At 41.4% G+C, this 48,001-nt stretch carries 44 protein-coding genes, 4 tRNA genes and 3 pseudogenes; 24 read left to right on the top strand and 27 right to left on the bottom strand.

Going from position 1 to position 48,001, the window contains the following annotated elements:
- Positions 1-364 precede the first annotated feature (364 nt).
- Positions 365-910, bottom strand: a complete 546-nt coding sequence (locus tag FBF61_RS33125) for a YciE/YciF ferroxidase family protein (RefSeq protein ID WP_138485285.1) — start codon at positions 908-910, stop codon at positions 365-367.
- A 317-nt stretch (positions 911-1,227) separates the two neighbouring features.
- Between FBF61_RS33125 and FBF61_RS33120 the strand changes: the two genes are divergently transcribed.
- On the top strand, positions 1,228-2,199 hold the full coding sequence (locus FBF61_RS33120; RefSeq protein WP_138485284.1) for a manganese catalase family protein: 972 nt from the start codon (positions 1,228-1,230) through the stop codon (positions 2,197-2,199).
- Positions 2,196-2,894, top strand: coding sequence for a DsbA family protein (locus FBF61_RS33115; RefSeq protein ID WP_138485283.1), 699 nt, complete (start codon positions 2,196-2,198; stop codon positions 2,892-2,894). The genes FBF61_RS33120 and FBF61_RS33115 overlap by 4 nt, the downstream gene beginning before the upstream one ends.
- Positions 2,895-4,081: 1,187 nt before the next feature.
- Here the strand turns inward: FBF61_RS33115 and FBF61_RS33110 are convergent.
- Positions 4,082-4,270: a hypothetical protein gene (locus tag FBF61_RS33110; protein WP_138485282.1), complete on the bottom strand. Its 189-nt coding sequence runs from the start codon at positions 4,268-4,270 to the stop codon at positions 4,082-4,084.
- Positions 4,271-4,378: 108 nt separating this feature from the next.
- Here FBF61_RS33110 and FBF61_RS33105 point away from each other — a divergent pair.
- Both FBF61_RS33105 and FBF61_RS33100 read left to right on the top strand, forming a co-directional pair.
- A pseudogene (locus FBF61_RS33105) lies at positions 4,379-4,687 on the top strand (ATP-binding protein); the annotation flags it as partial.
- 29 nt (positions 4,688-4,716) lie between these two features.
- A complete protein-coding gene (locus FBF61_RS33100) occupies positions 4,717-6,273 on the top strand; it encodes a hybrid sensor histidine kinase/response regulator (RefSeq protein ID WP_166444687.1) in 1,557 nt (518 codons plus the stop codon).
- Positions 6,274-6,653: 380 nt separating this feature from the next.
- Here the strand turns inward: FBF61_RS33100 and FBF61_RS33095 are convergent, their stop codons facing one another.
- The 3 genes from FBF61_RS33095 to FBF61_RS33085 form a co-directional block, all read right to left on the bottom strand.
- The gene (locus FBF61_RS33095) at positions 6,654-6,869 is read right to left on the bottom strand and encodes a hypothetical protein (protein WP_138485279.1); all 216 of its coding nucleotides are present in this window, start codon (positions 6,867-6,869) and stop codon (positions 6,654-6,656) included.
- Positions 6,866-7,540 carry a VTT domain-containing protein gene (locus tag FBF61_RS33090; RefSeq protein WP_138485278.1) on the bottom strand — a complete coding sequence of 225 codons (675 nt, stop codon included), beginning with the start codon at positions 7,538-7,540 and terminating at the stop codon, positions 6,866-6,868. The genes FBF61_RS33095 and FBF61_RS33090 overlap by 4 nt, the downstream gene beginning before the upstream one ends.
- Positions 7,541-8,700: 1,160 nt before the next feature.
- Positions 8,701-8,997 (bottom strand): hypothetical protein, encoded by a 297-nt coding sequence (locus FBF61_RS33085; protein ID WP_138485277.1) that lies wholly within the window; start codon positions 8,995-8,997, stop codon positions 8,701-8,703.
- 260 nt (positions 8,998-9,257) lie between these two features.
- Here FBF61_RS33085 and FBF61_RS33080 point away from each other — a divergent pair, with 260 nt between their 5' ends.
- The 5 genes from FBF61_RS33080 to FBF61_RS33060 all read left to right on the top strand — a co-directional run bounded on the left by FBF61_RS33080 (position 9,258) and on the right by FBF61_RS33060 (position 13,317).
- Positions 9,258-10,010 (top strand): TerC family protein, encoded by a 753-nt coding sequence (locus FBF61_RS33080; protein ID WP_138485276.1) that lies wholly within the window; start codon positions 9,258-9,260, stop codon positions 10,008-10,010.
- 76 nt (positions 10,011-10,086) lie between these two features.
- Positions 10,087-10,914, top strand: a complete 828-nt coding sequence (locus FBF61_RS33075) for a universal stress protein (RefSeq protein WP_138485275.1) — start codon at positions 10,087-10,089, stop codon at positions 10,912-10,914.
- A gap of 52 nt (positions 10,915-10,966) precedes the next feature.
- Positions 10,967-12,025: a calcium:cation antiporter gene (locus FBF61_RS33070; RefSeq protein ID WP_138485274.1), complete on the top strand. Its 1,059-nt coding sequence runs from the start codon at positions 10,967-10,969 to the stop codon at positions 12,023-12,025.
- Positions 12,026-12,046: 21 nt separating this feature from the next.
- On the top strand, positions 12,047-12,637 hold the full coding sequence (locus tag FBF61_RS33065) for a hypothetical protein (RefSeq protein WP_138485273.1): 591 nt from the start codon (positions 12,047-12,049) through the stop codon (positions 12,635-12,637).
- Positions 12,637-13,317 (top strand): DUF2490 domain-containing protein, encoded by a 681-nt coding sequence (locus FBF61_RS33060; protein ID WP_138485272.1) that lies wholly within the window; start codon positions 12,637-12,639, stop codon positions 13,315-13,317. Before FBF61_RS33065 ends, FBF61_RS33060 begins: the two co-directional genes overlap by 1 nt.
- A 43-nt stretch (positions 13,318-13,360) precedes the next feature.
- On the opposite strand, the gene FBF61_RS33055 is transcribed toward FBF61_RS33060, so the two are convergent.
- Positions 13,361-14,764, bottom strand: a complete 1,404-nt coding sequence (locus FBF61_RS33055; RefSeq protein ID WP_138485271.1) for an amidohydrolase — start codon at positions 14,762-14,764, stop codon at positions 13,361-13,363.
- A 1,119-nt stretch (positions 14,765-15,883) separates the two neighbouring features.
- Between FBF61_RS33055 and FBF61_RS33050 the strand changes: the two genes are divergently transcribed.
- Positions 15,884-16,675, top strand: coding sequence for a hypothetical protein (locus FBF61_RS33050; RefSeq protein WP_138485270.1), 792 nt, complete (start codon positions 15,884-15,886; stop codon positions 16,673-16,675).
- Positions 16,676-17,306: 631 nt separating this feature from the next.
- Here the strand turns inward: FBF61_RS33050 and FBF61_RS33045 are convergent.
- Genes FBF61_RS33045 through FBF61_RS33035 form a run of 3 tightly spaced genes read right to left on the bottom strand, consistent with a single transcriptional unit; the run spans position 17,307 to position 19,505 of the window.
- Entirely contained in the window at positions 17,307-18,335 is a 1,029-nt protein-coding gene (locus FBF61_RS33045; protein WP_138485269.1) for a 3'-5' exonuclease, read from the bottom strand.
- A gap of 49 nt (positions 18,336-18,384) precedes the next feature.
- Positions 18,385-19,215 carry an IS3 family transposase gene (locus FBF61_RS33040; protein WP_166444686.1) on the bottom strand — a complete coding sequence of 277 codons (831 nt, stop codon included), beginning with the start codon at positions 19,213-19,215 and terminating at the stop codon, positions 18,385-18,387.
- Between the two features lie 5 nt (positions 19,216-19,220).
- Positions 19,221-19,505, bottom strand: a complete 285-nt coding sequence (locus tag FBF61_RS33035; protein ID WP_138485267.1) for a transposase — start codon at positions 19,503-19,505, stop codon at positions 19,221-19,223.
- Between the two features lie 410 nt (positions 19,506-19,915).
- Between FBF61_RS33035 and FBF61_RS33030 the strand changes: the two genes are divergently transcribed.
- The 3 genes from FBF61_RS33030 to FBF61_RS33020 all read left to right on the top strand — a co-directional run bounded on the left by FBF61_RS33030 (position 19,916) and on the right by FBF61_RS33020 (position 23,017).
- Positions 19,916-20,371, top strand: coding sequence for a hypothetical protein (locus FBF61_RS33030; RefSeq protein ID WP_138485266.1), 456 nt, complete (start codon positions 19,916-19,918; stop codon positions 20,369-20,371).
- Between the two features lie 70 nt (positions 20,372-20,441).
- Positions 20,442-21,263 (top strand): type II restriction-modification system restriction endonuclease, encoded by an 822-nt coding sequence (locus FBF61_RS33025; RefSeq protein ID WP_205748350.1) that lies wholly within the window; start codon positions 20,442-20,444, stop codon positions 21,261-21,263.
- Entirely contained in the window at positions 21,260-23,017 is a 1,758-nt protein-coding gene (locus FBF61_RS33020) for a hypothetical protein (RefSeq protein ID WP_138485265.1), read from the top strand. Before FBF61_RS33025 ends, FBF61_RS33020 begins: the two co-directional genes overlap by 4 nt.
- On the opposite strand, the gene FBF61_RS34830 is transcribed toward FBF61_RS33020, so the two are convergent.
- The 6 genes and pseudogenes from FBF61_RS34830 to FBF61_RS33000 form a co-directional block, all read right to left on the bottom strand.
- Positions 23,018-23,155, bottom strand: coding sequence for a hypothetical protein (locus FBF61_RS34830; RefSeq protein WP_166444685.1), 138 nt, complete (start codon positions 23,153-23,155; stop codon positions 23,018-23,020). It lies immediately after the preceding gene.
- 4 nt (positions 23,156-23,159) lie between these two features.
- Positions 23,160-23,636 (bottom strand): zincin-like metallopeptidase domain-containing protein, encoded by a 477-nt coding sequence (locus tag FBF61_RS35355; protein WP_374756642.1) that lies wholly within the window; start codon positions 23,634-23,636, stop codon positions 23,160-23,162.
- Positions 23,628-23,828 (bottom strand): annotated as a pseudogene (locus FBF61_RS35350) (ArdC-like ssDNA-binding domain-containing protein); the annotation flags it as partial. The gene FBF61_RS35355 and the pseudogene FBF61_RS35350, both read right to left, overlap by 9 nt.
- 214 nt (positions 23,829-24,042) lie before the next feature.
- Entirely contained in the window at positions 24,043-25,134 is a 1,092-nt protein-coding gene (locus FBF61_RS33010) for a hypothetical protein (RefSeq protein WP_138485263.1), read from the bottom strand.
- Between the two features lie 151 nt (positions 25,135-25,285).
- Positions 25,286-25,359: transfer RNA gene (locus tag FBF61_RS33005), tRNA-Trp, on the bottom strand.
- 76 nt (positions 25,360-25,435) lie between these two features.
- Positions 25,436-25,507, bottom strand: a tRNA-Arg gene (locus FBF61_RS33000).
- 245 nt (positions 25,508-25,752) lie between these two features.
- On the opposite strand from FBF61_RS33000, the gene FBF61_RS32995 reads away from it, so the two are divergent.
- From FBF61_RS32995 to FBF61_RS32985, 3 genes are all read left to right on the top strand, one after another.
- Positions 25,753-26,052, top strand: a complete 300-nt coding sequence (locus tag FBF61_RS32995; protein ID WP_138485262.1) for a transposase — start codon at positions 25,753-25,755, stop codon at positions 26,050-26,052.
- The gene (locus FBF61_RS32990) at positions 25,995-26,915 is read left to right on the top strand and encodes an IS3 family transposase (RefSeq protein ID WP_138485261.1); all 921 of its coding nucleotides are present in this window, start codon (positions 25,995-25,997) and stop codon (positions 26,913-26,915) included. Before FBF61_RS32995 ends, FBF61_RS32990 begins: the two co-directional genes overlap by 58 nt.
- 241 nt (positions 26,916-27,156) lie before the next feature.
- Positions 27,157-28,671 carry a tetratricopeptide repeat protein gene (locus FBF61_RS32985; protein WP_138485260.1) on the top strand — a complete coding sequence of 505 codons (1,515 nt, stop codon included), beginning with the start codon at positions 27,157-27,159 and terminating at the stop codon, positions 28,669-28,671.
- 89 nt (positions 28,672-28,760) lie between these two features.
- Here FBF61_RS32985 and FBF61_RS32980 read toward each other — a convergent pair.
- A tRNA-Ile gene (locus FBF61_RS32980) sits at positions 28,761-28,837 on the bottom strand.
- Positions 28,838-28,848: 11 nt separating this feature from the next.
- Positions 28,849-28,930: transfer RNA gene (locus FBF61_RS32975), tRNA-Leu, on the bottom strand.
- 348 nt (positions 28,931-29,278) lie between these two features.
- Between FBF61_RS32975 and FBF61_RS32970 the strand changes: the two genes are divergently transcribed.
- Positions 29,279-29,776, top strand: a complete 498-nt coding sequence (locus FBF61_RS32970) for a hypothetical protein (protein WP_138485259.1) — start codon at positions 29,279-29,281, stop codon at positions 29,774-29,776.
- Between the two features lie 119 nt (positions 29,777-29,895).
- Here the strand turns inward: FBF61_RS32970 and FBF61_RS32965 are convergent, their stop codons facing one another.
- Positions 29,896-30,384: a hypothetical protein gene (locus FBF61_RS32965; RefSeq protein ID WP_138485258.1), complete on the bottom strand. Its 489-nt coding sequence runs from the start codon at positions 30,382-30,384 to the stop codon at positions 29,896-29,898.
- Positions 30,385-30,599: 215 nt separating this feature from the next.
- Positions 30,600-30,896, bottom strand: a complete 297-nt coding sequence (locus FBF61_RS32960; protein WP_138485257.1) for a hypothetical protein — start codon at positions 30,894-30,896, stop codon at positions 30,600-30,602.
- Positions 30,897-31,033: 137 nt separating this feature from the next.
- Here FBF61_RS32960 and FBF61_RS34825 point away from each other — a divergent pair, with 137 nt between their 5' ends.
- Entirely contained in the window at positions 31,034-31,288 is a 255-nt protein-coding gene (locus tag FBF61_RS34825; RefSeq protein ID WP_166444683.1) for a hypothetical protein, read from the top strand.
- A gap of 568 nt (positions 31,289-31,856) precedes the next feature.
- Here the strand turns inward: FBF61_RS34825 and FBF61_RS32955 are convergent.
- From FBF61_RS32955 to FBF61_RS32940, 4 genes are all read right to left on the bottom strand, one after another.
- Positions 31,857-32,066: a hypothetical protein gene (locus tag FBF61_RS32955; protein ID WP_138485256.1), complete on the bottom strand. Its 210-nt coding sequence runs from the start codon at positions 32,064-32,066 to the stop codon at positions 31,857-31,859.
- 217 nt (positions 32,067-32,283) lie between these two features.
- On the bottom strand, positions 32,284-32,568 hold the full coding sequence (locus FBF61_RS32950; RefSeq protein ID WP_138485255.1) for a hypothetical protein: 285 nt from the start codon (positions 32,566-32,568) through the stop codon (positions 32,284-32,286).
- Between the two features lie 611 nt (positions 32,569-33,179).
- Positions 33,180-34,253: a Tn3 family transposase gene (locus FBF61_RS32945; protein ID WP_229215340.1), complete on the bottom strand. Its 1,074-nt coding sequence runs from the start codon at positions 34,251-34,253 to the stop codon at positions 33,180-33,182.
- A 5-nt stretch (positions 34,254-34,258) separates the two neighbouring features.
- A complete protein-coding gene (locus FBF61_RS32940) occupies positions 34,259-36,148 on the bottom strand; it encodes a DUF4158 domain-containing protein (RefSeq protein WP_138485253.1) in 1,890 nt (629 codons plus the stop codon).
- Between the two features lie 172 nt (positions 36,149-36,320).
- Between FBF61_RS32940 and FBF61_RS32935 the strand changes: the two genes are divergently transcribed.
- On the top strand, positions 36,321-36,929 hold the full coding sequence (locus FBF61_RS32935) for a recombinase family protein (protein WP_138485252.1): 609 nt from the start codon (positions 36,321-36,323) through the stop codon (positions 36,927-36,929).
- Between the two features lie 73 nt (positions 36,930-37,002).
- On the opposite strand, the gene FBF61_RS32930 is transcribed toward FBF61_RS32935, so the two are convergent.
- Positions 37,003-38,409, bottom strand: coding sequence for a TlpA family protein disulfide reductase (locus FBF61_RS32930; protein WP_138485251.1), 1,407 nt, complete (start codon positions 38,407-38,409; stop codon positions 37,003-37,005).
- Between the two features lie 116 nt (positions 38,410-38,525).
- Between FBF61_RS32930 and FBF61_RS35785 the strand changes: the two genes are divergently transcribed.
- Positions 38,526-38,795: an HTH-like domain-containing protein gene (locus tag FBF61_RS35785; RefSeq protein ID WP_445438738.1), complete on the top strand. Its 270-nt coding sequence runs from the start codon at positions 38,526-38,528 to the stop codon at positions 38,793-38,795.
- A 1,157-nt stretch (positions 38,796-39,952) separates the two neighbouring features.
- Positions 39,953-40,790, top strand: a pseudogene (bla, locus tag FBF61_RS35715) (subclass B3 metallo-beta-lactamase).
- A gap of 875 nt (positions 40,791-41,665) precedes the next feature.
- Here the strand turns inward: bla and FBF61_RS32920 are convergent.
- The 3 genes from FBF61_RS32920 to FBF61_RS32910 form a co-directional block, all read right to left on the bottom strand.
- Entirely contained in the window at positions 41,666-42,055 is a 390-nt protein-coding gene (locus FBF61_RS32920) for a response regulator (protein WP_138485250.1), read from the bottom strand.
- A 292-nt stretch (positions 42,056-42,347) separates the two neighbouring features.
- Entirely contained in the window at positions 42,348-42,644 is a 297-nt protein-coding gene (locus FBF61_RS35710; RefSeq protein ID WP_138485249.1) for a response regulator, read from the bottom strand.
- 743 nt (positions 42,645-43,387) lie between these two features.
- A complete protein-coding gene (locus FBF61_RS32910) occupies positions 43,388-43,858 on the bottom strand; it encodes a hypothetical protein (RefSeq protein WP_138485248.1) in 471 nt (156 codons plus the stop codon).
- A gap of 126 nt (positions 43,859-43,984) precedes the next feature.
- Here FBF61_RS32910 and FBF61_RS35345 point away from each other — a divergent pair, with 126 nt between their 5' ends.
- The 3 genes from FBF61_RS35345 (at position 43,985) to FBF61_RS32905 (ending at position 47,973) form a co-directional block, all read left to right on the top strand.
- Positions 43,985-44,116 (top strand): hypothetical protein, encoded by a 132-nt coding sequence (locus FBF61_RS35345; RefSeq protein ID WP_262712848.1) that lies wholly within the window; start codon positions 43,985-43,987, stop codon positions 44,114-44,116.
- 21 nt (positions 44,117-44,137) lie between these two features.
- The gene (locus tag FBF61_RS34820) at positions 44,138-44,308 is read left to right on the top strand and encodes a hypothetical protein (RefSeq protein ID WP_166444682.1); all 171 of its coding nucleotides are present in this window, start codon (positions 44,138-44,140) and stop codon (positions 44,306-44,308) included.
- Positions 44,309-44,586: 278 nt separating this feature from the next.
- Positions 44,587-47,973 carry a type ISP restriction/modification enzyme gene (locus FBF61_RS32905; RefSeq protein ID WP_229215337.1) on the top strand — a complete coding sequence of 1,129 codons (3,387 nt, stop codon included), beginning with the start codon at positions 44,587-44,589 and terminating at the stop codon, positions 47,971-47,973.
- Positions 47,974-48,001 lie beyond the last annotated feature (28 nt).

Genomic DNA, 48,001 nt, shown 5'->3' with positions numbered 1-48,001 from the left:
GTTTGATTTGGGCTCGATTATGGATTTGAACCTAACGCCTTAGAATTCAATATTCCGGACTCATGCCAAGTAAAAATGCTACACGAAAGTCGTGACGGTTTTTCTCCCTTTCTTTAGTTTACCCCAAAATATCAGCGCCAGATCGGCATCATGACCGAGGACCTGGTTTGTGAGGATTGCGTTAATGGCGTTACCATGAATAGTGCTGATGCGCACTATGAAAATTTTGGCAGTCCCAAACAAACGCAAGCAGTAAAATAGAAAATAGATGAGTCCATGCACAAGTGTAGGTCTTTCCATTGGGGGCCCTTACAACAAAGAAAGCTGGCAGAGGTGCCAGCTTTCTTTCGAATTGCAATTCTGTTTATTCAGCACTAGCCTGCTCATTGACGTATGACTCTGCAAGCTCGGTCAAAATATGGTCTGTTTCGCCTTCTTGGTCCAGCGTCTGTTGTAAAAGGGTTGCTGCATCCTCATAGCCAAGTGTGCGGGCAATGTTTCTTAGCGTACCGTAAGACGCAATCTCATAGTGCTCCACTTTTTGGGCTGCCATGATCAGTCCGCAATCCCGGACCATCGTTCCCTTTTCGGTGCTTTCGATGATTTCATTGGCTTCTTCAATAAGGCCTTCCATTGCAGCGCACTTTTTGGCCTGCGCTTTTTCACCGATAATTTCAAAGACCTGCTCCACAGTCACGATCTGCTGCTCGGTCTGTGTGGTATGCAGCTCAAAAGCAGATTTTAGCTCCTGGGATGTTGCATTTTTTGCAAGCTTGACAAGCGCCTTTGCCAGGTTCTTCTCGGCCCAGTAGATGTCTTTAAGACCATCAACGAATAACTCTTTCAGTTTTTCGCCATCTTGCTCGGTAATCTGTTTTGTGGCTGTTGTCTTGCTTTTTGTGGATTTCATAATAATGGTATTAGGTTGGAAATAAAGACTGTTGTTGTTATCAAAGCGTATAACCTATAAAATGTATACCAGCAAAAAAATGCAAAATGATGGTGCCGCTCGAAAGGGTTAGGTACTGATAGCTTCATGCTAGTAGCGCTACTGATAGTGGCTATATATTCCTTTAATTGAATGTATATAGGCTTGTGTGTTGATAATGGAGGCTTGCATCACAAAAGCAAACGATCAATTAATTGTTCAGATCTTGGCCGCATCAAGCCGGCCAACTATTGGCATGGGTTTTTTTTAAGAAGCCATATCACTAATCAGCCCAAACTATGTTCTACCACGTAAAAGAATTACAGTTTAATGCCCGTGTGTCAAAGCCAGACCCTAAGTTTGCACGTCTGTTACTTGAACAGTTCGGGGGAAGCAATGGGGAGCTTAAAGCTGCCATGCAGTATTTTGTGCAGGCATTTAGCTGTAAAAATCCTTATCCGGATAAGTACGACCTATTGATGGACATTGCCACAGAAGAATTCAGCCATCTGGAAATTGTTGGCGCAACTATTCAGATGCTGCTTAGCGGCGTAAATGGCGAACTAAAAAACGCAGCAGAGGAATCCGAGATCATGCAGCTGCTTGGCGGTCAGGCTGCTAAGGAAGGCTTTATTCACGAGGCCATGGTTAATCCGCACTTCGGAGTGCTGACCGGTGGAGGCCCGGCCTTGACAGATAGTAATGGTATTCCCTGGACTGCGGCTTATGTCACCGCCAATGGTGACCTGACTGTTGACCTGCGTTCCAATATTGCTTCCGAATCAAGGGCGAAAATAGTTTATGAGTATCTGATGAAGTTTACCGACGATCCCTATGTGAAGGACACGTTGAGTTTTCTGATGACCAGAGAGATAGCCCATTATCAAATGTTTGAAGCGGCGCTGAATACAATACAGCCGAATTTCCCACCTGGGGTCCTTCAAGGTGAACCTAGGTATAGCAACTTATACTATAATATGTCGACTGGTATGGACGCCCGGGGTCCGTGGAATGACGGTACCAGTACGCAGCTTGGGGAGACCTGGCAGTTTATTGAAGATCCGCTGGAACACGTGATGAGCAGTAACGGACTTGTAGACCTGAAACCGACTGGAACCGATCGTACTGCGGCCAAAGTTGCAAAACTGGATAAAAGCATGAGCCAGATCCGCAGCGAGGAAGTAAAGAGTGCGACCCAGGAAATAGATATGCAGTCGAGCACCTATACCAAGGACGGCGGGATTATCGAAGAGCCTAAAAAGAAGAAATGATTACAGAAAAATTGAAGCCACGAGCGGACCGGGTAGAGATTGTGTACTACACCGATCCGCTTTGTTGCTGGAGCTGGGCGTTTGAAACCCACTGGCAACGTTTTTTGCAGGAATACTCCACGTATATCTCCTATCAGTATTGCATGTCAGGACTCATACCGGACTGGGAAAGGTTTAACGATCCGCTTTATGCAGTGAGCAGACCGGTCCAAATGGGACCTGTCTGGTTGGAAGTACATCACCTTACAGGCACCGATATCAATGATATGCTTTGGGTCATTGATCCGCCCGCATCTTCCTTTCCGGCCTGCATTGCTGTGAAGTCCGCAGGACGACAGTCCATGCGCGCGCAAGAAGTGTTTCTTGGCGAGCTAAGAAGAGCCGTTATGCTTGGTGCAAAAAACATTTCCAAACCAGAGATTTTGATGCAGATAGCACAAGACACAGCCGTCGACTATCCTGAAATTTTTGACATGGGAAGGTTTGAAAATGAATTCAATGACGAGCAGAGCCGGCAGGAATTTCGAGTAGATTTACAAAAAGTGCGATATAACCGCATCGGCAGGTTTCCGTCGCTAACCCTTACTTTAAATGGCCGGGGCGTGATGATAACAGGTTACCGTCCCTATGAAGCACTTGTAGAAGCTTTGCGTCAAGTTGCCCCCGAGATTGTGAAAGCGAGGATGGGTTCTTAACTAAGAAGTTTGCGAGCTACTTTTTTGGCGTGCTGCCAGCCATTTGATTTTAAATGGATTGCCCTTGGGGCAGCTGTGACTCGTATTGCTCTTTGGCTTCTGGCGCAATTTTAGTGTAACATCGCCTAACCCTTCACGCCTATGGCCAGATTACCTCGTGCACGGGGTGACTCCAGACCTGTCCTTAGTTTGGGGTCTGGAGATTGCTTTTCCGCAATTTTTACATATCAAGTTTTTTAGCTACAAGGACAGCGAAGAATCTAAGGCGGGTGCTTAAGCTAAGAATGTACACATAAGCGATTTAGAACTCGGCGTTTATATGGTCAATGTATTAAAATTGATAAGGAACTGCTATATACCAGTTATATTATTGTGGAATAGTGGATCGGATTTTCTTTTCTGTCAGATCTTCTCGAGAGCAGCGATTTGGCGTAATCCCGTCTTGCCATCATATCCATTTTCTCAATTTCTGTTTTTTAATTAAAAAGTCAATCCTGTCACTTTCTAGCAAGAGTAAGCCTTTAAAGCGCTTGGGACATTGTTAATCATGTCTTTGTAGGCTATAAGAGTTTAATCACCCTAAAATGTATGCCACCATTTGGATTTATTAAGCACATCCAACGATCACCCAATAGTAAAGTACCTCAACAGGAATTGAGGTTTATCTGAAAAACAGCCCTTCTGGTTGTGCAATCCATCCCGATAGCAGCTGGAAATAAAACGCTTAATAGTAGTGGTTTGGTGGTCGGGAATACTACATGTAAGGCGTGTTGATGCAGTTGGTTATCACAATCCAGTGTAATCCCAGAAACATATAAAGGCCGGGCAACTCTTTGGCGAATATGAAAGATCCTCAGATAAGCCAGCTGGGTCCCGGGAGTGGACCTGTTCCTTAAAGTCTCAAATTTTTGGCCTTCCTGGATCAGGAGCTGAATTTCTATTTTTCTAATCAGGTACTCTGGTTGCTTTTGCAACCCGGTCTTACAGACCTACGGGGAACCGATAAGTTGCGATCCCGCAAAATATTCATTTATCGGGGATGCACAATGAAGGGATTTATGGAATTTTCTTGATCGGCACAATATGATCCTGGTGCAAAAACTAAATTCCCTTTCAGATCTGACAAAAGAATTGGAAAAGGTTTTGCATTAAAGCGACTCTCACATAGAAAATCGGGCGCTGGGCACTCAGAACAATTTCTTGATTTTAGGGATATCTTCAAGGACGTCCTTAAACACCCCTCCCTTAATATGAATCCTTGTCTTGTTTCGACTGAATATTCTGGCGTTTTCCAGATCTTCCAAGGCGATAATCAGGTCTTTACGTATCTCCACCTTATTGCCTGGAAAATCACTTGTTAAAGTTAAAGTTCCCATAGGACTAGCGCTTTAAAGATTTGTAAGGCAAAATAAAATCATAAAATTTAAATTTTCAACAGCCCCATGGTTTAATACAAAGCTTCTGGGTTAAGCGACCGCACAAAGCTTATGCAGGTCCTACTGAACATCCTCAAAAACAGTATTGAAGCGATCGATACGGACGCCATTGTTAAAACAATCAGTATTGACCTAAGCGGTTCTGACGATAGTGTTCAGTTAGTCGTTTCGGATTCCGAAAAAGGATTTGATGAGCAAACAGCAAAACACCTTTTTGATCGGGGGTATACTACTAAAAGTACTGGTACGGGCCTGGGCCTTTACAATTGTAAATCCATTATTGAGAGCCATGGAGGTACTATTTCCATGGAAAGCAAAGGGGCAGGTATGGGCAGCAAAACGACCATTTCCTTTTAATGAATAACCAAAACCAGATTTTAATAAAGATGAATGAAATTAATACCTCTGTATTAATTATTGATGACGAGGAAATGGTCAGAGATAATATGGAAGAAATACTTGTACCCCGGCATCAATCCATTGAAAGTCAGCAGATAAACCATGCAGCCAGCATACTTTTTGACGCGCCGACCCCGATACTGACACCGATTACCAGCAATATTCCCGTTTTTAAGGTAGAAAAAGCATCAAATGGAATGGAAGGGCTTGAAAAAGTAAAAGCTTCCATTAAAAACAAAAGCCCGTATGCCGTTATTTTCCTGGATATGCGCATGCCAGGTTGGGATGGACTGGAAACTACGATAGAGATCAGAAAATTTGACAGTAAAGCCGAGATCATCTTTGTTACCGCCTTTACCGACCATTCCATTGAGGAAATTATCGAGCAGGCAGGCCAGAACGTAGGTTATCATTGCAAACCCTATGCTTCTGAGGAAATCATACAGCTGGCTACCAAAGCAGTAACTGATTACAGCCGCCTGCGCAACTTGGAAAGCCTGATTGAATCTATTGCCTCTATCGGATTAAATGAGCGGCAGCTTAATTCCTTATTAAAGAACATATTGGACCAGCTTGCCGCGACCATCGGTACGGATATGGCCTTTTTAGGAAAGCTTCAGGACGACTTCTCTTATGAAAAGGTTTTATCGATCGGGGCGATGGAAGAAAAGATTAACATTAAAGAGTTGGTAAATCGCGTCAGGGAAATAGAAATTTCTGCTGAAGAAGTGGTACAGCTTGATGAGCTGGTACTTGCACGCTTAAATGGGTATTCGGTATTTGCTGTACTAAAAAAAAATGGCAGGCTAAACACTGAAAAGATGTATCTGCTGCGGTTATTTGTGCAAAATGCTGCCCAGGCGATCCGTAATGCGGAAATGAACGAAGAGCTCATTCGCAAGGAGAAGCTTTCGGCTGTGGGCAGGGCGATCGGCATGGTCATGCACGATTTACGGCCTGCAATTGGGAACATACAACTTCTGACCGGTATAATCCGTGAGGAAGGCTACAAAAGCGATTGGCTGGATATGGTCGACAGATCAGCCCGGCAGGCTTCTGAAATATTTGAGGACTTTCTGGACTTCATCAGAGAAACGCCAGTTGAAAAGGAAACCCTACTGCTTAAACCGCTGCTTGAGAGCGCTCTGCATCAGTTAGCTCCAAAAGACGCGCTTGACAGAGTGCAGATTGAAATCAAAGCTGACGATGAACTGACTGTTCAGGGTGACCAAAGCAAACTAAAACGGGTGATTATCAACCTTATTAATAACGCTGTTGATGCACTCCTGGATCACCAGGTCAGCGGGCCGCAAATTCAAATCATAGCCCGCCAGCAAACTGACTTGGTTTCCATACAGGTCAGGGACAATGGCCCGGGTATACCGCTGAGCCTGCTAAAAGCGCTTTTTAAGCCATTTGTAACCAAGGATAAAAGCAACGGAACAGGCCTGGGCCTGGCCATCCTAAAAAATTACGTGAACGCCCATGGTGGCAGTATCTCCGTTTTAAACGACAACGGCGCTGTTTTTAATATCACATTGTAGTTGGTCTTTATGTTCAATGCATTGCGCTAATGCATTGAACATCGTTTTGTATTAACGAACTGGTTGCGTTAATGGCTATACCCTAATGTCGATCCTTCTATACATTTGATGGCTTTGTTCGTTACTATTTTGCCTTTTGCTTTCTAAGGCAATATCATGTTTCACATTCGATTTAAGCCCCCTCACTCTGAGCGATTGTTACCCAGGTTTTAAGTCGCTTAAAAAGATAGCAGACCAGACCAGCACAAACGGGAGGAAGCGCGTTTTTTAATGATATCAATATTCCCGCTGTAGCGTAATTGATCCAGGTAAATATGTCTGGCCGTTACCAGCCCCGCCTTCGACAACCCGGTAACCCAATTTTATACCAAAATTTGGCTTTATATGGTAGAAAGACCAGCGAAGATATCTTCTGCCCTGCCATATTCTGAAGCCAGGGCATCTCCTTCCAGAATAGCTGTCCAATGCTCACCAGAGTTGTAGCCTACGTAAAAATTCACAAGAGGGACAAAGCCAACTTTGCTGAAATGTTGATCATTTGAAGCATTCGGGTAGCGGACGTCCGCGTCACGTGCGCCCATCATAACTATACTCACACTATCTCCTTCGGCTGGCCGGCAGGACTCAACTTCGCTTTAAGTAACTGCCATAATATCGGCAATACGGATAATGCAACGATGCCTAATACTACTTTCTCGAAATTGTCCCTGACTAGTGGGATACTGCCCAGAAAGTAGCCAGCAAGAGAAAGGCTAACCACCCAAAGGATTGCCCCAAGGACATTAAATTTTAAAAAATTACTATAATTCATTGCCGCAACACCGCCCACAAAAGGTGCCAGGGTACGGACAACCGGGACAAATCGGGCTATGACTATGGTGGAAGCACCATATTTTACGTAAAAACCATGCGTTTGGGCAAGCTGCTCAGGCTTTATCATTCGCTTCCCGAACATGCGCATTTGTTGGATTCTGGTCCCGAAATGGCGCCCGATCAGATAATTGCAGCTATCGCCCAGTATCGCAGCTATCAGAAGTAGCACAATTACAAGCCAGATGTTGAGCGAACTGGGATATTTTGCGGCCATCATTCCTGCGGCAAACAATAGGGAATCCCCCGGTAGAAAAGGCATGAAGACAACCCCGGTTTCGATAAAAATAATCATAAAAAGTACAACATAGGCTAATGCCCCATACTGCTCAATAATATTTCCCAGATGTTTGTCCAATTGGAAGAACACATCAAAGAGTTGGTTAAAAAATTCCATTAAAACTATATTTTATTTGACACTAAGCATCAAAAAGCAAATGATGAGATAAATAAGCATGATCACCAATGCGTACAGCATCGCAGTCCACATTTCGTCTTTCTGTCTTGTTTGTTGATTTTCCATAATCATCTTGATAATAGGTGAAGAATTGGGAAAGTTAGAAGCGTCTTTTATGTCAAATTCAAAAGCTCTTTTGGATCTCCGACCAGAATTGATGCACAAAAAAACGCTCTTGACGAGAGATCCCCTCATGTGCTTTTGCTATCCGTCCTAGTATAGACACGAACCGGGTCTTGGTAGAATCATTAATGTCAAACGAGCTTTTACTTAAACCCTGTATGTTCGTAGTCAACCCCCTCGCTTGAAAGAATGACTTTATTCTCCTGGATGAAAATTGGCGAAAATGAAATGTCCAAGCGCCGATTGAAAGGGTAGGGCGTTTTTGGCACTCATTCCTAGTGCTTAAATAATCTCTTCCATTTTGGCCAGCACAATTTCGGACGGAGCGGTTCGGTGCTTCAAATTAGGTGCATGCATATTTTATCCTATTTTAAACGTTTTGGGTTTCCTCCCATTATTGTGCAGCTACTATCTGATATTAGATAAAGTAACTTGCCGCAAGCTGATGAAAAACCCTTTCATCAAGCTTATAGCGGTCGTTTATTGAAAGACTGCTGCGCGCATTGACGAGGGCGTGATTGACAGCATTGTACATCAACTAGTAAGACGAATCACGATTAAAAAGCCGCTGCTCGAGTTTAAGCCGCTCGTAGGCCTGCTTCGCCAGCTGAACGGGAATTGGCGGTGTTTTCATCATTTTTTTATCTGCTCTGTCCAGGGTTTTTTGCTGAAAATGTTCATATACGTTAGTCGTCAGGGTCGGACTGTTGTACTTTTGACCAGCAACTGGTAAAGTTGCTCCTGAAACAGCTCAGGCGTCTGTCTACTATGGTGGATTTTTGTCTGGCTGAATCTTTTTTTATGCTCGCGCGACTGTTTGCTGCTTGTTTTTTTTTCTTTTCCCTGACTGGGTTGCTTCAACCAGGATTGATATTTCGGTAGCTCAGAAAAGGTATCGGCCCAGCCCATGAGCCCATTTTGACAAACAGCACGGTACATACTCGTGGTTGGTATCCCGGAACCGTCCAGCATGGCTGCTAATGTCCTGCCTTGTATGCTAAAAGGGGTTTTCCCATTGTACTGTTTGTCAAGATCATGCTCCGCTGCAACTGCTCGCCACCAATACAGAGTTGCTCTGCCAGAATGATATTCATACTGAATTCACCTGTGGACGTATATTTTATTTCCAGTTGATTGTCAGCAAAGAGCTTATCAACAACCCCTCTAATTAATAGGTTGGGTATTATGGCATAGTCAGCGCTTTGAATACCGAAAACTGTTTTGGTCTCGCGAAAAGGCTGCCAAACGATAAGTTGCTGCTTGTCTGTGGCCATGATTTCGTAATCGGGCAACAGCTCGGCCAGCCACACGGAATTTACAGGGTAACAGATATCATCCTATGAAGTTGTGAATTGCGGTTGAGCACTAAGATAAGTCATTTTTACGTTTTTATTTTTACAGTTGTAAATTTACAAACATAAAATTCAGAAAAGAAATTAATTTTAGATATTCGGCAGCACGCGTAATGAAATTACCTACATAGGGAGTTCAGACGGTTCTATTACTTATTAAGAAAACCTAATCAACAATATCAATGGAAATCGAAGTAATCGTTTCACTATTGTCACTAGTTGCCCTGGAAGCGGTTTTAGGCATAGACAATGTCATTTTTATCTCGATCATCGCCGCAAAGCTTCCTGCACATCAGCAGAAGAAAGCCAGGCAATACGGCCTGGTACTTGCTGGTATTATGCGCATTGGCCTACTGCTCCTTATTTCGCTTATTATGAAGCTTGACAAGGACCTGTTTGTGGTTTTTGGCGAAGGATTTTCCGGGAAAGAGCTTGTACTGCTGGTAGGAGGTTTATTTCTGCTCTACAAAAGCTCGACGGAAATCTACCACAAAATGGAAGGCGAGGAAGGCGACCAGAGCAAACAGATCAAAGCGTCCTCTTTTGGGCAGGTACTCACGCAAATACTGATCATGGATATGGTTTTTTCCATCGATTCAATTATAACTGCTATTGGTATGGTGAAGGAAGTTTGGGTAATGTATGTGGCAGTTATTGCAACGGTGATCCTAATGCTGGTTGCTGCCGAAACGATCAGTAATTTTGTCAACCGCCATCCTGCATTCAAGATGTTGGCTTTGTCATTTTTATTGTTGATTGGCTTTTCGCTTGTCAGTGAGGGCTTTGGTCTTGAAATTCCTAAGGGCTACATTTACTTCTCTATGGCGTTTTCACTACTGGTGGATGTGTTTCAAATGCGCATGAACAAATCTAAAAGTGCGCCGGTGAAAACCCATGAACACTACCAGCCAGGAGAAGAGCGGCTTTTGCCATAACTGTTCAAAAAATATTTTTATAGCACAAGTTTATGTTTAACCGGCTGGTGCGATATTAAACATTACCATCCATGTTATGAAAAAGATTTTGATCCCTATTGATTTCTCTGAGAATTCACAAAAGGCCCTGAAAGCTGCCAAAACAATTGCCAATGAAACGGGTGCCGAATTAGCCATTATGCATACCTCCCAGTCTGAAAATACCGGCATTGCAATGCCGATGACAGAAAGTACGCATGTGATGCTTGACGAATTGGAGAACTCATACAAGCAACAACTCGACGAGTATGTAGCTGGCGCTCAGTCAGAAGGTTATCAGGTGAAGGGTATTTGGGAGTCCAATGCAATTCAAACTGCGATATTGCGGCAGGCAAATTATATCAATGCGGATCTGATTGTTGTCGGCCGGACAGGGCAGGGGACATTTATAGATAAACTGATCGGCAGTTCGTCAACCGCCATTGCCTTGGAGGCGTCTTGTCCTGTGTTGGTTGTTCCCGCCCAGGCAACGCTCAAGGGCTTTAAGAATATTGTCTATGCGACGCAGTTTGATCCACAGGAAACCCAGATCTTACACCAGGTAAAAGTGCTGACAGAGCAGCTTGGTGCCAAACTAAGCCTGGTTAAAATCAATTCGTTCCACGAGCCTGAGTGCCATGCAGACCAAGCACATATGCTCAGGACCATTCAGGAGCTGGATATGGCAGAAATGGATGTGGTCATTGTGGAAGATGTAAGTTTTATTGAAGGGATTAATAAATTTTGTTATCAGCGGGGCGCTGACTTATTGATTGTTTCCAACCGTGAAAGATACTTTTTGCAGCAGTATTTGACGAACCCAAGTATGACTAGAAGGTTGGTTGTAGAAACGCATCTACCTTTACTCGTATACCATATCAGGTAGTGACTTCCATTTTTAAACACTGTTCACCACAATTATTTGTCAACCTACTTGTATGAAGAAAATATTTCAGTGGAGTTACATTGCACCTATTATTGCCTGGATTTTTTACCTGGCTCTGCCTATTGGTTCAGGCTTTCTGGTCAACACATTAGCCGTAGTTGCTTTGATTGGGGGCGTATTTTCAGCAGTGCACCATGCTGAGGTAGTCGCGCACAAAGTTGGCGAACCCTACGGGACGATCATACTGGCAGTAGCTGTAACGCTTTTGGAGGCCTCGATTATCGTATCACTTATGCTAACCGGAGGATCCGGTGCCGATACTTATGCGCGGGACACCCTTTTTGCTGCCGTTATGCTCATTCTAAATGGCATCCTGGGCATCAGTATGTTTGTAGGTGCATTAAAATTTAAAGAACAGAGCTTTGAAACAAAAAGTGTAACTATTGCCTTGGTAAGCCTGGTATCCATCTTAGTGCTTACCCTGGTACTGCCAAATTTTACCACCAGTATCGCCGGTCCTTCTTACAGCACCCCACAGCTCCTTGCGATTGGCGTTTGCTGCCTGGTCATTTATGGGTCTTTTATATTTACCCAAACCATCCGGCACCGCAAATATTTTTTGGCAGAAGTCTCAGGGCAAGAGAAAGATGTTACCGGAGGCGAGGCCCTAATAAGTTTATGTTTCTTGCTGGTATGTCTGGGTGTAGTTATTTTCTTGGCTAAAAACCTTTCCCCTGTAATAGAAAGCGGAATTGTTGCCGCCGGCTTACCGACAGCACTGGTGGGTGTGGCCATTGCCGCAGTTATTTTGCTGCCAGAGGGCATCGCCGCTATCCGTGCGGCGAGACGTGGCCAATATCAAACGAGCATCAATCTTGCGCTGGGCTCTGCATTGGCAAGTATTGGACTCAGCATCCCAACTGTTGTAATTGTGTGCACAATAATGGATTTGCCCCTCATTCTTGGCTTGAGCATGAAGTCCATGGTCCTGCTGGTCCTCTCAGTTTTTACGGTCATGCTTTCACTCAACAAAGGGCAAACAAATGGCTTATATGCTATCGTGCTCCTGGTCAATTTAATGATGTACATTTTCACAATTGTATTTCCTTAAATACATTTATTGAAAGCTCTCATGACTTTTACAAAAACCTGCTTGAACATCGTTTTTGCCCTGATTGCATGGTTGCTATGGACGCCCTGTCTGGGTCAGAAAAAATATGAGCGGGAGTATAGTATCAAGCCGGATGCTGTTCCCCAAAAGGCAATGGAGTTTGTTAGCTCGGTGTTCAAAAAACCTAAAATTCATTGGTACCTGGAAGAAAGCCTTACCGGTAAGACCATAGAAGCAAAGCTGAAATCTTCGGGGAAACATTTTAGTATTGAATTCGATGAAGCGGGGAATATCCAGGATGTTGAAATATTGTCGAGTATCAGTAAAATGAATGCAAACGGCCGGACGAATTTAGAAGATACACTCAGCAAAGCATTTTCGCGCTACAAAATTGTCAAAACCCAGATTCATTGGAACGGCTCTGCCCATGCCCTGAAAGAGTCTTTGAACCGTGATAGGGCTGTAAATGGTGTCCTGGTCAGGTATGAGCTAATTGTAAAAGGTAATCAGGACAAAATCGAAAAATATTTTGAAGTACTTGCTGAAAGTGACGGAGCCATTGTGCGTATTAGCGAGATTGTGCAGCGTAATACAGATAACTTAATGTACTGATGTATAAACTTGTAGCTAGTCTCTTATATGTCATAATTCCTGTTACGGCACTAAGTCAAGCCAGTTACAGGGCAGGGACGCTTTCTCAAATCAATGTTAATGTCAAAATAGCTGAAACCTGGAAGTTAAATACGAAGCTCGAAGCCCGGCAAATATTTTCCAGCAAAAAGCCGGAAACACCCGCCATCCATCAATTTGAATACGAAAGAACAGATTTACACTTTATACTTACCAAAAAAGTATCGGCCGATAATACTGTCGGCGGCGGGTACCTGGTCAGGTTGGAAAACGGCAGCTTGACACATCGCTTGATACAGCAGTTTAACAATGTAAAAACTTTGGAGGTGCTTAGTGTTGCACACCGCATAGTGGCCGATCAGACATTTAGTGCTAACGATTTACCAGAATTCCGTCTGCGATACCGCTTGGGATTAGAATTGCCCTTGAACGGTCAACAGGTCGATCCTAAGGAATTTTATGGTAAGATAAATAATGAATATTTGGGCATTTTTTCAAACAGCGATCCGGATTTGGAAATACGTGGACTACTGGCTTTGGGATACAATGCGTCCGATAACAACAAGGTGGAGCTTGGCCTGGAATACCGCGTAAATGAGTTTAGCGGTCTAGTAAAAGCGCAACAATTCTGGCTGACCATTGCTTGGTTCGTCAGTATTTGAAGCATTAATTGATGCAGCTAAAAACTGATAAGCAGGGATGCAGTCACTTTTCTTGTTTGATTGTTGCCGGTTTCATGGGGCCAGTAACTAAAAAATTGGCAGCCATAGTTGCCATAGTACGGGTACCTACGACCAGTGCCTTTTCATCAACAAAAAATTTTGGGTTGTGATTCGGAGCGGCTTCTGCGGGATTTTCACCATCCGGTGTAATGCCCAGAAAAATATAAAGGCCCGGCACTTCTTTGGCGAAATATGAAAAATCCTCAGATGCGCCCTGGAGCGTTCCTGTAACCACACCTGCATCGGCAGCGCGTTTTAGTACCGGCAACATTTGGCTAGCTAGCATCTGGTCGTTTGTTGTTACATCGTACATCGGCGTAATGGTGACGCGGGCTTTGGCGTAAGTGCCTTCGGCAATATGCTCGGCAGCCTGCTTGATGTCTGCGTGCAGTTGCTTGCGCACGTCGGCATCGTAGGTGCGGATAGTGCCCACCATTTTCACGGTATCAGGAATAACGTTCTGACTTGATCCTCCTTGGATTATGCCAACCGAAACGACTGCTGGTGAGGTGGTCAGATCGGTCCGACGGCTAACGACGGTTTGTAATCCTGTAATCACCAAGGCAGAAGCCACAACAGGGTCAATCGTGTTCCAAGGCATTCCTCCATGACCCTGTTGGCCGCTTACAGAGATATTCAGAACATCGCTGCTGGCCGCGGCCGGTCCTGGTTTATAATCTATCTGGCCCGACTTGCCAGGATGAACGTGCAAACCGAAAACAGCTTCCGGTTTGTTTTTGGCGAACAAGCCATCCTCCAGCATCCGCTTGGCCCCCCAACTTTTACCGCTACCAGGCTCAACGATGCTTGATCCTTCTTCGGCAGGTTGGAAAATGAACATTACTGAGCCAGGTAAATCGCTTTTCAAGGTGGTGAGTACTTCTGCGGCGGCCATCAGCATGGCCGTGTGCGTATCGTGCCCGCAAGCATGCATTAGGGGTACAGTTAAACCCTTCTGCTGCTGAGTGGCTTTTGAGGCAAATGGCAATCCTGATGGCTCTTGAATGGGCAAGGCGTCCATGTCCGCGCGAAGGGCAACCAGGCGGCCTGGCTTATCGCCTTTAAGGATGCCTACGACGCCCTTCCCACCTACTGCGGTCTGCACCTGAATGCCTAGACTACGCAGGTGTTCTGCTACAAGATTGGCCGTTCGATTTTCCTGATCACCCAGTTCTGGGTTACGATGAATGTCCTGCCGCCAAGCGATTAATTTAGGTTCAACGGCATTGCATTGTTGCCGGATCTTAGATTCAAGCGCTGATAAAACTGGAGATATGCCCTTGGCAGCTGAACCTGGGACCTGGCTATTTGCAACCACTGATAGGGAAATAAGTGCCAGGATGATAATGGCGGTAACTGGAGAGCGTTGATTGCACTTTTTCTTCAAAAACCTTTCTCAGGCCGCCTCATTAACGTTATGCTGGCAAATAGTAGCGCTAATTTTAAGGCGTTTTGCATTTGGGTTTAAATACTCATTGTACCGGTGCAGTTTCAAGTTATTTGTTGCCTCAAAGTAGCTTGGATAGTTTTTCATATCTCTGTAAGTTGTCTGTATTAGGAAAATCCATGCACCCTATCTATAATGCAATAAGTTAAGCATCACCATAATCGAATGCAAATTGTTCCGTAAAAAAAATTACAGGGGCTTAAAGCTGAAAAATTCTTGCAACAACGGCAATTCCTGCTAAACCTGTTAGCCCATTTGGAAAGTTATGTCACTTTGTGATAAACCGCTACCTTACAGACACCGATATCAATATATGCTCCGGATTTGTGATCCGCCTGCATCTTTTTCCGGCCTGCGTTGCTGTAAAGTCCGCTAGATTACAGTCAATGCGTGCGGAAAGAAGTGCTTTGTGGCTAGGTGTAAAAGCCTTGATGCTTGATGACACGAACGTTACCAGCCCAGACATTTTGATTTTTATAGGGCAAAAAAAGCCGCCGACTTCCTGAAATTTCTGGCTTAGGAAAGTTTGAAAATGAATTTAATAACGAGCAGAGCTGGTAGACATTCGATTTGATTTACGGAAAGTAAGATATAACCGCATCGGCAGGTCCCTCTCTTTAACCTTTACTTTTAGTGGTCGTGGTGTTATGATAACCGGTTACCTACTTGTAGATGCTTTGGCGAAAGTAGCCCCTAAGATCGTTAAAACAAGAATGGGTTCTTTTCAACAAATAGGTTTGAGAGCCACTTTTTTGGCGTACATCCCGACAATGGCTCAGAGATATTGGCCAGTCAAAAGATAGTTTACAATCCCTTTTAATAGAGTCTCCAAATGGAGGCTGCATAGCTGTAGTATATGAATCGAAGTTAACTTACTTTGATAACATTGTCCTTAGCGTTGACGAGAAAGGGAATATTGTTTGGAAAAAGTTGTTTAAATGGGACGATTTTGGTTCCATCATTTCAATTGTAGCGGCCGATGATGGAGGCTATATTCTAGGTACCAGAACGAACCGAGGTAGGTACGGGTTGCTGAAAATTTCGACCTCTGGCGAAAAAATGTGGGAAAGAGAATTCTATGGAGCAACTAATCCAGATTCGGAAGGCAGTGAAGACCACCTGAGAAAAGTTATTAATGCTTCTGATGGAGGATACATTCTGGCAGGTTATTCATCCTCACTGGTAGGCAATGACAAGTCGAGTCCACCAAAAAATTACAATGCAGCGGGCCAATCTAGTATATATGACTATTGGATAATCAAGGTAGACGCTCAGGGGCGCAGAATATGGGACAAAACCATTGGTGGGGATGAATCAGAGTATTTAGGAAACATTATTGCAATTTCTGATGGTGGTTATTTGGTTAATGGTAATTCCTACTCAAAAGTATCCATTGATAAGACCGAAGATATCGAAGGTACTTCTGATCGTTGGCTTGTAAAAATTACTGAATCGGGTAATATAGAATGGGATCGAGTACCAAACGCTGGTATTGACATTAATATGATTGGAATGCCAGATGGATCAGTTATAATCGGAAAGCAAGCGTATCCAAGTGGGATGGGCTTCGCAAAATTTAACAACTCAGGACGCGAAATATGGGAAAAACAGGTAGATGGATCGAATGCCACAATACTACCAACAAATGAAGGTGGCTTCATGATTCTTGGTAATCTGAATGACTATAACTTTATTAAATTTTCCAAAGATGGAGACGTTCAGGAAAGAAAATTAATTAAACTTGGAAATGGAGTATTAAGATCGTATGACCCACCAGTAAGATCTTCATCAGGAGGTTTTTATGGATATTTGAATTCAGGGGATAACAAAAGTATCTTCTATGTAAAATAGAAATTGCAATGGCAACAAGCTTGGGAAACTGCATCAAGAATTTACTATTTAATATAGATTCCTGCGTTTCACTAAGAATGGGAGATCGTTTACCCATTATGCAAGCTTCATACAGCGCAGCGGCTCGGGCTTAAAACAATACTACTTCATGATGAAAACTGTAATAATTTCTAATCCTTAATTTTTCATTTTAAACCGGTCATTTTCATTTTCAACAGCAGCCAGTTTCTGCTTTTAATGCCAGGAGATCATTAGATTCTTTTTTCATTGGAGTAAATGGATTATTCTTTAACTAGCGGCCTAAACGGTAGCGCATGTACCACGTGGCGGACCGGCAACGATGGCAGGCTTGAAGTACGAGTAATTCGAGCGACGGCCCCATGGTTGACCTAAAAGGTCGCGGTAGGAGAATATTTCAGAGCGGCAAAGCTCAACGACCTGAGATCGAAACTTACTGTTTTTGTAGCTTTCTTGACAACTTTAATTCGTTCATTTTTAGAAACTTTCTAATATGACGTTTAATGATATATGATGCAATTGTAGTCAAATATTTGTTCTCACTTTGGTGTAGAAATTTAGTTATCATAATTCTACAATTAAAATGTGGCTGAGAACGTAGAAAGCAAATGGGCTATCTGATTACTTTGTAAATCAAGAAGTCAAGAATTTTTTTTGAGAAATTCACAAATGGTTTATATCTGCCAAAATATTTAACAATAGATGGAGATGTTAAATAATATAGATCTATAAATGCTTTTCCTAATTGGTTACTTTTTAATTTATTGTCTCGAAATTTGCGGAGAAGAATTACCTGTGGATGCATGGGATCTCCATATGCCATCGTTGCAATATAGCATTGTGATTCATTAGAAGTTTCATTTTTGCGGTGGTAGTCCTTTATAACATTTAAAATACTTGTAACGTACTCATCATGAGCACCATCTGTTTCTATTTTGCGCAACTCTGATAAAATGTAAATGAAAAACTCTGCTAGATTTTTACCGTACGTGTCGCTTGAGAGAACATTGTTCATGGCTGATTTACCACCATTATAAACTGCTACTATTCCTTGTGTTATTGTATGCATTAGCAAGTATGAACAGTGCTTATACTCCTCTGAATCTACCCCACTAGTTTGCTTTAAGTCAATTAAAATACTTTCAGATTTTCGGAAGAAATCTAAAATAACCAAATGTACGCCCTTTGGATTTGATTTTAGTTTGTCGGGGAAGCCACTTCGTAAGTCGTCAAATTGCTTTACAAGATCTTTTGCCGAGATTTGTAGTAATTCATTATTAGATCTGGCTATTTTGACGATTCCCATTCTTTGTAGTTCTTTGAAGCATTTGAATAACGCTTCTACATCCACCATAGCATCGTGAGCACCTAACAGCTTCACTTTAAACAGTTTAAAATACAGTTCTTCAAGCTTTGGGTATTTGTATCCTCTTGGCGAGGGGATAGCACAAAAATTGGTTGTTGAAACCATAGTACAGTAGCCAAGCATTTGAGGTAAAACATTAAAACCAGCGCCTCTCAGAAACTCTGCTCCAAGGACATTTCTATCAAATTCAAGATTATGTGATACTACAAGATCACATTTCGCCATATCAGTCTCCAGAATATCTAACGCCTCTTCAAGCGGAATTCCTCGGCTCATTGAAATACTCCCGTTTTGCTGGACAGCTAATGGATAAAGATAATTTTAATTAAGATGCTTTTGCGTCAAAGAACAAGTCATTAGGGATAAATCCAGTGCCGGTGTGTTTGCGTTGACCGTTATAAAATTCCACATATGTTTTTACTCCTCTATACAGGTCCATCCCGCCGTTGGGAGGGTTTAAGTACACATATTCTTGTTTGAGCGACCTCCAAAATCGTTCGATGAAAACGTTGTCAAGTGCTCTTCCCTTACCATCCATTGATACTCTTATACCATTCTTTAACAATGAGTTAACAAAGTAGGGGCTAGTGAATTGACTACCTTGATCGGTATTAAATATTTCGGGCCCTCCCTCGGTACGAATAGTATCCAAGAGTATTTCCCGGCACCATTCCATGCTCATCGTGTTTGATATGCTCCATCCGACAATCCTTCGGCTATACACATCGATGATGGCAAACATGTACATAAATCCACGGAACATCGGGATGTACGTGATATCGGCCTGCCAGACATGATTAGGACGCTCTATTTTCAGATCCTTCAACAGATATGGATATTTGTAGTCAGTCGCTTTGGCCTTGCTCAGGTTGCGTTTGGGATAAATTGTACGCAAATTCATGAGCCTATATAGCCTTCGTACACGCTTTACCCCAACGTGGTAACCTAAACCGCGCAGGTAATCAGTCATGCGTTCCACTCCATAAAATGGACATTCCAGAAACTTTCGGTCTATGGCTTTCATCAGGCGTTGATTTACCAATGATTCTCCCTTAGGCTTAAAATAATAGCTACTCCTCTGTAAACCAATTAGTTTACATTGTGCTGAAACGCTGAGATTGATGTATTCCGGAGAAATAAGTTCGCGTTTTTCCATGGTTGTCATTTCCCCAAGACTTTTTTTAGGAAATCCACCTGGACTTGAAGCTCCCCGATCTTGGCGTACAGTTCTTGCTCCTTAGAGTTCTCTGCCTCATTTGTTGCCGGTGCCTCTTTGTCGAAAACCAGATCTGCTTTTTCCAGAAACTCTCGCTTCCAGGCCGTAATCTGTGTTGGATGGATTTGGTACTTAGAAGCTAAGTCCTGCACGGTACTTACCTCCTTGATGGCTTCTATGGCCACCTTGGCCTTGAAGCTCGCGCTGAATTTTCTACGTTCCCTTTTCATAGTCAACTACTAAATTAGAAATTTTAGCAGCTGTCCAATTATTGGGGAGTATTATACATTGCCTCTTGATGCGTTATTTTATGTATTTTTGACACATCATCCGGAATGATAAATCCTTCAGGTTTTATGATCAAAGAGCGTTTTGTTTGAACGTTTCCATCCTTGTCTGTAACTATATATGCAAGCTGGACCATTCGCGGCCAATTTGCTAAATCGGTAACAGGTGCCTTCCAGTTAACTGGAAGACCAACTGTTTCTGTATCAAATAAAAATATCACTGGAAGGGTATCTACGATTAAGAATTATTGATTATACAGTCTTATACGCTCATAAGATCATAAAATATTATTATTAAAAAAGGTAAAAGTAAAAAAATATATGGTTTTTTCACGCATTTAAATAACCCATTAATGAAAGCTAAAAATATCCGTTTCTTTTCAGCCCAAGAGAATGAGCCAAAAGCTGAAAAGAAAGCCAGCACAAAATCACTTCCCACAGGCTATATTTCTGCTGCGGGCAAAATTGTATTCCCATCAGCTGCTATTGAAGAGCTGGGCATTGAGCCGGAGACAACCAGATTTCTGGTAGGTACAGATGATGGCAAACGCAAGATCAAAAATCTCTACCTGGTGCCTACAGATGCGCAAAGCGCTTTCTCACTTGTGCGAACAGGGCGCGGCTATTCACTGCCCCTGGAGTTGATCCTTACCAAAGGTGGTATTGATTACAGCAAGCAGAAATACGTCTTTACTGCTTCCATCTTTCAGCATGAGGATTCTGTGGGTTATGCCCTGGAAATCTCGCCAGAACAGGCAATTGAAAAAGTGCCTTACACCGGGAAACCCCGCGGACCCAAGCCAAACTAAGCAATCAAGCTATTGATCAGGCAACGGAATAAGCAGTCACCCTTACCGGTAACCACTAAACGTTAACTTTTTGAAAGCCAGTTACGGCATCAACGGCAGGGGGAGTGGTTGCACTTTTCAAATTTTGTGCATCTGTTTTGATAAATATTACGATCTTGTGTTTTTCCTTAAAATTAAATTATCCCTACCCTTACAGTCAATGGCAGAAGAAACTTCGACAAAAGAGAAGCCTATCCTAGATTTTGCCAGTCTTATCAAAGAGGCTCAGCAGTTTAGTATTAATGAATCAAAACTCCACCCGGAAATTTATGGCACAACAGATGGGAAAGCCATTGGAACCCTGATTGAATCAAAATTTAAAGTTCATTTGACAGAGAAGTTTGCTTTAGGAGCTAGTTCAGCAGCGAAGGGATTGGATTTACCAAGTGTAGAAACAGATATCAAGGTTACGTCAATCAGACAGCCACAATCATCATCGCCTTTTAGAAATGCCCAACAAAAAATATATGGTTTAGGTTACAACTTACTTTTGTTCGTTTACGATAAGGCTGATGACGATGAGCAGAAAGCGGCAAAACTCGATTTCGTCTCATGTGCTTTCGTCTCAAAAGAACGGACAGGAGATTTTACAACTTCGACAAGATTGCGACAAATGGTTAAGGACGAAGCTAATGTCGAAGATATAATAGGATACCTTAATGATAAAGGTATCCCTGGAGATGAGATAGCTTTACGTGAATTAGCTGAGCAAGTTATAAAGAACCCGCCAGAACTGGGGTATCTGACAATATCAAACGCTCTGCAATGGAGATTGCAGTATATGCGCATTGTAAGTCTTACAAAAGAAATCGACGGAATAACGAAAATAATTGACAAAGTAAATAAAATATGAAGTTATACGAGATCATCATAGATGCTAAGGCATCTGATTTTTTAAATCAGACTGTTAAAGAAGGTGTTTTAATTGATGACGCAAATAAGGTTATCGCAAATAAATGTGGAATTCAGAATTTCTTTACAAGCGATGCAGAATTTATTGAATTAAAAGATTCATTAAATGGTCATGGCTTGGCTTCAAATCGGAATCATACAGAATATGGGGACTACCAAACAAACCGACTTCTCACAGATAAAATTGTTGAGAAGCTTGTTAAAGAAGGGATAAACCCGGAGGTAATGCTGGAACCCACATTTGGGGAAGGTAACTTTATAATAGCTGCGATAAAGGCTTTTACTAATTTAGATGTCATTTACGGGGTTGAGATTTATAAGTCGTATGTATGGCAAGCGAAATTCAGCATTCTCAGCCTATTTATAGAAGAACCGGAACTAAATAAGCCTAAAATATATCTACATCACGAAAATGTATTTGACTTTAATTTTAGGTTAATAGCAGAAGGCATTAAGTCGGATAAGTTTTTAATACTCGGAAACCCCCCATGGGTCACCAGTTCACAATTAGGAGCTTTAGATTCCGTTAATCTGCCAGCTAAAAGCAACTTCAAGAATCATAAGGGCTTAGATGCCATTACAGGTAAAGGAAACTTTGATATTGCTGAGTACATTACACTCATGATGATGGATAATTTCAAGAGCCAAAATGGTAATCTTGTATTCCTGATTAAAAATTCTGTTGTTAAAAACATCATTCAGGATCAGAAAGATAGGGTCTACCCAATCAGTAGTATAAGGACGTATTCAATCGATACCAAGAAAGAGTTTAATGCTTCAGTTGAGTCATGCGTTTTCTTTTGCGAGCTCAACAGGCCAGCGGATTTCACTTGCTCTGAATATAACTTTTATACTGACGAAAGTCCAAAAAATGAGTTTGGATGGTATAAAAATAAATTTGTTGCTAACATATCGAAATATGCAGAAACAGAAGACTTTGACGGGAATTCATCTATTGTCTGGCGTCAGGGACTTAAACATGATTGCTCATCAGTCATGGAGATTAACTGTTTGGAAGGTTCGCTGATTAATGGGAATTCAGATATATTAGATGTAGAAAATGATCTTGTCTTTGGCTTGTTAAAAAGCTCTGACTTGAAAAACAATATTGTGAGTAAATCCAGGAAATTTACCATTGTAACACAAACAAAAGTAGGTGAAAAAACATCTTATATTGAAGAAAAATACCCTAAAACCTTTGCCTATTTATCAAAAAATAAATCGTTTTTTGATAAAAGAAAATCATCAATATATATAGGAAAACCTGATTATTCAATTTTTGGTATTGGGGACTACTCATTTAAACCATATAAGGTAGCAATATCTGGACTTTATAAAAAAAGCGATTTTACCCTTGTGTTACCGCAAAATGAAAAGCCGTTAATGCTGGATGACACTTGCTATTTTCTTGGATTTGATAAGCTAGAACATGCTGTTTATACATATATATTATTAAACCATAGAAAAACACAAGCATTTTTAAACTCAATCACGTTCTTGGACGCAAAAAGAGCATTTACAAAAAATAATTTGATGCGTCTCGACCTTTGTAAGATCGCAAAGAACATTCCATTTCAAGACATTGAAAAAGAGGTTGAAAGCATTTCCAAAAAACACAGTATTCAAGCTACAACGGATACTTGGTATGATTTCCAGTATTCATTGCAAGAATCTCCACTTTTTGCTTTTGTTTAATTACCCAACCCGCCGCATTTCAAACCGCTTTGCAACGAACGGCTGGCAATTATCATTGGCTGGCTGCGTGATCTCCGGTAGTTTTTTGGCAAACGCATCATTCAGCCAGTCATGGTCCCGGGTTGCTTCTTTGGCCACGTAATTAAACAGGGTAGGGTCGGCCTTCAATCGTTTCGACCAGGCTGCGGCATAGGTACACACTGTTTTCCGTCGGAACCAGCGCAATGCCGAATTTGTGCAGCAGCAGGACCGAACCGAATTCTGCGATCATTTCTTCTTCGGCGTATTCCTTGGAACCGTACTTGCCAAGCATATTTCGGTTCAGTCGGGTAGGGTGGCCGGTGGCGTGTGTGACTTCATGGGCTTCCACATTGTAGTAATTGACTTTTGCGCTGTCACCCTGCGTGTCGATGAAATTGCCTGCTGGTGGCATGTATACTGTATTTGACCACTGGTTGAAAAATGCACCCGGTGATTGACCGGTGATAATCGTGATGCCGGTTCTTTCGATAAACTGGTCAAATTCGGCATAGCCTTCAAACTCCTCACGCGGTTCTGATCGCTCCACACCTTTAAACCCGGCAAGCTGGGATTCATTAAAAACCCAGTACTGCTTCAGCCATCCTGATTTTTTGATTTTGCCTTCATCGTCAAGTTTCTCGACCACATCATATTTAATAATAGGGGATGGGCTTTCGCCTTTTTGATCCTTTTTGATCCGTTCGCCCAGCTTGTTCCACTGTTTAAAAGTGGCGTATGTCGGCGACTGGAATGTCTTGATATAACCATCCAGGTTCAGCATGAAGAAATTACTTCCTTTATACTACTTGCCGGTTTCAGCATTCACCGGCGTATGAAAACCGATATATTCATCCATCCATGGCTGCTCAATAGCTTTTATTTTATGATGCCAATCGCAGCACTGGCTTATTATTAACGACACAGACAGGACATCCACCCTATAGGGGTGTCTGTCTTGTCTGTCCGATCAATTCAGTTTCCCTTAGTTCGTTGATATAAACAGTTTATGGGCAGTTTTCCACGCAAACTAGGCGCTTAACTTCATAGTCTACCTTTAGTTCACCAGTCATTTGTTTCTCGCCAGTATGAACATATATGTCCAAATTGAGTGTGTTATTAGGTTCCACGCCTACTCCTCTAGACGCATAATCGCGAATCCCTCCCGTTTTTGGAATGTATTCAACACTCTTTATAGTAACATTTTTGTTCTTTATGTTTGTTTTAATATCCTCTAAAATTAATTTATAATGACTACCATTGGCGTTTTTAAAAGTAATAACTTGCTCACTACCATCCGGCAACTGAAACTTAAACCAATTAGAACTTACATCGGTTCTGGTCTTAATTGTCAAAGTTTCCTTAACCATCCTACGTTCGTATGTCGCACCTGCAACCGGTATGTGTATAGGGGCGATTGTGCCTTTCGAAAGCATGATCATTACTGATCCAATATCTGTATTTCCCTCTTTACGCTTAAACATCAATGTATAATTGTTATTATCATAATTGACTACTGATCCCTCTTGTATTTGAGATCCTTCCGGTGAGAACACCAAGTTACTAGAAGAGCTTATACTCTTAACTTTTACCCTTTTATTAGAATATTGGCTATATGGCAGCACAAATGTCACAAGAACCTCGGATTTTGTGTTTTGTGTTATGGTGCTATACGGAATGCCATTGCTTACTCTAATACATTCCAACCACGCGTCTGTTACTTTCTGAAAAGCAGCATCCGTATAGAAACTGCTGACAAGGTCTATTTTCTCGTCAATGCTAAGGATAACATTCTGTTCGTTTTTATGATGCTTGAATGCATTTTTCACCTTCTTTTTATTAGAACTATAAGCGGCGTCTAATTTATTGGGAATTATTAACGACGCATTAGTATTACTGGAACTTCCGCTACTACTACTCTCTGTCAATTCGTATAGATTATAGACCATATTTAATAACTCTCTATCAGATTTCAGCTTTAATTTCTGATGAAGAGCTTGGTAACCTGCGTCACAACTATTGCCGGGCGGTTGGGCAAAAGTTACCTGAATAAGTAAAAAACACAGCAAGTACATCAAAGAGTGCAAAAGAATTTTCACGTTTTTCTAATTTAGAGTAGTTTCTCAAAGATATAATTATTAGGCAACTCACCTTTTAATACTTAAAGATATTGTTTGAACATGTACGACGTAAACTTCTAAATCTGTAAGGAGTTGTTGCTACTTAATCAGCGATTGCCCACACCCCATTTGGCACCGAAGCCCGGACTTGAACCAGGACGAGCAGTTTTGGAGACTGATATGCTACCATTAGATCACTTCGATAATAATTCTATGTGCCTACCTGCTCAGCAGTTCTTTGCAGGCTTGTAAACCAGATCTGCTAGTGAATGAAGGGGGGCAATCTCTCTTGGACTTGAACCAAGACACACAGGGTAGAAGCCTGTTGCTCTATCCATTGAGCTAAGAGATTGTATTATGTAACTGCCGGTCTATTAAGGTATTATGAAAATGCCCTTTTAATAATCCGGCAAGTTTTCCTTTGGTTATATAAAAACACCAACTTATTTTCATGTTAGCAAAACCAGTTGTTTACTACAACATTTAAATCCTCCCTATGAAATTTTATTTACTGCTTCTCGGCCTTGTCGTTTTGACGTTGCTACATTTGCTTGGAGGCAGAAATAGGCAGATTTAATTTTCCAACTAAATTTGACTATGAGAAAACGACGGGTGTTTGACGAATCTTTCAAAAGGATGGCAGTAGAACTGTCAGAAGCTAAAGGCTCGGTGAGTGCGGCAGCGGCTGAGCTCGGGCTTGATGCAGGTCGTATCAGTAAATGGCGCGCAAGTTTTAATAAGCCTGATTTTCGAGAAAAAGTTGAAGGTTTGACGGAGGAACAAAAACGGATCCGACAATTAGAAAGAGAGCTTCGGGAGGTAAAACTTGAACACGAGATATTAAAAAAGGCAGTACGCATCTTTTCCAGGGGCGAACGGAACGGTTCCGATTTATAAAAGCTAATCAAGGAATCTATCCGGTGGCAAAGATGTGTAAAATGCTCGGCGAGAGCGTTAGCAGCTATTATTATTGGTTAAAAGAGCCAGTAGGTAAACGTCAGCAGGAACACCAAGAATTATCTCTTCATATCCGCGAAGTTTATGAAGAAAATAAAGGATGCTACGGTAGCCCGCGCGTTACAGTGGAATTGCAAGCAAAAGGTTTCCGGGTATCGCGCCCACGGGTAGCCAGAGTAATGAGAAAAATTGGTCTAAAAAGTATTGTCCGGAAGAAATACCGGATACAAACTACTGATAGTAACCATATTTATCAAGTGTTTGAAAATCATCTGAATAGAGATTTTACAGCAGAAAAGCTTGGAGAAAAATGGGTATCAGATCTGACATATATTAAGACCGGAGAAGGCTGGATTTATCTTACAGCAATACTTGATCTTGCAAATCGTAAGGTAGTGGGTTGGGCGCTGAGTGAGACAATGAGAGCCGAAGACACCAGCGTAGCGGCTTTCAAAATGGCTTTAAAGTGCTATCCTATAAACAAACCATTACTGTTTCATTCAGATAGAGGAATTCAATACGCGTGCAGTGAGTTCCGTAAGCAGCTGGTTGGTTTACCTATCACCCAGAGTATGAGTCGGAAAGGTGACTGTTGGGATAATGCACCAGCTGAAAGCTTTTTTAAGACGCTGAAAACAGAGATGGTTTATCATCGCGAATTTAAAGGTAAACAAGAGGCAAAACTGGCAATTTTTGAATTTATTGAGGTGTGGTATAATAGAAAAAGAAGACATTCATCACTAGGATATTTGAGCCCTCAGGCCTTTGAAGAAAAGCTACTAAACGAGCAAAAAGCAGCTTGATAGCCCGAATCGAAGAAGTGAAATCAAGCCCTCTATCTAATTGAGCGGCTTATGGCCCCTCAATTAGATAGAGGTTCCAAGGGGTCTGGGGAATGGAAGATTCCCCAGAAAGATGTCAGAAAATATAGCCTATTAAATTCCTCCAACAAAAGGTTGCAATTCCATTTCGACTAACCTGTATTCACAAAATGTTTCCCAGCAAGCAAGTTTTGAAAGCTTGCGTAGTAAGGCAGCTAAGGATATGGATGATTGTATTAGACGAGCTGGTTGTTATGAAAAGGGTCATACACATGTCGCAGACGGTAAAACTGCATGTGAACGCCCTCATGACCCACATTCTAGGGCGCTCTGTAACTGCGAAAACACAAAGAAGCAGGCACTATCTGAAGTTTCCAGGCAAGAAGACGAATGGCACAGGAACGCGGAACAACAGCAAGCGCTGGAAGAAAATAAAAAAAGGCTTCAGGATGAGAAGGTTGCTCAGGAAAGTGAAATAAAGTCCCAACAGGAGGTTCGGTACAAAACACAACAAGACAGAATAGCTAAAAACCAGCAACAACAGACCATTAATACCAAACAAACGTCTGATGCCATTGATGCTGTCGGCAATGTCCTGCTTGACGCTATGATAGCAAAGCAAAACGCACGGGAAGAGCAGCGAATTAATGAACAAAATCGACGGGAACTTGAACGACAGCGAAATGAAGAACGCCAGAGACTAGAGTTTCAACGTCTTGAAGAGATGAAGGTGCGAAATGGGTTCTACTCGGTTTATAAGAATGGAAGAAAACTTTATAGCTACGTCCCTCTTAATTCTGAAGAAGAAGATCTATCATTAGCTGAATCTGGCGATGTTAAGGCACAGCTCTCTGTAGGTAAACGAAATTTATTCTACAAAAAGATTTCAAATGACGAAGAAACTAAGAATCCTAGAAAAGCAATGTTTTGGCTTAGAAAGGCCGCTCTAAGCGTTAATGCGGAAGCAATGTTTTGGCTAGGAGATTTGTACGAAGACAGTTCAATAAGACCCTCTGATAGACCATTAGAGGAAGGTGTTGCGACAATGAAAGAACAGATATTGTTATGGTACAAGAAATCCGCCACTCTCGGAAATGGTGACGCACAAATGCGATTAGGTCAAATAGAAGAGATTTCACTGAATTATTCTGAAGCATATAGGCTATATAGCACTTCTAAACCCTCTGGCTATATGAGTGATGAAACCAACCAATTTGCATTAGGGCTTATGTGTGAAAAGGGACTAGGAGTTAAGCTAGACTATGCTAAGGCACTTGATTGGTACAAAAAGCCTGAATTTGACCGCGCAACATGTGATTATAGAATTGGACATATGTATGAGCATGGGTTAGGAGTGATAAAAGATCAAGTGATAGCAAATGAATTTTACAAAAAGGCATTCAATCGCTATGTTAGCTTGTCAGAACAAAATGATGGCAGAGCTACTTATGCATTAGCGTTAATGTATAGAAATGGCACTGGTGTTGAAAAAGACCTTGATCAATCCAACATATTGATTAAAAAAGTAATTGATATTGATACAGAATATGCAGAAGAATGGAGTGAAACATTTTTGGTTGCTACAAGAGGCAATCCAATTGCCCAGTACGTTGTTGGATTAATATATAGAAATGGCAACCTGTTTGTTAAAAGCGACATTAATAAATCAAATGAATGGCTTAAAAAAGCTTCCGAACAAGGATTTACAGAAGCCACAGAACTTTTAAAAGGTAATTAAGTGTGTAACCTTTTGAGGGTTTTGGTCTTATATTCATGACTATCGGGAAGTTATCATTAAGAAAGCTTGGTGCTGCCTGCGGGGATTAGTGGTAGGTATATCTGGACTTGAACCAGAGATCAATCAGTTATGAGCTAATGGCTTTAGACCGCTAAGCTATATACCCGTAGAAAAGTATGGTAAGGCTGATAGGATTTGCACCTACACTCCGAAGAAACAGGATTTAAGCCTGTCGCGTCTGCTGTTTCGCCACAGCCTCACACGAAATTATTATATCCGTAGAAGGAGTTGATTGCAAGGGTGGCAGATTGTTTGCTCAAAAATTGGATTATACCGATGTGTCCGATATGACGGATATGTAGCTTTACACCATAATTTGGGTAAACATTACCCAATAAGAATAATATAAACCATTGATTTATAGTGACTTAGTTTGAGGTAAAAATCATTTACCATGATTTAGTATCCTTTCACCACTGATTTAATACCGCTTGCCCCAAAAGTTGGGTTTTAGAAGATATTGGTCAGATGTTTTTTGCTTTAAAAAGCAATGATGGGGTTGCTAGGTAGGCCACTCAAATCAGTAAACCTGAAAACAAAAAAAGAAATGAAATCAAAAATGATTGCCTCAATAGCAGCTATTATGGTGATAGCTTTATCAGCTTTTACGTCTCCATCAATTGAAGAAGGAAAGCCGCTAGGTAAAATGAGTGGAAATTCAAGATTGATGGACGGCAACATTGGCCATCAATACGAATTTAATGTTCTGCCTGGACAGAAGGTAACGATCAAAGTTACAATCAATTGCCTTGATGAACACGAACTCAAAATTTACACAAAAGATAAAAAACAACTACATAGCATCCGAAAGCCTAAGGAAGGTTGCACAAAGGTTGAAACATTCGAACTTTTTAATCGGCCTGATGCTACAGGTGCTGTCAATGTTATTCCTTTGACAATCAAAGATTGGTTACCGCCACATAAAGCGTTTGCTAGCGGCCGGCTGTTGAATCAAAACGAAAATTCTGCCACGCTCGGTTTTGAAGATGGTCCTGATAATAACTACGCTGATACCATTGTAGAAATTAATGTGTCGAACATTTAGACGCTAATTTCAACGGATTTTAGTATTTTAAACACCTGCCGCCCAACCTTCGGCAGGTGTTTTTGCTTTTGCCATGTGGCCAGATTATCACAATAACCATCCATACGGCAAGCAGAGTGTTAAAATTTAAGATTGACAGACCAAACCCCTCCGGTTGTCACTGGTTTTGGTCCAGTGCTTTCATCCATTCTATACCGACCATTCAGATTAATAGAACCCGTTCGATTACCATTAATTTGGGGCGAAATAGATCCAGAAGCAATTAGATTTGATCTGTATGTACTTTCACATCCATCACCTGCGTCAAAATTACATGAACAAGCGTCCGTCTTAATCCAGGTATCATAAAATGCAAAGTGAATTGTGGCTTCGCTCTTTGTCTGCGGATCAAATTCGTTGACATACTTAACAAGAGCTTTCCAATGGTCAACGCTATTGGGATTGTAATCTTGGGCTACTATTTCTAAGCAATATGATGTTGTACGTAGAGTTTGGCTATAGGAACCTGTTTTTATTACTTTAAATTCTGGTCCTTTTTCCTGTCCAAATGAACAGTGCGAAATAAGAAGGAAAATTGATAGCAGAATGCTCAATAGCAGTTGTTTCATAAGTTTGATAGAGATGGGTGACAATCAGTAAAATTAAAAATTTATGCGGTTCATTGAAGCCAAATCTAGCCGATTAATAAGATTTCTCCATGTAAGACTATATACCTGTCCCCGCCCATCAGCAGGGGTTAATTGACCACGGAGTGATCATCAAGCCCGTTGACCGTTCTGCCCGTAAAGAGCAAAAACCCTTAGCGTAATTCTTTGCCCGTTTGCTAAAAGAACCCCACATAGAAATCGTTTTTGTGCGCCGTCCAGATCGGCTGTTTTTCAATTGTTCTATCATCGCCCAGATAGGCTGCCAGAAACAGTTCAGCCGCTTCATAATAGTTAAGCTTATTGCATGTATGGCTGTGATATTTTTCAACTGATTCACCAGCCTTATCAAAGTATTTTTGATTGAAGCTCACAATGTCAGACGGAAACATTGCAGGTGAAATCTGGATCTTGTTCCGGATCATCTGCAACCGGCTATGTATGGCGTGGGCGGTAATGGAATGATTCCTTTTCATGATCCCAAAACTATCAAAATGTTGTGATCTTAAATATCAAAAAGTGTGCTGAAGCACTTTGGAAAAATATGTCTTCTAAAACAAATAACAATTATTAGTATAACAATTATATTTGATAAACTAAATCATTTCATACAATGACAATTACCAACTCATATCTCGTTTTAGCAAGGCTATACCAAGAGGGGAAAAAGCCTAATGTTGAACATTCTTTGCTAATGAATGATGCCAGGCAGCTAATCTCGTTAAATGAAGAAGTTCAGAAATTAGCTGATGAAGTTTCTAAACCGCGTAGGGAAGGACATAGCGGCGCCCGGCCTGTGGGAGCATATCATCTAATTCACGAGCTGGGTCAACTTTTGGACGCGATGAAACAGAAGTATCAGTTTTAGGATTTCACCTTTCAGTCTTTGTATTTCGCTGACATTTTCCGCATGACGGTGTCGTCATCCTCAGCATAGCTCACATTCTCGAAGGCAAGCGCAGCCGTACAAATCCAAGCATCCCGCTGGATGAAATACCAACATTGATTGCATACCTGGCAAAAGCGTATGGGAATATGAGAGAAGATCTTGCTGGACAAAATAGCAAACCGGTGTCATAATTGACACAGCAGGTTTGACGGTTGGCCTGCTCTCCTACTGCCTGCTCAGTAGCTGCGTCTAAACCGTCGTTTATAATTGAACATCGGGCTTGTGAGCTTCTACACACCATATTAAATTTCCCAGATTTAACACTATACTGCCTCCCCGTGAATTTGCCGTGCTGATATCGTGTAATCTGCGTGCTGGCTCGTGCAAATGCCGTGCGACGGTTTACAATTTTATTTATGATTTTTTTTACAGTTTCTTTTATTTGTCTAAACCTATTGACTAAATTTGGAAACCTTGCTACCAATTCAAACGGGCAACATAAAAAAATACCCCCCGGAACCATCGTATGGCTCAACAGGGGGCTGTTCTAAGGTATCAGGTGTAACGCTTCAAGCAACTTTACGACGGCGGCAAGAAGTGTAATCACACCAGCAACAATACCTAGAACCTTTTCAGGAGGAAGTTTTAATCCATTTTCAGGATTGGGACTTCCTTTTTTCATGCTCGTTTGCATGTGTTCTAGATTTAAGGCTTGAATAACATCATTTTGGTTAGTATTCGCAAACAGAAATTTCAAAAGTTTTACAAAAAACTATTTTAACAAATTGACTATCAACCTGTTAAAAATTTATATCTCAGGAAAAGTTTACAAATATGCAAGATTTACAGCAAGGAAGGATCGCAATACTATTTCATGCACGACGAGTAAACCAACCGGCTATATAAGTTCTTGACGGGCGGGGAGAAACTGAAGAGCAGGGAACAAGCGGATAGGGTTATTGCGGTGTATCTGCTTACGATTTAGTGTCTGGTTGATTATGTATTTTCAACAACAAAAAACCAATGATCAAAAGATATATTATCCAGACCCACCAAGTATCCGCCATATCAAACGCATCTCCTGAGCCTGGCCAGAATCTCTCTTCGTCATAACTTTCGGCTAGTTTGTAAAAGACGATAAAAAGTATGATTGGCGGGATAAATGTTGCAACTTTCTTTTCCACCGGATTTAACTTTTTGAAAAAGTCATCAATCCTTTTCATTACATCAACTGAACTGTTTGACTTGTTTTCTTCCATGATAGAGTAGGTTTTGAGCATAAAATACAGAACCGCTTGACATCTACTATCTCTCCGTTATAATTGACTTTGTGGCGGTAGGGTTGCTCCTCTCGCTCGCTGGTCGCAAGACACTTCTAAGGCCGATTTAATTTGAGCCATACTATTATGCCGATAATTATTATGATAGCGGTAATAGCTGTTCCTAAACAACCGTCATACCCCTGTTTCAGATCATAACGACTCCAATTAATCTTCACAACACGATATAGAAATAGATCAACAAAGTACCCTACTATTGCGCATACGATTAAAAGTACCCAGCCGTTTTCCATTGAATTTTTTGTAAAAAAACCCGTGATATTCTATTTTACTCAAATTACAATCTCAGTATGTGGCAGTCGGATTAATTGCTTGTCAGTTACTCACAGGCTATAAATGTTTGACGACGTTATTCGCAAATAAATAATTATTATTTAGTATTCTATATTGTAGCTACAATATTTTACTACATTTGTTTAACCTTAAACACTAATCAAATGTTAACAGCAAAAGAATTGGGCGCTCTTCTGAAAGACTCTTATGATAATGGGGTTCTTTTAGTAAATGGACAAAAAATAGCGTTAAGTGATTTACGTCCTCAATGGGCGTAAGCCGTTATCCTCAAATTGCTCTACTTTCTGAAAAGTGTAACGACCTAATCGATTAATGTGTGCGTATCTGGCCGGAGAAAGATGTTCAAAATCACTTTCATCGACCAGATTGCCTTCCGCCTGATGCCTTTTAAGTACTTCCTGTGTATAAACCGTATTCCAAACCACAACCAGGTTTGTCAGAACGTTTAAACAACCCGCAGTTTCTTGTTGGGCGTCTTCCTGTTTTCGCCTGAGATGCCCATCGCCACCAAACCAAAGCCAGGCGCGAAGTGCATGCAGCTGTTCACCCTTGTTAAGCTGTGCATGAATACGCCGGCGCAACGGTTGACTTTGTAAATATCGTAGTATGAAGGTCGTTTTAACCAGTTTGCCATATTCTTGTAGAAGTGCAGTCAAATGGTGCTGCCGTGGATATCCTTGTAATTTACTGATCATAAGCGATGATGTAACCCAACCACTTTTTAGTGTGGCCGCAACCCGTAATAAATTATCCCACCTGGCCCGGACATATTCTGGACGGAAATTGGAGGTGAATTTAAGTGAAGGATACTGTAAATCCATCCCCTTAATCCGGCACAGGCTTTGGTTTGCAAGGTCACGCAACCTAGGTGAAAATAGTAACCCTAATAAATCGAATAACGCAAAAATAATATCGGTATAACCACCTGTGTCCGTGGTGTGCTCTATAATTTCCAAATCTGTTTCGTTACCCAATATTTCATCCAGTACATAAGTGGCATCCCGGATTGTTGATGGAACGGATCTGCTTCCGTATTGTGCATATTGGTCGGACGTATGCGTAATAAGCGTATAACCTTTGCCGTAACCGTAATAACGCGGAATGGACTGTGCATTACGGATTTTGCCGCTTACAGGGAATCGTTGTCCATCAGAAGAAGACAACATTCCACTGCCCCAATAAGATGACAGCCAAAGTTCGTGCTGATAATTAACCAGCCGGACCGTGGCCCGTTTAAGTGTTTCTTCCCTGATGTAATTGGTAGACACCCACCAAAGCGTCTGGTAGTCAAGTCCTGCACTTTGAGCCATTTCAGTTAATGGAATATTACAGGCTCCTGCCAAAAGTGCTGCATACAATAATGCCTGGTGGTCTTACTCCTGGATTCATTTTCCAAGCCTGTCAACTCACTGGAAAACCCTGTCCAATTGTCTACTTCAACCAGAAGATCCGTTAATTCTACGCGCGGCAATAACCGGTCGACCGCTGCCCGGAGCGCTTTTACCGATTCTGGTATATCGTCTGCTTTTAAGGGTGTTACTACCAATTCCCCATCATCGTCCAGACGGATATCACCGCCGTCTGCCAGTATCTGTTCCATCAACGGCAAATGTGATTCCAGTTCCGAAATTTGCTCTTCTAACCGGTAAGGGGTTGCATCCTTATAACCTAGATAGGTTAGCAATTCGGTCCTGTGTGCCTTCCAGTTCGCTTCCGGAATCAAGTAAGTATCAGGACTTGCATATTTTCTGGAATGGTTAACATAAACATCACCCGAACGCAACCGGTCACGGAGCCTGGCAAGGACACTTAATTCGTAAGCAGGACGGTCTATTTCGCCTTTTACCGGCTCAACAAACGACTTCCAAGATGGAAGCATAAATTTCATAGGTAGTTCTTTCGGGTTCTTTCTCTTTCGTCCTGTTTGCCAATCACCTATCAATTGAAGTGCCTGCTCAAAATCATCTCCTGCAAAGGCATGCTCAAAAGTGAGTGCATCTAAAAAACCGGCAGAAAATGATTTAATGACCCGATATCGGCTAATAAGAAAGTGATGAAAAGTACGCGGCCCTTGCCTTGTCAGCATTTGCATAATGTCAATGGCTTCAATCAATTCGCTTCTGGATACGCTGGCATATATACGCGCCCTTAATTCGGCAGCCGGAATATTGATTTCATCTACAATGGGTTCGGCAGCCTTTCCCAAAGTTATAAGTGCACCGTCCCTGGACTTAACTTGCTTTAATTGGTATTCGGTCAGCTCACGTACTGATTGACCGGATATGTCTTCCCAGTATTCATCAAAAAGCTTTATAATGTAATCAGTTAGTGTAATGTATGCCTCTAGACAAAAGGCGACAAGCATGGGATAGCGTTTTGTATCGGACATCCGGATCAATGCCTGGTTGGTTTTGCTCCGGGCTAAAACCGCGAGCCTTTTACGGCGGTTAGGATGAAGGCTACTGGTATCCCATTTTTCAATATCGAGCTGGGTCAGGTATTGGCGTTTGTGCAACATTAGCTTAATCTGGTTTGCAGTAGGGCTCACCGGAGGTTTCGAAAGCCAGTTATGCGGCGTCGTTTTGAAAACCTTGTCTACTACCAGAAGATTGTCCAAATTTTCTTTGAACGAATTTGTTAGCAATGATGACAGGCGCTTGTAAGTTTCCTGATGAACCAAATCAGCCAGGGAAACAACTAGCCGCTCCAGTTCAATAATGGCCGGCCTTAAAATTAATTCTTCTCGTAGCCAGTCACAGGCCAGAGATAACAATACGTGTTCGTTATCGTGTTCCAATGCTCGCTCTAAGAGCCATTTCTCTAATGGGATTGTATCAATAAGCGGTTGCCATCGTCTTCGTTTCAAATATAAAAGGATTGTGTATAAATGTTCTGAGATCGTTTTTTCCCTATTTCCATAATTAATAAGGATTGCCGGATCGTTGATGTCCAGCTGCCGTGCGACATAACTAACCAGATTATCCGGCACTTTCCTGTACCATTCTTGGGGAAGGTGGTTCATGAGCCGAAGTATCGTTAACTGCAAAGCAAAACCTAAACGGTTGTGGTCTCGCCGCATACCGGATATCAGCTGGCGGTCCGTGTTGGAGAGAAAACAATAACGGGTTAAATCCTCTTGCGATAAATTGGACGGGATGCTCTGATAACGTTCGCGTTCCTGGCCGGAAAGAAATTCAGCGGGCATAATTTTGGTCCGCCGGGGCGGTGGCTAAAAAACGTTCGTTTATAGGTACAGCTCCCTTTAAGTTAAAAAGATGCTAAACCTGATAAAAAAGTTGTATCCGAAACTTATCTACTTTATGAATGTACCGTATATTGCATTCTGGTAAGTAACAGATACAAAACAGCACAAATTAATGCGAGTAGGATATGCAAGGGTCAGCACCCAGGAACAGACATTGGATTCTCAAACCGATGCATTGCGTCTGGCGGGTTGCGAAAAGATTTATGAAGATAAAATATCCGGGATGAAGGCTAACAAACCGGAGTTCGAATTGATGATGGGCTTTTTACGCAAAGGCGATACCATTGTGATCTGGAAACTCGACCGTTTGGGACGGTCTACACGTGGGCTGATTGAACTGGTTGAAGATCTCGGTAAGAAGGATATTCATTTGGTATCGCTTAACGATCCCATTGATACCACTTCACCTGGTGGGCTTCTGGTATTTCAAATATTCTGTGCACTTGCTGAGCATGAACGTAATGTTATTGTGCAACGGACAAGGGCCGGTCTGGATTCAGCTAGGGCGCGTGGAAGGAAAGGTGGCAGGCCCAAAGGATTAGCTGTTAAATATCAGAGGATGGCGCCATCGGTGAAGAATCTTTATGAATTAGGTCAACAGTCGACAACTGAAATCATGAACTCATTTCAGATTGGTAGTCGTAGGACATTTTACAAAGTGCTTCGTCATGCCGGGGTTATCATAAAATCAATTGAGCGTCCCAGCCGAAAAGATGATTGAAAATACCTTACCGCGCAATGGCTCTTCTCCCTTCCTTAATTTAACCCAAATGCTTGATGATAACATCATTAACTTAGTTCGCTTCCACATATTTATTTACGAAACTAACCCAATCTACTCCAAATGGTACGGTGATGTACTTACCGGTTGGAGTAATCAATATTTTTGTCGGATAGCCTTGAACCTTGAATAATCTTTCAATCTTGTTATCCGACATTGCAACCGGAAACGAGTACTTCATTTTTGTCATATAGGCTGTAACCTTCTGCTCTGTATCCCGGCTGGCAACGGTCAGAAGCGTTATGTTTTTCGACTGCTGGACGGTTGTCGAATCATAAAATTTCTGCAAAGCCGGATGTTCCTCGCGGCATGGCTTACACCAGGTTCCCCAGAAATCAACTAATATCCATTGGCCTGAATATGACTTACTCGAAAACGGTTTTTTAGCCATAAGCGTCAGCGTAATCGGAGGGGCTTTAACAGCAGACGCGTCAATTCCTTTTTTCCAATAGTCACCGAAGCTTGTACCTGGCATCAATTCCTCGTGAACAGCTCTTAATTTTTCCTTATACGAAGGTTCCACAAGTGCCGTCTTTAACAGTGTCTCCATGACTTGCTTTTTATCCGTACTGGCAGTGATAAACTGTAAATAATCATCCTGAAATCCTTCTTTTCCATGCCCCCAAAGCATTACCATGTCATAGAAATATCCGGATTGATGGTTTTTGTCAATAAGATCAGGACTGTATTCAAATGCTACTTTCAAAAGGGTTTCTTTTCGCCGGCGATCAGTCATTTGTTCTGATTTCAAAAAATTAACGCTGGCAAACAGAAACCGGAACCACGCCCGTTTATCCAGATCGGCTCTGCTGGACGAGTCAGTGACAACTACTTGTCCTTGGCGAAGGCTGGCTTCCAGTTTATTCGTTAGTCTTAGTGACAATTCGCTTAGTTCGGAATGTCTCCGTATGACATTCAGGATATTCAAACCATATCTGCCAGCACGATAACGGTAAATATCACGTCCATCAAGTTCTAAGTTAATGAATTCCTCTGTCAGCCTGGCTAACTGTTCTATATCGTTTGCAGCTTCTTGAACTTTGATTAGCAAAAACAAAGGTTGTATTTGTTGCTTCAAAAGTACCGAGGTATCTAAGACCATTTTATCAAGAATTGGCCTAGAAATCAATCTTCGTTTTGCACGGCTTACCTTCTGGGCTTCGTCATCGCTTGGTCGTTGAACAAAATCCTGTGCGAAGCTATTATGAATTAGAAAAGTTGCAGATTGTTCATATTCTGGATTTGATGCTAATTTTTGAACATTGGCAAATGCCGCATTTATATTTGGACTCTCATTAGTAAATCTTTGAAAGTTGTTGAAGTAATCGCTCGCAGATAATTTTGGCAATTCAGGTTTCTGAGCCTGGGCACAACATAGAAGAAGAAAAAAACCAAGGCTTGATAATACTATCTTTTTCATAAATGGTTTACAGTTCAGTGATTTTAAAACTTACCTGCCGTCTCAATTAGATACCCTGCTTCAAAGTGCATTATGTAAAAGTTATAACCTATTAGTTATAAACTAATTAATTCGAGATTTACTTAGTCGATGTTAAGAGCAATCAGAACAAACAAGGTAATGAAAATTCCTTAGCGCCATTCTATGTCCATTTACTAAAAGAACCCCATAATGCACCTCGTGGCGGCCAGGTAGTAAATATTCATCTATTTGGCATCGATCATGCTGAAGATATATCGGCTGTCGGTATCACAGATGTTATTGAGGCAGCGGGTATAGCTTCATCTCTCAGGGTAGAATTGAACAAAGGCGTCAACTTGTCCAAATTTGTCCAGCGCCGAAAGTGACCTCAAAAACTCTTCATTGATATACCCTTCGGATATTACGATCGAACACCTTTTGAATGTCAGCCACGGAGGCAATAGCGATAAACAGAACCAATAATTAGCAATCCCCACTGATTCTACTCAGTGAGGGGCAATATTATTTAAGGAAACCTAACGATTTCAATACTTCAATGATAGTACTGATCACTCCCGAAATACTTCCAAAAAATGTGGAAATGACTGTGACGTAAGCAGAAATCTTTCCAATCTTCTTTAAAACTTTTTTACTCGCACTTTTTTGTTTTGATTTTACAACCAGGTTATTATTTCGTTTTACAACCAAGGATTCTTGATTTGGACGTAATACGCTGGTTGTCATGCCTTTATGATGTCTTTATTTGTCACAAAAGTAGAATTTCAATGTTACCTAAATGTTAACTATATGTTATGGCTGAGTGATTTAGAACGTTTGAATCAATTCTAATTTTGTTCTAATATTTTCACTTGACAGATTGATATCCTTAGCATTTTCCGACGGATTTCAAATCTGGACACAATTACTAACAATAGCGGTAAATAGTTCATTATAAAGGATCTAATGAACATTTTTTAGTTAAAGTTTACAAAGAACAGGAGATAAGCCAACATATGTATTGTAAATAATCCTTTTAAGGGTTAAATTAAAAGAAAGTGCAAAAAAGGCCACGGCTTTGTTTAGTGTATCGGCATAGTGTCATTCTTACACTTTAATCCTTGTTTTTTTTTAAGGATATTTCAAGAATAGTTCACTATAAGAATGAAGTTTCTGTTCCTTTCTGTCATTGTGTATCACACGATATCTATTTACAAAGCCAATAATTAATTCAAAAATTCGGGATACTGCCTTATGATGGATAAAAACTGCTAGAAAAACATAAAGGAGGTGACGGTTTTTAATAACCGGTTACTATCTTATCTCTTAACCCATTCTGCAATCATTGTATAACTAAATGATATGTTAAATGAGAAACACAGAATAAGAGGGGAAGGGCGAATTCAGGCGAAGTTCTTGGGATAGTACAAGGAGAAGGGGCCAACGGACGAATTCGTGTTGCTTGGCAGAAAACAGTTACTTAATTTCGGGCATACTTTCCCGTTATGCTTTTTCAATCCAAACTGACCAGAAACGTCGCCTGGCGATGTTGTTATTTTCTCCTGCTTTTACACATGCTCAAAAGTACAAACTGCCCTTTAACCAGGAAATCTGGAGCCGTGATTATCAACCGTTTCGTATTGCCGGTAATCTGTATTATGTCGGTACAGCCGACTTGGCCTGTTACTTAGTCACAACGCCAAAAGGCCATGTCCTGATCAATACGGGTTTGGAAGAATCCGTTCCGTTGATAAAAAAGCATATCACTAGTCTAGGTTTTAAGTTTTCTGATATTAAGATATTACTGGCCACACATGCCCATTATGACCACGTCGCGGGGATGGCGGCGATAAAAAAGGAGACAGGTGCTAAAATGATGATACAATGCCCGGGATGCGAAAGCGCTTGCAGACGGTGGTGCTTCAGATTATGTGCTGGGTGAATATGGTGCCACGTTCGAGCCCGTGAAGGCGGATCGTATATTGAAGGATCAGGAGGTTGTTCGTTTGGAAGATGCCGCGTTGACGGTCCTTCACCATCCCGGCCATACACCTGGTGCCAATAGTTTTTTATTGACTGTAAAGGATAACAACCGCTCCTATAAGGTTCTGATTGCCAATTTTCCCGGGATTCTGGACGAAACGAAATTATCCGGTATGCCGGGATATTCAGATGTAGCGAAAGATTACGGCTACACCATCGACGCCATGAAAAAGCTAGATTTTGACCTCTGGGTGGCATCGCATGCCGGGCAGTTTGGCCTAGAGAAAAAGCGGAAGGAAGGCGACAGCTACAATCCAGATGCTTTCTCAGACCGAAAAGGATACGACGATCTGATGGCCTGGCTTGAGAAGCGTTACCATGAGAAGCTGAAAGAGAAATAGTAATTCGGACAAATCATTCCCACACTTTTGTAAACGGCTTTCTAAAGAAGTAGTTTACTGTTTTATTGAAAAGGTTTCGCTCATTGAAAACGGCATTGTTAAAACTTACCAATTCAAAGCATTCATAAGTTTTGTAAAACCTCGGGTATTTTTGACAATTACCTACATTCAAGGGCAAATTGGTTGACCTGTGAACCATAGGCATAGAGTAGGGGAGGCACCTTGGACGGTTGACCTGTTAACCATTAATAAAACTGACGCCAAAGTAATGTTACCCATGATCTGAATTTGTATCCTACTACGGAGAGTTATTTGCGACTCTCATATTTACTAACGATTCTAGTTACACGTCAGGTTTATAAACATTTTTTTGCTAGACGGATGCACAAGTTTCATGCTAATGACCCTTTCGAATCTTCTAACAAATTTTAAGTGAGGAACACAGAACAAGAGGAAAGGGCCTTTTGGTGCAAACTTTTAGGACAGTGCAAGTAAAGAGCACTTTTATATGCCGTTCACAAAAACGCATAGCGATAGGTGCTGTAAATTCTCAATTTACGGCCTGTCAACCGACTATTTAGAAACCCTACATGCCTGCAACATTTCTTCCAATTTGTCCAAGCGCCTGAACAGCACATTCATTCTTTGCTTCAATTCGGTTCCTTTTGCTCTAATATCAGACACGATTGCTGAATTATATCGGATCAACTCCCGGTTTCTATAATATGTTGCGAAACTTTCCATGATCATGATTAATGGTCTATTCTTTACTGACACAACTTACGTAGCTACATCGAGAAGCCAGCAAAACGTCCAGGATCGATCTATTAGATTGCACGCGGCTAACAATGCCAAGCAACTTGATTATCGACTCTTCAAAAGCATTTGTAAAAAATGTCGTTCATCAACTTAATGTATCCATCATACTTGGAAGGCTTACAGATGAATTGCATCGCCCCAGATTCTAGAGCCCGTTGTTTTAACTCAGTGCTACTACTGGTCGATGTAAGGATTGAACGTAAATGTTTGAAGTCTGGGTTAGCATAAACAGTTTGTAGTATCTCAATCCCGTTCATTCCAGGCATATTCATGTCAACTAAAATTAAGCCATTTTCAACTTCCTTGCTTAACATCTCCAAAAGTTGGCTGCCATTATAGGCGAAATATACATTAGCTGTCAAATTTAAATCTGCAATAGCTTCTCTAATGACAAGCATGTCATCTTCGTCATCGTCCACAATGTAAATGGTTTTCGTAGTGTCCATGGTTAGTTGTGTCAGAGATGGTACTATAACATAGAAAATTATGAAATTCAATGGAATATCGCAAGAAAGTACAGAGATTTAGTTTTACAGAATGCACAGCATCTTACTATAACTGACGAGATTAGGATGATTTTACACAAGGTAGCCTGACCAAACCCTAATATTTTTTGATAGTTATGCAAGTATCCCGTAGGTGTAAGTATCACATAACAACAGACAGTTTAAAATTAGAGATATCACTTAACAAAGAGCCTCTAATTTCTGGTAGAGCGTTTTCATATATGCATGGTAGTCAGTGAAGATTTCCGGCTTGACCATGTATTCCATGGCACCCATTTGAAAGACATTTTTCTCGGACTGCGATGACAGGTGATGTAGACGTAATGATAACAGGGATGCACCCCAAATCAGGCTCTGAGTTAATAAAAGATAAGATGTCATAACCATTTTTGCCCGGCATGTTCAAATCCGAGAGAATTATGTCCGGCAATCCCTGACGATTTTTTTCTAGCCATTCAAACAGCGTGTCCCCATTGACAAACTCACCAAGGATGAAAATGCTTAAATTCTTCGAGATCTGGGACGACAAGGGTGAGCCTGATAAGAAGTCAGGACGTGATCACGAAGCTTTATCCGATCGTCAAGCGGGGGATTGGTCGCGTGGGGATGGTTGGGGTTTGATGTATTAAAAAAGCCTCGATACCAGTTCGAAATCTATGTAGCAATTTGAACGTATTACTATATACGTATTTTGTGATTTGTTATTTTTCTTTATGCTCTGATATCGTTGTTGTTAGCGTTACTTGAGGGTGTACTAATGCCTTGAAGATGCCATTATGGTTACCTTTTTCGTCGTCTTTTGTTTATACTACTCTTGATAATACTGCTGTTAATGAAGTGCTTAGGCATGTTACTACTAGGCAAAGGTGTGTTATTATTAATAATGATGCAGTTGTGGTAGTTGTTAATAACGCTGCTAGATTTGCGCGCATTCTTGTCCTTCGACTTAGTAAAATAGCCAAACAGACAGGCTAAACCAGCCAATATGAACATGAGGATTTCATGCGATTCTTTCAAATCGCCAAAAAAAGACAATATCTCTTTTGAGCTGGTGAAATCCATTAAACCTATGACGGGATACAGGATTAATAGGCATTTATCCTAAAAAGTTCCCGAATCCACACATTTCTTTTGACACGACGCCTGGGCGGATATATGATTCTAGAACATCTGACCACGCGTGAGTGATACAGACGCTCTGAGAGAAAGCCTTCTCTTCACAGGCTTGACGTTAGGAGAGAACACTTTAAGCGTTAGTGTATCGCAGTAAGTTTATTCCACACGATTTAATTCTATTTCATGATCTAAATAGCTGTGAAAGGCAGCGAGCGATAAGCCTTTCGTCTTGTACCCATCATTTATGATATAAGTGGATTGGGGATTTTTATCATTAGTTATGAAGTTAACAGTGTGAAAATATGTTGGAGTTGTATCTTTTCCATAAGAATCTTTAGTGACAATTTTTTCAACTATTGTTTTATAGCTTCCGGCAAACATTTCTTTCTCTTTTCCATTTACGAATCGTTGTGCGGTGAAAGTTCCGTTTTCTTTGATTTCCATCTTTATTGCAGATATATAATCCCCATCATCTATTGAAATTGATCCTTTATATTCTCCGCTGATCTCTTCATTTGTAATAGCATTCGAATTTTCAGAGACACTTTTGGAAGGGCTGCCACAGCCAAAGGTTAAAAAAACAATAAGTGATAACAAGGGAATGGAAATGAGCCTGTAGGAATTCATAAAGTGATAGAGGTTTTTGGTATGCGGCGAAAATAAAAACAAAAAGCTAATTAAACATATGTAAAAGTAGAATTCATTTTACATCCACGCCAGCCCTGTTCTAATCAGCCAGAAACAGGGGTAGGCATGGCAGAAAACTACGATTTCAGCATTGATCAAGGTACAACGTGGAACCGCGAATTAACCTTTGCACAGTACGGCGTTCCTATCAATTTCACCGGTTTCAGCGCGCGCATGCAATTACGCCGGACTAAATGACAGTCGGCATCCGATCTTTCCTTGACCACTGAAAACGGCGGCCTGACGCTGGTGCAAGTTGACGGCAAAATCACAATCAACGTAACAGCCGCGCAATCAGCCCTGTTGTCAGGTTTTTATTTCTATGACCTCGAAACTGTATCCGGCTCGGTCGTTACCCGATGGATCGAAGGCAAGGTACGGTTAGATTAAAAGATTGTACATAATGTACCGTTGCCCCTATTAGGAAGCTTGTATGGCACTTTTTACAATAATTAACTTTTGGCAAAAAAATCTTGTAAGTCTATCTACAGCACTTTAATGGCAGAATCTTGATAACATCTTTAAAGATGGCGCTGAGATTTGAATACAGATGATATAAGCCAGGTAATTTAGCTACGCGAAACCCGTGGTACTTTTGGTTCTAACTTTTAATTTAACCCGAAATTGGCACGGATGATATTTCAAAGCTGATTGGTTGTATCAATGCATTGTCGAAACAGGTGCTTGGTGATTTTGGAATCATAAAAGAAACAGATCCCAACCCAATGCACCGGGCTGTTGCCTTTTGCCAAAGCATCGTAGCCTCAAAAAATATAACGGGTTCTTTTAACTCAGCAACTGGTGTTTACCGGGATACGCTAACGGCAAATAAAAGGAATGAGACTGTATTGGTTGCCTCTGAACACGTTGACGGCACCATGGCAGCGCCTGAACGGGATAAGTTACTTACCTGGTTAAAAGCAGGTAGTACAGACGCCTCAGAATGCCGGGTTCTTACCAACGTTCGTTGCCTGAGTGAAGGTGTTGACGTTCCTTCTCTGGATGCAGTCATGTTTTTATCGGCTCGTAATTCCGAGGTTGATGTGGTGCAGTCCGTTGGCCGGGTAATGCGTATTTCACCTGGTAAGAAATACGGCTATATCATTATCCCGGTTGTGGTTCCTTCCAATGTGGACGCAGCGCGTGCCATGGACGACAACCAACGTTATAAAGTAGTGTGGACGGTATTAAATGCCTTACGTGCACATGACGACCGTTTCAATGCCATCGTAAATAAGATTGATCTCAATAAAACACCGCCGCCGCAAATCATTGTAGGTGGACCAGGTGCGACCAGTGAAGATACCGAATCGACAACCCAGCAGAATGGAACACCTTCAACATCCGAAACAGTTCGCGCCGCAGCTGGCCGCCAGCTAGGGATCCAGTTTCAGGAATTACAAGGTGTATTCTATGCGCGATTAGTTGAGAAAGTTGGTGACCGGGTATATTGGGAAAAGTGGGCAAAAGATGTGGCCCTCATTGCCGAGCGACAGATGGAACGGATCTCAAATCTGATTAAAACAGAAGGTGAACACAAAACAGCCTTTCTCCAATTTCTGGCAGGTTTGCAGAAAAACATCAATCCAAGCATTTCTCAAAACCAGGCAATTGAAATGCTTTCCCAGCACATCATCACCAAGCCGGTTTTTGATGCTTTGTTTGAAGGGTATTCGTTTGTAAAAAACAATCCGATTTCGAAAAGCATGCAAACCATGATGGATCTCTTGGATGCTAGCTCACTTGAAAAAGAATCCGAAACACTTCAAAAGTTCTACGATTCAGTTAAAAAACGTGCTTCCGGAATAGACAACGCCGACGGTAAGCAGCGTATCATCATTGAGCTTTATGACAAATTTTTCAAAACCGCTTTCCCGAAAATGGTGGAGCAGCTTGGTATTGTTTACACCCCGATTGAAGTTGTAGATTTCATTATTCACTCTGTAAACGACATCCTGAAAAAGGAATTTGACAGAAGCATTTCAGACGAAAATATTCATATTCTTGATCCCTTTACCGGCACAGGCACTTTCATAACCCGTTTGCTGCAAAGTGGCCTCATAAAGCCAGGTGACCTGGAACGCAAATACAAACAGGAAATTCATGCAAATGAAATTGTCCTGCTTGCGTATTACATAGCGGCCGTAAATATTGAAAATGCTTTTCACGATCAATTAGAGGACCCGGAGCGTTACGAAGCATTTGACGGAATAGTATTGACTGACACTTTCCAATTAGGAGAATCGGACGATAGTGAAAAAATGTTCTCTGACATGTTCCCTCAGAATTCAAAACGTGTTGCAGCTCAAAAGAAAGCACCATTACGGGTGATTATAGGAAACCCGCCATATTCGGCTGGACAGAAATCAGCGAACGACAATGCGCAAAACCAAAGTTACGTTAAATTGGATTCCCGTATTGCAGCCACATACGCCAAGGAAACGACTGCCACTAACAAAAATTCCCTTTACGATTCTTACATTAAAGCATTCCGCTGGTCGTCTGATCGTTTAGACAAAGTTCATGGCGGCATAATTGCCTTTGTTTCAAACGGTGCATGGCTGGATAGTAATTCAAGTTCCGGTTTTCGAAAAAGCCTCGAAAAAGAATTTTCGTCGATTTATGTTTTTAACCTTCGTGGTAACCAAAGGACGAGTGGAGAACTTTCAAGAAAAGAAGGAGGTAAAATTTTCGGATCTGGGTCCCGTACACCTATCGCTATTACTTTCCTGATTAAAAACCCAAAGGCAAATGGCGAGAAAGCGACAATTCATTACCATGACATTGGCGATTACCTGACGCAAGGAGATAAATTGAAAATCATTCAAAAGTTTAAAACAACTTCAAATGATAATATGCCATGGGAAATTCTTGATCCGAATGAACATGGCGATTGGATAAGTCAGAGAAATGATTTGTTTAATACGTTTACCGCAATAAGTGAAAAAGGAAATTTATTATCCTTCTTCATACCCAATTTATTTTGTCGCGGGTTAGAAACAGCGCGTGATTCTTGGGCATATAATTCCGATACCCTTACTTTGGTCAACAATGTTAAAAAATCAATAAGCTTTTTTAACAAAGCAATTGATGACTTTATAGTTTTACGAGAGAATGACCCTAGTGCTACTGCTGATCAAATTATTAATTTCGATGACAGTCAAATAAGTTGGTCAAGAGCCTTTGTAAACGACTTGTCTAACAAACGAAGAAAAGAATATTATGAAACGAGTCTAAGAACTTCAATATATCGTCCTTTTTTTAAACAGAAACTATATTTCAGTCGTGAATTCAACAACGTAGTTTCTCGAATGGATTCATTTTTTCCATCGGCAAAATCTAAGAATCTTATCATTTGTGTCCCGGGGCCAGGCGGTAGTAAAGGTCTATCAGTTATAATTACCGATTTAATCCCAGACCTTCATTTAAATGGTGATTCCCAATGTTTTCCATTATACTATTACGAAGAAACCCAACGCCAGGCACCTTCATTGTTCGACGGAGACGGGCAGAGTGACTTTGTAAGAAAGGATGGAGTGTCTGATTTCATTTTTAAGCGCGCCAGAAGCCAGTATGGTAACATGGTGAGCAAGGAGGATATATTCTATTACGTTTACGGTTTCCTGCATTCTCCAACGTACCGGGTTAAGTTTGCGTCTGACCTTAAAAAGATGCTTCCAAAACTTCCTTTGGTCGAAAAGACAGAAGATTTTTGGTCATTTAGCAAAGCCGGCCGAAAACTCGCAGATTTGCATATCAATTATGAAACAGTTGCCCCGGCTGATGATGTATATGTGAAAGGTGATGAAAGCGGATTCTTCAAAGTTGAGAAAATGCGTTATCCTAAAAAGGATCAGAAAAACACCATCTATTATAACAGTCAAATCACGATTGAAAGCATTCCGGATAAAGCCTATGAATATATCGTCAACGGCAAAAGTGCCATTGACTGGATCAGAGGTTTTCATTACAAATGGACGGAAAATAGCGGTTTGCTAATTAACGCTTATCGACAGGCGGCCGCAAAGCTCGTAGCCCGTTCTCTTGTAACCTGATTTCATCGTTGAAATCATATTTTCCTAA

This window comes from Dyadobacter bucti, from assembly GCF_005869225.1.
Classification (GTDB): Bacteria; Bacteroidota; Bacteroidia; order Cytophagales; family Spirosomataceae; genus Dyadobacter; species Dyadobacter bucti.
The sequence above is the reverse complement of the archived record's forward strand: the minus strand, read 5'-3'. Positions and strand labels throughout refer to the sequence as shown.

Coding starts and splice junctions, on each gene's coding strand:
- FBF61_RS33075 (WP_138485275.1), top strand. CDS start 10,087: ATGAAAAAGATTTTGATCCCTATTGATTTCTCTGAGAATTCACAAAAG.
- FBF61_RS32995 (WP_138485262.1), top strand. CDS start 25,753: ATGAGAAAACGACGGGTGTTTGACGAATCTTTCAAAAGGATGGCAGTA.
- FBF61_RS34825 (WP_166444683.1), top strand. CDS start 31,034: ATGACAATTACCAACTCATATCTCGTTTTAGCAAGGCTATACCAAGAG.
- FBF61_RS33120 (WP_138485284.1), top strand. CDS start 1,228: ATGTTCTACCACGTAAAAGAATTACAGTTTAATGCCCGTGTGTCAAAG.
- FBF61_RS32935 (WP_138485252.1), top strand. CDS start 36,321: ATGCGAGTAGGATATGCAAGGGTCAGCACCCAGGAACAGACATTGGAT.
- FBF61_RS33065 (WP_138485273.1), top strand. CDS start 12,047: ATGACTTTTACAAAAACCTGCTTGAACATCGTTTTTGCCCTGATTGCA.
- FBF61_RS33030 (WP_138485266.1), top strand. CDS start 19,916: ATGAAAGCTAAAAATATCCGTTTCTTTTCAGCCCAAGAGAATGAGCCA.
- FBF61_RS33045 (WP_138485269.1), bottom strand. CDS start 18,335: ATGAGCCGAGGAATTCCGCTTGAAGAGGCGTTAGATATTCTGGAGACT.
- FBF61_RS32910 (WP_138485248.1), bottom strand. CDS start 43,858: ATGAATTCCTACAGGCTCATTTCCATTCCCTTGTTATCACTTATTGTT.
- FBF61_RS33080 (WP_138485276.1), top strand. CDS start 9,258: ATGGAAATCGAAGTAATCGTTTCACTATTGTCACTAGTTGCCCTGGAA.
- FBF61_RS32920 (WP_138485250.1), bottom strand. CDS start 42,055: ATGGACACTACGAAAACCATTTACATTGTGGACGATGACGAAGATGAC.
- FBF61_RS33060 (WP_138485272.1), top strand. CDS start 12,637: ATGTATAAACTTGTAGCTAGTCTCTTATATGTCATAATTCCTGTTACG.
- FBF61_RS33040 (WP_166444686.1), bottom strand. CDS start 19,215: ATGGAAAAACGCGAACTTATTTCTCCGGAATACATCAATCTCAGCGTT.
- FBF61_RS35345 (WP_262712848.1), top strand. CDS start 43,985: ATGGCAGAAAACTACGATTTCAGCATTGATCAAGGTACAACGTGGAAC.
- FBF61_RS33125 (WP_138485285.1), bottom strand. CDS start 910: ATGAAATCCACAAAAAGCAAGACAACAGCCACAAAACAGATTACCGAG.
- FBF61_RS32930 (WP_138485251.1), bottom strand. CDS start 38,409: ATGAAAAAGATAGTATTATCAAGCCTTGGTTTTTTTCTTCTTCTATGT.
- FBF61_RS33035 (WP_138485267.1), bottom strand. CDS start 19,505: ATGAAAAGGGAACGTAGAAAATTCAGCGCGAGCTTCAAGGCCAAGGTG.
- FBF61_RS33085 (WP_138485277.1), bottom strand. CDS start 8,997: ATGGCCACAGACAAGCAGCAACTTATCGTTTGGCAGCCTTTTCGCGAG.
- FBF61_RS33110 (WP_138485282.1), bottom strand. CDS start 4,270: ATGGGAACTTTAACTTTAACAAGTGATTTTCCAGGCAATAAGGTGGAG.
- FBF61_RS33115 (WP_138485283.1), top strand. CDS start 2,196: ATGATTACAGAAAAATTGAAGCCACGAGCGGACCGGGTAGAGATTGTG.
- FBF61_RS32985 (WP_138485260.1), top strand. CDS start 27,157: ATGGATGATTGTATTAGACGAGCTGGTTGTTATGAAAAGGGTCATACA.
- FBF61_RS33090 (WP_138485278.1), bottom strand. CDS start 7,540: ATGGAATTTTTTAACCAACTCTTTGATGTGTTCTTCCAATTGGACAAA.
- FBF61_RS33020 (WP_138485265.1), top strand. CDS start 21,260: ATGAAGTTATACGAGATCATCATAGATGCTAAGGCATCTGATTTTTTA.
- FBF61_RS33070 (WP_138485274.1), top strand. CDS start 10,967: ATGAAGAAAATATTTCAGTGGAGTTACATTGCACCTATTATTGCCTGG.
- FBF61_RS33050 (WP_138485270.1), top strand. CDS start 15,884: ATGTGGGAAAGAGAATTCTATGGAGCAACTAATCCAGATTCGGAAGGC.
- FBF61_RS32960 (WP_138485257.1), bottom strand. CDS start 30,896: ATGAAAAGGAATCATTCCATTACCGCCCACGCCATACATAGCCGGTTG.
- FBF61_RS32950 (WP_138485255.1), bottom strand. CDS start 32,568: ATGGAAGAAAACAAGTCAAACAGTTCAGTTGATGTAATGAAAAGGATT.
- FBF61_RS32965 (WP_138485258.1), bottom strand. CDS start 30,384: ATGAAACAACTGCTATTGAGCATTCTGCTATCAATTTTCCTTCTTATT.
- FBF61_RS32945 (WP_229215340.1), bottom strand. CDS start 34,253: ATGGCTCAAAGTGCAGGACTTGACTACCAGACGCTTTGGTGGGTGTCT.
- FBF61_RS32940 (WP_138485253.1), bottom strand. CDS start 36,148: ATGCCCGCTGAATTTCTTTCCGGCCAGGAACGCGAACGTTATCAGAGC.
- FBF61_RS33100 (WP_166444687.1), top strand. CDS start 4,717: ATGAATGAAATTAATACCTCTGTATTAATTATTGATGACGAGGAAATG.
- FBF61_RS32970 (WP_138485259.1), top strand. CDS start 29,279: ATGAAATCAAAAATGATTGCCTCAATAGCAGCTATTATGGTGATAGCT.